The 47,589-nt window shown below is 64.9% G+C and carries 35 protein-coding genes and 2 tRNA genes; 16 read left to right on the top strand and 21 right to left on the bottom strand.

Going from position 1 to position 47,589, the window contains the following annotated elements:
• Positions 1-33: 33 nt before the first annotated feature.
• A complete protein-coding gene (locus VJ811_RS11480; protein WP_324072412.1) occupies positions 34-252 on the bottom strand; it encodes a hypothetical protein in 219 nt (72 codons plus the stop codon).
• Between the two features lie 185 nt (positions 253-437).
• Here VJ811_RS11480 and VJ811_RS11475 point away from each other — a divergent pair.
• Both VJ811_RS11475 and tig read left to right on the top strand, forming a co-directional pair.
• Positions 438-522 (top strand) — tRNA-Leu (locus VJ811_RS11475).
• Between the two features lie 63 nt (positions 523-585).
• Positions 586-2,184, top strand: coding sequence for a trigger factor (gene tig, locus VJ811_RS11470; protein ID WP_324072409.1), 1,599 nt, complete (start codon positions 586-588; stop codon positions 2,182-2,184).
• 150 nt (positions 2,185-2,334) lie between these two features.
• Here the strand turns inward: tig and VJ811_RS11465 are convergent, their stop codons facing one another.
• A complete protein-coding gene (locus VJ811_RS11465) occupies positions 2,335-2,952 on the bottom strand; it encodes a DNA-3-methyladenine glycosylase 2 family protein (RefSeq protein ID WP_324072408.1) in 618 nt (205 codons plus the stop codon).
• 101 nt (positions 2,953-3,053) lie between these two features.
• Between VJ811_RS11465 and VJ811_RS11460 the strand changes: the two genes are divergently transcribed.
• Positions 3,054-3,371 carry a 2Fe-2S iron-sulfur cluster-binding protein gene (locus VJ811_RS11460; protein ID WP_324072406.1) on the top strand — a complete coding sequence of 106 codons (318 nt, stop codon included), beginning with the start codon at positions 3,054-3,056 and terminating at the stop codon, positions 3,369-3,371.
• Between the two features lie 106 nt (positions 3,372-3,477).
• Here the strand turns inward: VJ811_RS11460 and rlmB are convergent, their stop codons facing one another.
• Positions 3,478-4,245 carry a 23S rRNA (guanosine(2251)-2'-O)-methyltransferase RlmB gene (rlmB, locus tag VJ811_RS11455; protein ID WP_324072404.1) on the bottom strand — a complete coding sequence of 256 codons (768 nt, stop codon included), beginning with the start codon at positions 4,243-4,245 and terminating at the stop codon, positions 3,478-3,480.
• Positions 4,246-4,325: 80 nt separating this feature from the next.
• Here rlmB and VJ811_RS11450 point away from each other — a divergent pair.
• Positions 4,326-4,411 (top strand) — tRNA-Tyr (locus VJ811_RS11450).
• A gap of 215 nt (positions 4,412-4,626) precedes the next feature.
• Here the strand turns inward: VJ811_RS11450 and VJ811_RS11445 are convergent.
• The 7 genes from VJ811_RS11445 to VJ811_RS11415 are packed head-to-tail and all read right to left on the bottom strand — an operon-like array spanning position 4,627 to position 10,783.
• On the bottom strand, positions 4,627-5,238 hold the full coding sequence (locus VJ811_RS11445; RefSeq protein ID WP_324072402.1) for a LutC/YkgG family protein: 612 nt from the start codon (positions 5,236-5,238) through the stop codon (positions 4,627-4,629).
• Positions 5,235-6,629: a lactate utilization protein B gene (locus VJ811_RS11440; protein ID WP_324072401.1), complete on the bottom strand. Its 1,395-nt coding sequence runs from the start codon at positions 6,627-6,629 to the stop codon at positions 5,235-5,237. Before VJ811_RS11440 ends, VJ811_RS11445 begins: the two co-directional genes overlap by 4 nt.
• A complete protein-coding gene (locus VJ811_RS11435; RefSeq protein WP_324072400.1) occupies positions 6,626-7,393 on the bottom strand; it encodes a (Fe-S)-binding protein in 768 nt (255 codons plus the stop codon). Before VJ811_RS11435 ends, VJ811_RS11440 begins: the two co-directional genes overlap by 4 nt.
• A complete protein-coding gene (locus tag VJ811_RS11430) occupies positions 7,390-8,364 on the bottom strand; it encodes an alpha/beta hydrolase (protein ID WP_324072399.1) in 975 nt (324 codons plus the stop codon). Before VJ811_RS11430 ends, VJ811_RS11435 begins: the two co-directional genes overlap by 4 nt.
• Positions 8,355-9,167, bottom strand: a complete 813-nt coding sequence (locus VJ811_RS11425) for a rhamnogalacturonan acetylesterase (RefSeq protein ID WP_324072398.1) — start codon at positions 9,165-9,167, stop codon at positions 8,355-8,357. Before VJ811_RS11425 ends, VJ811_RS11430 begins: the two co-directional genes overlap by 10 nt.
• The gene (locus tag VJ811_RS11420) at positions 9,167-9,931 is read right to left on the bottom strand and encodes an SDR family NAD(P)-dependent oxidoreductase (RefSeq protein WP_324072397.1); all 765 of its coding nucleotides are present in this window, start codon (positions 9,929-9,931) and stop codon (positions 9,167-9,169) included. Before VJ811_RS11420 ends, VJ811_RS11425 begins: the two co-directional genes overlap by 1 nt.
• 18 nt (positions 9,932-9,949) lie before the next feature.
• Complete coding sequence (locus VJ811_RS11415; protein WP_324072396.1) at positions 9,950-10,783, bottom strand: IclR family transcriptional regulator; 834 nt, start codon at positions 10,781-10,783, stop codon at positions 9,950-9,952.
• Between the two features lie 191 nt (positions 10,784-10,974).
• Between VJ811_RS11415 and rhmD the strand changes: the two genes are divergently transcribed.
• From rhmD to VJ811_RS11385, 6 genes are all read left to right on the top strand, one after another.
• Complete coding sequence (gene rhmD, locus VJ811_RS11410; protein WP_324072395.1) at positions 10,975-12,168, top strand: L-rhamnonate dehydratase; 1,194 nt, start codon at positions 10,975-10,977, stop codon at positions 12,166-12,168.
• A gap of 13 nt (positions 12,169-12,181) precedes the next feature.
• Entirely contained in the window at positions 12,182-13,036 is an 855-nt protein-coding gene (locus VJ811_RS11405; RefSeq protein ID WP_324072394.1) for a fumarylacetoacetate hydrolase family protein, read from the top strand.
• The gene (locus VJ811_RS11400) at positions 13,033-13,776 is read left to right on the top strand and encodes an SDR family NAD(P)-dependent oxidoreductase (RefSeq protein WP_324072393.1); all 744 of its coding nucleotides are present in this window, start codon (positions 13,033-13,035) and stop codon (positions 13,774-13,776) included. The genes VJ811_RS11405 and VJ811_RS11400 overlap by 4 nt, the downstream gene beginning before the upstream one ends.
• Before the next feature lie 66 nt (positions 13,777-13,842).
• Positions 13,843-14,742, top strand: a complete 900-nt coding sequence (locus VJ811_RS11395; RefSeq protein WP_324072392.1) for an amidohydrolase family protein — start codon at positions 13,843-13,845, stop codon at positions 14,740-14,742.
• Positions 14,739-15,797: an L-rhamnose/proton symporter RhaT gene (rhaT, locus tag VJ811_RS11390; RefSeq protein WP_324072391.1), complete on the top strand. Its 1,059-nt coding sequence runs from the start codon at positions 14,739-14,741 to the stop codon at positions 15,795-15,797. The genes VJ811_RS11395 and rhaT overlap by 4 nt, the downstream gene beginning before the upstream one ends.
• 4 nt (positions 15,798-15,801) lie before the next feature.
• Positions 15,802-16,875, top strand: coding sequence for a glycoside hydrolase family 43 protein (locus VJ811_RS11385; protein ID WP_324072390.1), 1,074 nt, complete (start codon positions 15,802-15,804; stop codon positions 16,873-16,875).
• A gap of 180 nt (positions 16,876-17,055) precedes the next feature.
• Here VJ811_RS11385 and VJ811_RS11380 read toward each other — a convergent pair whose 3' ends face one another.
• From VJ811_RS11380 to VJ811_RS11370, 3 genes are all read right to left on the bottom strand, one after another.
• Positions 17,056-19,983, bottom strand: a complete 2,928-nt coding sequence (locus VJ811_RS11380; RefSeq protein ID WP_324072389.1) for a TonB-dependent receptor — start codon at positions 19,981-19,983, stop codon at positions 17,056-17,058.
• Between the two features lie 119 nt (positions 19,984-20,102).
• Positions 20,103-21,068, bottom strand: coding sequence for a glycoside hydrolase family 43 (locus VJ811_RS11375; protein WP_324072388.1), 966 nt, complete (start codon positions 21,066-21,068; stop codon positions 20,103-20,105).
• Entirely contained in the window at positions 21,068-22,579 is a 1,512-nt protein-coding gene (locus VJ811_RS11370) for an MFS transporter (protein WP_324072387.1), read from the bottom strand. The genes VJ811_RS11375 and VJ811_RS11370 overlap by 1 nt, the downstream gene beginning before the upstream one ends.
• Before the next feature lie 108 nt (positions 22,580-22,687).
• On the opposite strand from VJ811_RS11370, the gene VJ811_RS11365 reads away from it, so the two are divergent.
• Positions 22,688-24,022, top strand: a complete 1,335-nt coding sequence (locus VJ811_RS11365; protein ID WP_324072386.1) for an oligogalacturonate lyase family protein — start codon at positions 22,688-22,690, stop codon at positions 24,020-24,022.
• Positions 24,023-24,230: 208 nt separating this feature from the next.
• Here the strand turns inward: VJ811_RS11365 and VJ811_RS11360 are convergent, their stop codons facing one another.
• The 7 genes from VJ811_RS11360 to VJ811_RS11330 all read right to left on the bottom strand — a co-directional run bounded on the left by VJ811_RS11360 (position 24,231) and on the right by VJ811_RS11330 (position 35,916).
• Positions 24,231-26,648, bottom strand: a complete 2,418-nt coding sequence (locus tag VJ811_RS11360) for a glycosyl hydrolase 115 family protein (RefSeq protein WP_324072385.1) — start codon at positions 26,646-26,648, stop codon at positions 24,231-24,233.
• A 102-nt stretch (positions 26,649-26,750) separates the two neighbouring features.
• On the bottom strand, positions 26,751-27,863 hold the full coding sequence (locus VJ811_RS11355; RefSeq protein ID WP_324072384.1) for a glycoside hydrolase family 88/105 protein: 1,113 nt from the start codon (positions 27,861-27,863) through the stop codon (positions 26,751-26,753).
• Between the two features lie 12 nt (positions 27,864-27,875).
• On the bottom strand, positions 27,876-30,899 hold the full coding sequence (locus VJ811_RS11350; RefSeq protein ID WP_324072383.1) for a glycoside hydrolase family 35 protein: 3,024 nt from the start codon (positions 30,897-30,899) through the stop codon (positions 27,876-27,878).
• Between the two features lie 13 nt (positions 30,900-30,912).
• The gene (locus tag VJ811_RS11345) at positions 30,913-31,227 is read right to left on the bottom strand and encodes an L-rhamnose mutarotase (protein ID WP_324072382.1); all 315 of its coding nucleotides are present in this window, start codon (positions 31,225-31,227) and stop codon (positions 30,913-30,915) included.
• A 73-nt stretch (positions 31,228-31,300) separates the two neighbouring features.
• Positions 31,301-32,779: a rhamnogalacturonidase gene (locus tag VJ811_RS11340; RefSeq protein WP_324072381.1), complete on the bottom strand. Its 1,479-nt coding sequence runs from the start codon at positions 32,777-32,779 to the stop codon at positions 31,301-31,303.
• Positions 32,779-34,011: a rhamnogalacturonan acetylesterase gene (locus tag VJ811_RS11335; RefSeq protein WP_324072380.1), complete on the bottom strand. Its 1,233-nt coding sequence runs from the start codon at positions 34,009-34,011 to the stop codon at positions 32,779-32,781. The genes VJ811_RS11340 and VJ811_RS11335 overlap by 1 nt, the downstream gene beginning before the upstream one ends.
• Positions 34,012-34,038: 27 nt before the next feature.
• Positions 34,039-35,916 (bottom strand): rhamnogalacturonan lyase, encoded by a 1,878-nt coding sequence (locus VJ811_RS11330; protein WP_414711939.1) that lies wholly within the window; start codon positions 35,914-35,916, stop codon positions 34,039-34,041.
• Positions 35,917-36,207: 291 nt separating this feature from the next.
• On the opposite strand from VJ811_RS11330, the gene VJ811_RS11325 reads away from it, so the two are divergent.
• Genes VJ811_RS11325 through VJ811_RS11315 form a run of 3 tightly spaced genes read left to right on the top strand, consistent with a single transcriptional unit; the run spans position 36,208 to position 42,601 of the window.
• Positions 36,208-39,204, top strand: a complete 2,997-nt coding sequence (locus tag VJ811_RS11325) for a TonB-dependent receptor (protein WP_324072378.1) — start codon at positions 36,208-36,210, stop codon at positions 39,202-39,204.
• The gene (locus VJ811_RS11320) at positions 39,204-39,884 is read left to right on the top strand and encodes a DUF6250 domain-containing protein (RefSeq protein WP_324072377.1); all 681 of its coding nucleotides are present in this window, start codon (positions 39,204-39,206) and stop codon (positions 39,882-39,884) included. The genes VJ811_RS11325 and VJ811_RS11320 overlap by 1 nt, the downstream gene beginning before the upstream one ends.
• Positions 39,881-42,601 (top strand): Tat pathway signal sequence domain protein, encoded by a 2,721-nt coding sequence (locus VJ811_RS11315; RefSeq protein WP_324072376.1) that lies wholly within the window; start codon positions 39,881-39,883, stop codon positions 42,599-42,601. The genes VJ811_RS11320 and VJ811_RS11315 overlap by 4 nt, the downstream gene beginning before the upstream one ends.
• Before the next feature lie 211 nt (positions 42,602-42,812).
• Here VJ811_RS11315 and VJ811_RS11310 read toward each other — a convergent pair whose 3' ends face one another.
• Positions 42,813-44,144 carry an MFS transporter gene (locus VJ811_RS11310; RefSeq protein WP_324072375.1) on the bottom strand — a complete coding sequence of 444 codons (1,332 nt, stop codon included), beginning with the start codon at positions 44,142-44,144 and terminating at the stop codon, positions 42,813-42,815.
• A 169-nt stretch (positions 44,145-44,313) separates the two neighbouring features.
• Between VJ811_RS11310 and cyoA the strand changes: the two genes are divergently transcribed.
• Both cyoA and cyoB read left to right on the top strand, forming a co-directional pair.
• Positions 44,314-45,492, top strand: coding sequence for a ubiquinol oxidase subunit II (gene cyoA / locus VJ811_RS11305; protein ID WP_324072374.1), 1,179 nt, complete (start codon positions 44,314-44,316; stop codon positions 45,490-45,492).
• Between the two features lie 20 nt (positions 45,493-45,512).
• Positions 45,513-47,525 carry a cytochrome o ubiquinol oxidase subunit I gene (cyoB, locus tag VJ811_RS11300; protein WP_324072373.1) on the top strand — a complete coding sequence of 671 codons (2,013 nt, stop codon included), beginning with the start codon at positions 45,513-45,515 and terminating at the stop codon, positions 47,523-47,525.
• The last annotated feature ends 64 nt before the right edge of the window (positions 47,526-47,589 follow it).

Here is a 47,589-nt window from a genome sequence, read left to right as displayed (position 1 = left end):
AAGTGATTAGCTCGCTAAGCTCTTCGGTTGGCGTCAGCTTTGCTGCGGCGGCACCTCGCTCGGGCCGCGGCCGGGCTGGTCGATGTCGTCGCCGCCGGGCGCGCCGGGAACCTCGAGCGGCTGGCCGGCGGGATCTTCGAGCGGGGTGGGCTGGACCGGCTGTTCGGGCGGCGCGACCGGGTCGATCACGTCGGGCTTGGGCTTGGGCAGCGGGTCCGCCGCATGGACGTGCAGGCTGGAGTTGAAGGTCATAAGATGTCTCCTTGCCCGATCAACGGGCGAGGGCGGGGACGCGTTCCGCAAGTCGGCGCGGATCGCGCACTTTCGGGGCGTTCCGGCCCTTGCCCTTGGCCGCGCGTCTGCTATAGCCCCGCGCGGCCCGCACGGGCGTGCGCGGCTTTGCGCGCTTCTTCGTGCACCCGGCCGAAGCTTCCCAAGCGGGCGTGGCGGAATTGGTAGACGCGCTGGTTTTAGGTACCAGTATCGCAAGATGTGGGGGTTCGAGTCCCTTCGCCCGCACCAGTTTCGTGACAAGCGCGAAGGCCGGGAAACCGAGAGATTTTGAGCAAGGATAAGACCAAGGCAATGAAGACCGTCGAAACGCTGAACGAAGGCCTGAAGCGCGAATATCGCGTCACCATCACCGCCAAGGATATCGACAAGCGCGTCGATGACGAGGTGAAGAGCATCGCGCCGACCGTGCGCATGCCCGGCTTTCGCCCCGGCAAGGTGCCGCCGAACCTGATCCGCAAGATGCACGGCGCCGCGCTGTCGGCCGACGCGCTGAACAAGGCGATCGACGCCGGCGTTCGCGACCTGATGGGCAAGGAAAAGCTTCGCCCCGCGTTGCAGCCCGCGGTGACGCTGGCCGACGATTATGAAGCCGGCAAGGATGCCGAGATCACCGTCGCGCTCGAAGTGCTGCCCGACATCGAGACGCCGTCGATCGAAGGGCTGAAGCTGGAGCGCCTGACCGTTCCCGCCGACGACAAGGCTGTGATGGCCAAGATCGAAGAATTCGCCGCGCAGATGAAGCGCTTCGAAGAGGCGCCGAAGACCAAGAAGGCCGCCCAGGGCGATCAGGTCATCATCGACTTCGCCGGCAGCGTCGACGGCGTCGCCTTCGACGGCGGCACGGGCGAGGATATGGCGGTCGAAATCGGTTCGGGTCAGCTGATCCCGGGCTTTGAAGACCAGCTCGTCGGCGTCAAGGTCGGCGACGAAAAGATACTGAAGGTCAGCTTCCCCGACGATTATCCGGTCGCGGACCTCAAGGGTCAGCCGGCCGAATTCGCCGTGACGGTGAAGGAATTGAAGGTTCCGGCCACGTCGAAGATCGACGACGAGTTCGCCAAGACGCTCGGCCTCGAAAGCCTCGACAAGCTGAAAGAGCTGATGAAGGATCAGGTCGAGCAGGAGCTGAACGGCCTGACGCGCACCTATATGAAGCGCAAGCTGCTCGACCAGCTCGCCGCCGCGCACGACTTCGACGTGCCGCCGACGATGGTCGAAGCCGAGTTCAACCAGATCTGGCAGCAGCTCGAGCATGAAGTCAGCCACGAGGAAGATCCCGAAGCGGCGAAGGCCGAGCTCGAGAACGACCGCGACGATTATCACGCGATCGCGGTGCGTCGCGTCCGCCTCGGCCTGCTCCTCTCGGAAATCGGCCAGGCGCATGGCGTGCAGGTTTCGAACCAGGAAATGCAGCGCCTGATCGCGCAGGCCGCCCAGCAGTATCGCCCCGAAGATCGCACCCGCTTCATCGAATATGTCCAGCAGGACGCGCTCGCCGCGGCCCAGCTCCGCGCCCCGCTCTATGAAGACAAGGTCGTCGACTTCTTGTTCGAAAAGGCCGAGATCAGCGACCGCGAAACCACCCGCGAGGAACTGGAAGCCGCGATCGAAGCCGATGACGACAGCGGCCATGTCCATGGCCCGGGTTGCGGCCATGACCTTGATCATAAGCCCGCCAAGAAGGCCGCCGCGAAGAAGCCGGCTGCCAAGAAGGCCGACGTGAGGGAGGAGGCCGCCGAAGCCGCTCCCGCGAAGAAGGCGCCGGCGAAGAAGGCCGAAGCCAAGGCCGAGGAAAAGCCCGCCGCGGCGAAGAAGGCTGCTCCGGCGAAGGCCGCCGAAGACAAGCCCGCTGCCAAGGCTCCGGCCAAGAAGGCTGCGGCGAAGAAATAAGCTTCGGCTGAAGATCGACAAAAAGGCCGGGTGGAGGATGCTCCACCCGGCCTTCCTTATACCACGTCGCCCCCGCGAAGGCGGGGGCCGCTATCGGTGTGGCGCAAGGTTGCCAACGGCCCCCGCCTTCGCGGGGGCGACGATATAGCCTCAGATCACATCCATATTGTAGCAATGCCAGCTGAAGATCGCCGCCGCGCCGCGATGCGGGCGCCAGGGTTCGGCGAGTTCGCGCGCGGCCTTCTCGCTCGGCCGCGCGCCGAGCTGGAAGATGCGGCCGACGGCTTCCTGCACCGCAAGGTCGCCGGCGGGCCAGATGTCGGGACGTCCCTCGGCAAAGAGCAGATAGATTTCGGCCGACCAGCGGCCGATGCCCTTGACCTTGGTGAGCAGCGCGATCGCGTCCTCGTCATCGGCGGGGAGGGCGTCGAATTTGAGCTCGCCGTCGAGGATCAGCTGCGCGAGGCTTTTGGCATAGCCCTGTTTCTGGCCCGACAGACCGCAGGCGCGCAGCGTGTCGAACTCGGCGGCCGCCATCACCTCGGCAGGGCAACCCTCGCCGAATTGCGCCTCCAGCTTGTTCCAGATCGAGTTGGCCGCAGCGACGCTGACCTGCTGGCCGACGATCGTGCGCAGCAGCGTGGCATAGCCGGGTTCGCGGATGCGCGGTTCGGGATAGCCGACGTTGCCGAGCGCGCGCGCGAAATTGGAATCATTCGCCGCAAGCGCGTCGATTCCCGCGTTCAGCTGCTGCCGGCTGAGGCCCATCGCATATTCTCCTTTTGTTCCTTCGGTAGCCAATAGCAACGCTTGATTTGACAAGCAACGCGCGACATAGCGCCAGCGACAACGAAGATATGGGGACTAGCATGGCGAAGCTGATTGTCGTGACGCGCGACGGAACCGAGCATGAGATCGAGGGCGACACCAGCCTGACCGTAATGGAAAATATCCGCGACGCCGGGTTTGACGAACTGCTCGCGCTATGCGGCGGCTGCTGTTCGTGTGCGACCTGCCATGTCCATGTCGAAGCCGGCGCGACCGACCAGTTGCCCGCGATGAGTGAGGACGAGAACGACCTGCTCGATTCGACCACCGACCGCGACGACAGCTCGCGCCTGTCGTGCCAGCTGCCGTTCAGCGACGCGCTCGACGGGTTGAAGGTGCGGATCGCGGCGGAGGATTAAGTCGTCGCCCCCGCGAAGGGCGTTTCAGAGTCACGTGCCTCTGAACGCGGCCGCAGTCGGCCTTAAACAACGTCTCCAGCGGCCCCCGCCTTCGCGGGGGCGACGCTTACTTGCCCGCCGTCGCCACCGCGTAGAGCGCGATCGCCGCGGCGTTCGAGATATTGAGGCTTTCCATCCGCGGCGAGATCGGCAGCTTTGCCAGCACGTCGCAATGTTCCATGACATTGTGGCGCATGCCGTCGCCCTCGGAGCCGAGCACGAGCGCGACGCGGCTGCCGTCGAGGGCCGAGCCGAGCGTCGTTTCGGTGTCGCCCATCAGCCCGATGCGCCAATATTGCGCCTCGGCGATTTCCTCGAGCGCGCGCGACAGGTTGACGACCCGCACCCACGGCACGATTTCGAGCGCGCCCGACGCCGAGCGCGCGATGACGCCGCTTTCGGGCGGGCTGTGGCGATCCTGCGTGACGATCGCGGCGGCATCGAACGCCGCGGCTGAACGCAGCACCGCGCCGATATTATGCGGGTCGGTGACCTGGTCGAGGACGATGAGCGGGCGCTTGCTGTCGGCGTCGACCTCCTGCTGCAACAGATCGCCGAGGAAGACATCCTCGAGCGGGTCGACCTCGATCACCAGCCCCTGATGCGGCGCGTCGCGCGCGACGAGTCGCGCCAGGTCGGTGACCTCGGCGTAGCTGATCGGAATCACCGGCGGCAGGTCGAGCTGGCCCAGCGCTTCGCGCGTCCCCCAGATGCGCTTTACGGTGCGTTCGGGGTTGGCGAGCGCGGCCAAAACGGCGTGCCGGCCCCAGAAGCGAATGGCTTGCCCGCGCGCGTTTTGGCTGGCGGGGCGACGATGACGAGAAAATTGACGCATGATGCGGCGCCTTTCCCATGACTGGCATTGACAGGCAAGCCTCGTTTCGCCATTGGACCGCTTCCCAAAGCGGACCCCATGGACAGGTGGCCGAGTGGTTAAAGGCAGCAGACTGTAAATCTGCCCGGGTTTCCGTACGCTGGTTCGAATCCAGCCCTGTCCACCATTCGCTCCTCCGGGGGCTTCCGATAAAATCCGAGTTACGTTATCGAACCCGGGCGAATGCGATGGTTCGCTAGTCCGGCACTGTCCGAGACAATCCGACCCAAGCACAGCCCTCCGCGGGCATCCTTGCCGGCGATCCCGAAGCTGCGCGGAACAGGACGCGCCGGATCATCGGCGATGTGATCGAGCTGATCGACGTGGCCAGGGCGGAAGGCGTCATCCAAGCAGAATGACGTGCAGAAAGCGCGGGCCGTGCGCCCCGCGCACATATTGGCCCTCGATGTCGGTCGTGCCTGAAACGCCCGTGATCCAGTAATGCGCACGGGGCTGCGGTTCGGGCCGGATCGCATCCTCCAGATGCGCGACGATCGCGTCCGCGCGCAGCAGGACGATGTGGTGTAGCGCGAGGAAATTGGGAAGCATCGGCGCATCGGGCGCGGTTTCGAAGATCAGCGATCCGGTTTCGGCGACCGCGCAGCGCGCGATCCCGAGCGCGGCGGCCTCATCGGGGGCGCATTGTTCGTGAAGCACGAAGCCGGTCCAATCGCAGCCGTGCAGCCCAGAGGCCGGGGGCAGGCAGAGCGTCGCGGGCAACCCCTGTTTTCCCAGATAGCGTGCGATCGCTGCGGGGAGATCAGCCAGCGTTTCGACACGATCGTGGCTTGCGGCGACGGCCGGTTGCGCGAGCCGCTCCAGAAATGCCGCTTCGAGCGTAGGGCCGGTGAGCGCCGGGCGCTCGGGCGTGACCAGCAGCGCCGCTGCCTCTGCGGCGATCGCTGGTGAATCGGTGTCGGGCAGGGCGCCCAATATGGCGTCACGCGCGCTCATCGGCGTTGCTCCCGCTGATACAGGGTCGAGAAACTGTGCGGTGCGGGCGCGGGCATGTCGCGGTGCCGCGTCCAGCCGCCCGCGAGCGGCAGACGGCCGATCCAGCCCTGGCGCCGAAACAGGCGCATGGCGGGGAGTGCCATTGCCACGGCCAGCCGGTAGAGGTGCGGGCGCTGCGCTACCCAGGCCCAGAGGCCGATGCCCGCGCGCGTCGTCACTGGTTCCAGCCCCTCGCGCCAGCTCTTCTCGCGCCAGCCGCGCAGCAGCGTGGGGAGCGGGATCCTGACCGGGCACACCTCCTGGCATTTGCCGTTGAGCGTGCAGGCATTGGGGAGGTCGCGATTGGCTGCAAGCCCGTCGAGCGCAGGGGTCAGCACCGCCCCCATCGGCCCCGGATAAGTGCCGCCATAGGCATGGCCGCCGATCTGGCGGAAGACGACGCAATGGTTCATGCAGGCGCCACAGCGTATGCACCGAAGCATCTCGGCCAAACCTTCGGCGCGCATCTTCGTGCGGCCATTGTCGACGAGCACGATGTGCATCTCTTCGGGACCATCGCGGTCGCCGGGACGGCGCGGTCCCGCATAGAAGCTGGTATATTGCGTGAGTGCGGCCCCCGTCGCCGAGCGCGCGAGCATCCTGAGCATGTGGATTGCGTGCGGCAAGGAGGGGACGAGCTTTTCGATCCCTGCGGTCACGATATGCACGCGCGGCGGCACCAGCGAAAGCTCCGCATTGCCTTCATTGGTGACGGTGCAGATTGCGCCGGTGTCGGCGATCAGGAAATTCGCGCCCGAAATCCCGACATCGGCATCCAGCATCTTCGACCGCAGCTCGCGCCGCGCGCTTTCGGCCATCGCTGCGATCGTCTCGTCGGTCTGCGGCTCGCGATGATGTGCCTTGAACAGGTCCGAGACCTGTTCGCGAGTCTTGTGCATCGCGGGCCAGACGATGTGTGAGGGGCGTTCGCCGGCCAATTGGATGATATGTTCGGCAAGGTCGGTTTCGATCCGTTCGATCCCGGCCGCGGCCAGTGCGTGCGGCAGGCCGATCTCCTCGCCCAGCATCGATTTGGAGCGCGCTACCGTTCGCGCGCCGGCAGCCTTGCAGATATCGACGACGATCGCGCAGGCCTCGTCCGCGGTGCGCGCCCAGTGGACCTTCGCGCCAGCGGCGACCGCATTGGCCTCGAACTGCCGGAGATAATGGCCGAGATTGGCGATCACATGATCCTTGATCGCGGCGGCGCGGGTACGTGCGGCTTCGAAATCGGGAAAAGCGCCCACTGCGGTCGCGCGATTGGCCTCGGCCCGGCCGGCGGTGCGTTCGACGGCTATCTTGAGCACGCGATTAGCGAGCGCGGCATCTGCGCGCTCGATAAAGCCGCTCATGCTTCTTCCCCGATCGCAGGGCCCTCGCCCATGCCAGCGATCATCTCCAGCGCATGGAAGGCGCGAATGGCGGATCCGCGCCGGTTGAGCTTGCCCGCCATGTTCATCAGGCAGCCGAGGTCGCCCGCCAGCAGCAGATCGGCGCCGCTTGCCTCGATCGCCTTGGCTTTTTCCTCGACGATCGCGTTGGAGATGGCGGGATATTTGACGCAGAAGGTGCCGCCGAAGCCGCAGCAGGTTTCCGCGCCCTGTAGCGGCTTCATTTCGAGGCCTTTCACTGCGGCGAGCAGCCGGCGCGGCTGCGCCTTGATGCCCAGCTCGCGAAGCCCCGAGCAACTGTCATGATAGGCCGCACTCGCTGCGAGCGCGATGCCCTCGGGCCGCCAGCCGCAAACTTCGTCCAGATAGGCCATGATCTCAAAGGTTCTGGCCGCCACCGCCGCCGCGCGCGGCCCCCAATCAGGATCGGCTTCGAACAATTCCGGATAATGGCAGCGGATCGTTCCCGCGCAGGAGCCCGACGGCACGACGATATGCGCATAGGGTTCGAGCAGCGCGATGGTACGGCGCGCGATCGCGATGGCATGCGCGCGGTCGCCTGAATTGAGCGCGGGCTGGCCGCAGCAGGTCTGCCCCTCGGGCACGACAACATCGCAGCCAGCCGCCTCAAGCGCGCGCAAGGCGGCAAAGCCGACGCGCGGACGCATGAGATCGACCAGGCAGGTAACGAACAGCGCGACGCGTGGAGGGGCGGGGGGGCTCATGCCAGGCCGTGCCGCGCGGCAAAGCCGCGAAACAGCTCGGGCCAGGGGGACGGGGTCCGGTCGGGCAGCGAGAGTCCGAAGCCATGTCCACCGGTTTCGAGGAGGTGGCATTCGGCCGGGATGCCCGCGCGGCGCAGCGATTCCAGCATCGCCAGGCTGTTCTCGGGCGGCACAACGCTGTCGTCGAGCGCGTGCGCCAGGAAGGTCGGCGGAGTGGCCGCGGTCACGCCAGTGTCCATCGCGCAGGCACGCAAGGATTCGGGCGAGGGTGCGGCGCCCAGCAGCTGTTCGCGTGACCCGCGATGGACATGCGCGCCCTCCATCAGGATCACGGGATAAAGAAGACCCGCTACTTTCGGCCGCGCGGACAGCGCATCGGCAGCGTCGATCGCGTGATAGCTTTCGACATGCGCGTGCGTCGCCAGCCAGGCAGCCAGATGGCCGCCCGCCGAAAAGCCGATCACACCGGTTTTTTCGGGATCGAGGCCATAGCCGCCCGCCCGCTGGCGGATCAGCCGCAACCCGCGCTGCGCGTCCTGGAGCGGAGCCGTGTGGCCCGCCGCCCAGCCATCGGCAGGAAGCCGATAGAGCAGGATGAAGCAGGTAAAGCCGGCCTCGGCAAAGCGGCGCGCGATCGCATAGCCTTCATGCCCGATCGCAACCCGGCGATAACCGCCACCGGGGATCAGCAGCAGCGCCGCACCATTGGGCCGTTGTGGGCGAAGCACGGTGAGCGTCGGCCGCGTGACATGGGTGAAGGCAGTGTCGGTCTTGGGGCCGTTGGGTGAGCGCGGCACCTCGGCCTCGGTGACGGTCACATGCTCGCCGCCCGGCGCTTCGCCCGGCCAAAGCGCGAAGCGCTCGAAGCCTTCGGGAATTGCGGCACGGGCGGGGCGTGCGACGACAGCCAGCCCGAGCGCGGCGGCGCTGCCCGCGATCAGCGTGCGCCGATCGACGTCGTTCACCGGCATTGGGTGCTGCCCATTGCAAAAGTGCGCGTGAGGTCGGCGCGATCGTCGCGAACCTTGGCCGATATGCCAAGGCCCAGCCCCTTCAGCCCGCCGAGCACGAGGTCGGCGACACCGCGCGCGCCGAGTTCGCTGAAATGCGTGTCGTCGGCGATGCCTTTCGGAAAGGCCGCAACGCCGTCCTCGGGTTTGTAATGCAGATAATAGGCCTTGGACGCCTCGACGCCCGCCCGATCGATCCAGTCGCGCGAGAGCGTTTCGAGGTCGATCAGCGGCGTGCCTGTGGATTGCGCGAGTTGGCGCACGACCGCCGAATATTCGGCGAAATCGGCCTTGGCTTTGCCATCGGCGAAAGAACGCCGTGCCACCGGGGTCAGCAGAACCGGCACTGCGCGCGCACCGCGGACGGTCCAGATGAAGCGCAACAGATTGTCACGATAGTCGGTCCGGGCAGCGGCGAAGCGCTCGGGCTTGGCGGTGTTGGCGTCGTTATGACCGAACTGGATGAGCACGGTGTCACCGGGTGAAAGCTGTTCGGTCAGCCTGTCCCAGCGGCCTTCGCCGATGAACGTTCGCGTGCTGCGGCCGCCCATCGCCAGGTTGGTCACGCGGATATCGGGGGAAAGCCCGCAAGGCAGCATCATCCCCCAGCCGGTCTGCGGATAGCGCGACGCGGGATAGTTGGCCGCCGTCGAATCGCCCGCGATGAACATGGTGCTGCCCGGCGCTGAAGACGAAGCCGAAGCCGATCCCCCGCCCGCTGCGAAGAGCAGCACGGCGGCGATGCCTGTGGATAGCGCGCGCATCATTGCAGGTTCACGAACATGCCGCCGTCGACGAGCAGCGCCGCGCCCGTGACATAGGCGGCGAGGTCGGACGCGAGGAAGGCAATGGGACCGATCATGTCCTCGGGCTGGCCGAGCCGGCCCAAGGGAACGCGGCCTTCCATGTAGCGGCGCTTCTCCGAATCGGCGAGATCGTCCTTGTTGATCTCGGTCAGGATCGTGCCCGGAAGCACCGAGTTGCAGCGGATGCCATGCTTGCCGAGCGCGATCGCGGTCGATTGCATCAGCGAATGCACACCCGCCTTGGTGGGGGTGTAGTGCGTCTGATACGCGCCGCCGACGAGCGCCGAGATCGACGAAACCGCGACGATCGAGCCGCCATGCCCCTGCGCCACCATCTGCTTCGCCGCCGCCTGCACCATGAAATAGGCGCCGTGCATGTTGACGCGCATCGTGCGCTCGAAGGTTTCGACCGGCATGTCGAGAAAGGCATGGAAAGGACAGATGCCCGCATTGCTGACCATCACGTCAACCTTGCCAAAGGCATCGACCGCGCGCGCGATGAAGTCGCTGGCGGTCTCGGGGGCGGCGACATCGCCCTTCACGGCGAGCCCGCGCCGGCCGAGCTTTTCGATCTCGGCGACGCAACTTGCCGCGCCCGCATCGTCGCGGTGGAAGTTGATCGCCACGTCCGCGCCATGCTGCGCCGCGCCGATCGCGGCGGCCCGGCCGATTCCCGTCGATGCGCCCGTGACGAGCACGGTCTTGCCTTCAAGCAGCTTCACCCCTTCATGTCCTTTCGCTTATTGCCGCTTGGCGCGGCGTGATTGCTTGGCGTCCGGGGTCCAGCCCAGGTCGCCGCTGATTTGCCTGGCGGTGTCGCGCACGTCCTCGCTGAGCGCTGCCATGCGCGCGTCGTCCATATATTGCGCGGCACTCGACACGCTGATCGCGGCGACGATCTTGCCCGAAGCATCGCGGATCGGGGCCGCCACGCAACGGATCAGATCCTCATTCTCTTCCAGGTCGAAAGCATGGCCTGCTTCGGCATAGCCACGCATCCGTTCCAGCCAGACGTCATAATCGACCTGCTGGGCGCCGCTGGCGCGATCGCCGCCGAACAGGCGCTGCCAATCGGCCTCGCTGTCGTCGAGCAGCAGCGCCTTGCCGAGCCCGGTCGAGGTGAGCGGTTGGCGATCGCCGATGCGGCTCGAAATCTCGACGCGGCGGCGGCCTGAAATCTTGTCCAGATAGAGCGCAAGGTCGCTGTCGAGGCGGCCGAGATGGACGGTGTCTTCGGTGAGCGTTGCAAGCTCCTCGAGGCGCGGTCGTGCGATCTGCACCACATCCGCCTGGCTCTGCGCAAGAAAGCCGAGCTGAAGCAGCTTGGGGCCGAGTTGATAACCCTCGCGCGGCAGGAAAATAAGGAAGCCGCGATCGATCAGTGCATTGGCGAGACGATGCGTCGTCGAGCGCGTCAGCCCCATGCGCGCAGAAAGCTCGGCGAGCTTCACCGGCCCGTCGATCACTTTGTCGAGCATGTCGAGGCCGCGCAGCAATGTCTGGCTGCCCTGAACCTTGGGTCCGGATTTTTCCTCCCGCTCGCCCAAATCTTCGTTTGACGCTTTGTGTCTCATCTAGTAATATCCTATCCCATAAAGTGAGAAAGTAAACAGGCAATGGAGAGAACTGCGCAGGTTCACCCGCGGCGCTCCCCGAAAACTGCACGATTACCGCAATCGCGTATCACATTATGGTACGTTGTGCGCCGGATTTTTCTCAGTGTGCGGTCGGGGAGTGTCGAGGCTCCAGTCAAGGGACACGGAAAGTGACGATAAGCAAATTGCCCAGAATTCGCGTGGTTCGCGCCTTTGTCGTGCGCGGGGGCGGGGCTGATTATCACGATCAGGGCGCGGGGCATTGGATCGACGATCACATCGCGACGCCGATGAGCCGCTATCCCGAATATCGTCAGTCGCGGCAGAGCTTCGGCATCAATGTGCTCGGCACGCTGGTCGTCGAGATCGAGGCGGAAGACGGCACGATCGGCTTTGCAGTGACAACGGGGGGTGAACCTGCAGCTTACATCGTCGAGAAGCATCTGGCGCGCTTCCTCGAAGGGCGAAGCCCGGTTGAGGTCGAGAAGATCTGGGACCAGATGTATTTCTCGACGCAATATTATGGCCGCAAGGGGCTGGTCGTGAACGCCATTTCGGGCGTCGACCTCGCGCTTTGGGATCTGCTCGGCAAGCTCAGGGGCGAGCCCGTCTATCACATGCTTGGCGGTGCCGTGCGCGACGAGCTGCAATTCTACGCCACCGGTTCACGCCCCGATGTAGCGAAGGAGCTTGGTTTCATCGGCGGCAAGATGCCGCTTCACCACGGTCCCGCCGAAGGCATCGAGGGGCTCCACAAGAATATCGCCGAGCTGGCCGAGATGCGTTCGCGCGTCGGGTCCGATTTCTGGCTGATGTGGGATTGCTGGATGGCACTGGACGTCGATTATGCGACGCGCCTCGCCATCGCGGCGCATGAGCACGGCCTCAAATGGATCGAGGAGGCGATCAGCCCTGATGATTATTGGGGCTATGCCGAGCTGAAGCGCAACGTGCCCAAGGGCATGCTGGTCACCACCGGCGAGCATGAGGCGACGCGCTGGGGCTTCCGCATGCTCATGGAAATGGATTGCTGCGACATCATCCAGCCCGATGTGGGCTGGTGCGGCGGCGTTACCGAACTCGTCAAGATATCGGCGCTGGCCGATGCGCGCGGCAAACTCGTCGTGCCGCACGGATCGAGCGTTTACAGCTATCATTTCGTGATTACGCGCCACAACTCGCCCTTCGCCGAATTTCTGATGATGCATCCCGGCCCGACCGAGGTCGTGCCCATGTTCCATCCCCAGCTCATCGGCGAGCCCGTTCCCGAGAATGGCCGCCTGCGCGCGTCTGCGCTCGACAAACCCGGCTTTGGTGTCGAGCTCAACCGCGATCTCGACATGCACCGCCCTTACGAACATTGAGGATCAAGAACCGATGAAATTCTGCCGCTATGGCCCCCGCGGCCAGGAAAAACCTGGCCTGATCGACGCAGACGGCCGTATCCGCGACCTGTCGGGCGTTATCGCCGACTTGACCCCGCAAGCGATCGCGGGCCTGTCGGTCGATCCTGCGAGCCTGCCGCCGGTCGAAGGCGATCCACGCTATGGCGTGCCTGTGTCGGGCATCGGCAAGATCGTCGCTATCGGCCTCAATTATGAGGACCACGCGATCGAATCCAACCTGCCGATCCCGACCGAGCCGGTCATGTTCATGAAGGCGCTCTCCAGCCTCACAGGTCCCAATGACGAGGTGATGATCCCCAGGGATTCGACGCACACCGACTGGGAGGTCGAGCTGGGCGTCGTGATCGGCAAGACCGCGCGCTATGTCGAAGAAGCCGAGGCGCTGTCCTATGTCGCGGGCTATTGCGTCGCCAATGACGTGTCCGAGCGCTTCAACCAGAAGGAGCGTGGCTCGCAATGGTCCAAGGGCAAGGGGCACGACACCTTCTGCCCTGTCGGCCCCTGGCTGGTGACGCCCGATGAGGTGAGCGATCCGCAGAATCTCGACATGTTCCTCGACGTCAACGGCGCGCGGATGCAGACGGGCAACACGAAAACGATGATCTTCAACGTCGCCGAGCTGATCTCTTATGTCAGCCGCTTCATCACGCTCTATCCGGGCGACTTGATGATTACTGGCACGCCGCCGGGTGTGGGCGAGGGCAAGAAGCCCGAGAAGATATTCCTGAAGGCCGGCGACAGCATGCGCCTTGGTATCGCCGGGCTCGGCGAGCAGCAGCAGCAGGTCGTCGCATGGCGCCATCTCGGGGATGCGGTGCTCGGATGAGTTTCGCAGGACGCTTCGCCGGGCGTGCGGCGATCATTACCGGGGGCGCTTCGGGGCTTGGCTTAGCCGTTGCCGAACGCATTCTCGCAGAGGGCGGCAAGGTCTCGATCTGGGACGTGAACGGCGGCCTTGAAGAGGCGCTCGCCCGTCTTGACGGCGCACATGGCGTCAAGGTCGACGTGTCCGATGCCGATGCCGTCGCCGCCGCGGCGGCCGAAAGCGCCGCCGCGCTCGGGCGCGCCGATGTGCTCGTCTGCTCGGCCGGGATCACGGGGGCAACCGCACCCGTGCAGGATTTCCCGATCGAAAGCTGGATGCAGGTCGTGGGCGTCAACCTGAACGGACTGTTCTACTGCAACCGCGCGGTAATCCCGTACATGCTGGCGAACGGCTATGGCCGTATCGTCAACGTGGCCTCGGTCGCGGGCAAGGAAGGCAATCCCAACGCCTCGGCCTATTCGGCGACCAAGGCGGGCGTGATCGGTTTCACCAAGTCGCTCGGCAAGGAGCTGGCGGGCAAGGGCGTGATCGTCAACGCGCTGACGCCTGCGACCTTCGAGAGCCCGATCCTCGAACAGCTACCGCAGAGCCAGGTCGATTACATGCGTTCGAAGATCCCGATGGGGCGGCTGGGCGAGGTGCATGAAAGCGCCGCTATGGTCTGCTTCATGGCCTCGGAGGAGTGCAGCTTCACCACCGCCTCGACCTTCGATACGTCGGGCGGCCGGACCACTTATTGATGAGGGCCCCATGCCCGCGACCTTCCGGAACAGGTAAGGCGCGGCCGGCAGGCTTTGGGAGAGGCCATGGATCGCATTGCTTTCATCGACGCGCATGTCCATCTCTGGAACCTGTCGCATATCCGCTATCCGTGGCTCACCCCGCCCTTCGACGATAACGGCCCGAATGGCTCGGTCGAGCCGATCGCGGCCAATTATCTGCTCGACGATTATCTGGCCGACGCCGCGAACTGGGACGTGCGCGGCGTTGTCCATGTCGATGCCGGTGCCGATCCCGCCGATGCGCTCAAGGAGACGCAGTGGCTCCAGGCAATGGCCGATGCGCGCGGCATGCCCAGTGCGATCGTCGCCTTCGCCGATCTTGCAGCTCCCGACGTCGACGTGCTCCTCGCAGCACATGCCGCGCATCCCGATGTCCGCGGTATCCGCCATATCGTCAACTGGCATGCCGATTCCCGCCGCACCTACACGCCGCGCGATATAACGCAGGATAAGGCCTGGCAGCGCGGCTATGCCCTGCTCGGCCGTCATGGGCTGAGCTTCGACCTTCAGGCCTATCCCGTCCAGTTCCCCGGCCTCGTCAGGCTGATCGAGCGCCACCCGGATATTCCGGTGATGATCAACCATGCCGGCATGATGGTGCCCGGCGAGGAGGAGGAATGGCGCACCGGCATCGCCGCGCTCGCCGCCATCCCCCATGTCGCGGTCAAGCTCTCGGGCATGGGGTTCGCTCGCCGGCCCTTCGATCGCGAACATGCCCGCGGATATGTGCTTGCGGCGATTGACGCCTTCGGTCCCGATCGCGTGATGTTCGCGAGCGACTTCCCTACCGACAGGCTCTTCGGCGGCTTCGACCAGCATCTTTCCGCCTATGCCGCCTTCACCGCCGATTTTGCGCCGGGCGAGCGCGCCGCGATGTTCGCGGGCAACGCCAATCGTCTCTATCGACTCGGGATCGCATTATGATCGCCAATCCGTTGCTCGGCGTTTTCTTCCACTGGCTCGGCGGCCTCGCCTCTGCGAGTTTCTACGTGCCCTATCGTGGCGTGAAACGCTGGAGCTGGGAGATATACTGGCTGACGGGCGGCCTCTTCTCCTGGCTGTTCGCGCCCTGGTTCTTCGCCAGTCTGCAGACCGAGGATCTGCTCGGCGTGCTTGCGCAGACGCCTGCACCGGTGGTCGGCTGGCCGATCTTCTTCGGCCTGCTCTGGGGCTTTGGCGGGCTCGGTTATGGCCTCGTCATGCGCTATCTTGGCCTCTCGCTCGGCATGGCGGTGGTGCTTGGCCTATGCACCGTCTTCGGGACCCTCATCCCGCCCATCTTCGCGGGCGAGTTCGCTGCGAAGCTGCTGATACCCCTGTCGGGTCGCGTCATCCTCGCGGGCATCCTGCTGACGCTCGCCGGCATCATCGTCGTCGCCATGGCGGGCGCACGCAAGGACGCCGCGCTCACCGCCGAGCAGAAGGCCGCCGCCGTCGAGGAGTTCGACTTCAGAAAGGGCGTCGCAGTCGCGGTGTTCGCGGGCATCATGTCGGCCTGCTTCGCCTTTGGCCTTGCGGCGGGCGAGCCGATCAAGGCGCTCTCCGCTGCGGCCGGAACGGGGCCGCTCTGGACCGGGCTCCCCGTGCTCTGCCTCGTCATGTTCGGCGGGCTCGTTACCAACGCCGTCTGGTGCGCGGTCCTGATCACGCGCAACGGCACCGCGCCGCAATGGCTGGGGCAGGGGGATGCTGCGGGCGCCCCGCTCGGCCGCAACCTGCTGTTCTGTGCGATTGCGGGCACGGCCTGGTATTTCCAGTTCTTCTTCTACACCATGGGTGAAAGCCAGATGGGCAGCCTCGGCTTTTCGAGCTGGACCCTGCATATGGCGAGCATCATCATCTTTGGCACGATCTGGGGCTTCGCCTTCCGCGAATGGAAGGACGCGGCGCCGCGCGTCAAACGCACTGTCTGGCTGGGCGTCGGCATTCTGCTGCTCGCGACCGTCGTGATCGGCTATGGCAATCTGCTTGCGGAGTAATTCTATGCGTTCGCTGATCCTCGCCGCGCTGCTGGGCAGCGCCACGGTGCTCTCCGCAACGGCGCAGGCGCCCGCCGAAGCCCCGCTGCTGCTGCCGCAGATGCAGCTCCACGATCCCTTCATCGTCGCCGACGAGCAGAGCCGCACCTATTATCTGTTCACCCGTAACGAAGAGGCGATGACGGGCGATACGCGGCTGGGTACGATGGTCTATACCAGCAAGGATCTGAAGCACTGGACCAGGCCCAGGCTGGTGTTCACGCTGCCCGAAAACGGCACCTGGGCCAGGGCCGGCAGCTGGGCGCCCGAAGTGCATCACTGGAAGGGCAGATGGTATCTCTTCACCACCTTCCACGATGCCGATGCCCCGCTGCCCGCGACGGGCAAGCGCAAGCTCTATCGCCGCGGGACGGTGCTCGCGGTCGCCGGCAAGGTCGACGGCCCCTATCGCCTAGTGAACAAGGGCGAGCCGATAGCGCCCAAGGAACTGATGACGCTCGACGGCACGCTCCATGTCGATGCGACGGGCAAGCCTTGGTACGTTTACGCGCATGAATGGCTCCAGACCACGGTCGGCACAATCGAGGCGATGCCGTTGACCGGCGATCTCAAGCCCGCGGGCAAGCCGCGCATGCTGTTCAAGGCCGACGAGGCGGATTGGGCGCGCGGCCAGCACCAGCCCGATGGCGAAAGCGTCTGGGTCACCGACGGTCCCGAGCTGTACCGCACCAAGGCGGGCACGCTGCTGATGCTGTGGTCGAGTTATGGCGAGCGCGGCTATGTCCAGGCGCTCGCGCGCTCGAAATCGGGAAGCATCGAGGGGCCGTGGGAACAGCTCGGTCCGCTCGTCCGCCGCGACAGCGGCCACGGCATGCTCTTCCGCGCCTTTGACGGGCGACTGATGATGATCCTCCACCGTCCCTTCACTTATGCGCTCGGTCGGCTTTACGAGATGCGTGACGCAGGCGACCGGGTTGAGGTGGTGCGCCAGGCAGTCGAGCTCGACCTCGACGCCTATCCGACGCATCCCTGCGCGGCGAAGGAATCGCCCACCGGCAACAGGCTGCCCGATTGCTGAGACGTATTTAACCCATGTCGTCCCAGCGAAAGCTGGGTTCCTAGCAATGTCAGAGCCTCGTGTCGAAGTTCGACCTATTTCCTCGACATCGCTTGCGTTCGCCGGGGCAACATCGAGCGGATATGAAAACAACAACGGCCGCGGGTTCCCCGGCGGCCGCGCTGCAACCCTGAGGCTCCCTCAGAACTGGACGTTGATGCCCGCCGAGAAGGTCCGCCCGATCCGCGTCTCGAACAGCGTGTCCTGCCGGACACTGTCGATGTAGAGGCGGTTCTGCTCGTCGGTCAGGTTCTGCGCCTCCAGGATCAGCTTGATATCGTCGGTGATGTTGTACGAGGCCGAGGCGTCGACATAGACGGTCGGCGCATTGCCCTGCAGGTCGCTGCCCTGCGAGGCCGGGATACCGCGGATGAAGCGATCGCGATAATTGATCGTGCCGCGGATGCTGAACTTGTCGTCCTCGTAATAGAGCGTGCCCGAGGCCGTGTTGGGCGACAGGCCGACCAGGTCGGCGGTCGTCGACACGGTGCACTCGCCGGCGACGCTGGCGAGGCAATATTCGATCTCCGACGTCACATGCGTGTAGTTCGCCAGCACGCCGAAATTGCTCAGGAAGCCGGGCAGGAAGGTCAAAGGCACCTGCGCATTCAGCTCGATACCCTTGAGCGGACCGCCGGGCGTATTGAACGGCTGCGACACGTTGAACAGCTCGGTCGGCAGCGTGTTCGAATTTTCCAGAAGCGCGTTGGGAAGGCCGAGCTGATTGAAAGGAATCTGGCTGTTGATCGTCTGGATGAAGCTCTTGATGTCCTTGTAGAAGAAGGCGACCGAGAGCAACGCGCCGGGCTGGAAATACCATTCGATCGCCGCGTCGAAGGTGTTGGCGCGGATGGGATCCAGGAACGGGTTGTTCACGTTACCGACGCGGGTGATCGGGTTGACGCCGCTGGTGGGTGTCAGCAGCCCCAGTTCGGGGCGCGCCATGACCTTGGCGCCCGACAGGCGGATGAGGACATTGTCGATCGGCTCGATCACGATATTGGCTGAAGGCAGCCAGTCGTCATAGCCGTTGAAGGCCTCGGCATATTGGCCCACCAGATTGGTGGGCGATGTCACGCCCGCTGGCGGTGCGACCGGGATATAGCCCGACGACTTCATGTCGGTGCGGATATAGCGCACGCCCACATCGCCGCGCAGGCCGATGCCGACCATATCGGTCAGATCGAACTGGCCCATGATATAGGCGCTCTTGATTTCCTCGCGCACGCGTGCGCGCCCGCCGCCGCATTCGACGCCGCAGTAGCGAACATCGTCGAAGCCGAAAGCGTCGGCCCATTTATCGGGGTCGATCGCGGCCCAGCTATTGGGCGCGCCATGCCCCCAGAGCTTGCCAACGCCTTCGATCTGTCGCGTTATGTCGGCCAGCGTCGTGCCCGCGGGCAAGGCGCGCACGGCGGTGTCGGCGTTAAAGGGCCGCAGGAAGGTGCTCAGGAACTCGCTTTCGCGATACTGGCCGCCCACCTTGATCTTGAAGGCGTCGCTCGCGGTCCAGGTCAGGTTGAGTTCGCCCATGACGTTGTCGGTCGTGTTCTTCGATGGCTTGCCCTGGAAGCTGAAGCCGCCGAGCACCGTCCCGTCGGCGCGGCCCGGCGCATAGGTGAAGGCATTGGGATCGGAGACGTCGAAGCCGAAGCCGATCGTCGGCACGGTGCCGCCATTGCGGAAGTCGATCGAGAAATTGTCGCTGTCGATCACGTCCATGAAAGTCTGGAGGCGCTTCTTGCCGTCCCAGACCGACTGGTTGAGGCCAACAAGGCCGCTGAGCTCCAGCGAATCGTTGAAGCGATGCCTGAAATTCAGATTGGCCTGCTTGAAGGTCGAGACGAAGTGATCGACCAGCCCTTCGGAACGGACATCGACGCCGTCGAACAGGCCGTAAACGAGCGAGCCGTTCTCGTCGAACTCGACGTCGCGCACCGACACCATCGGCTGGCCGTTATTGGCGATCGACCGTGCGAAGGAGAGGCCCGCAATATAATTGTCGCGCCGCGTCACATCGAAGCGCGAATAGAGCATGTCGAGCGAGATGTCGGTATCGTCATCGGGGTTGAACTGAAGCGTCAGCGTCCCGGCGATCCGTTCCTGATCCTGTTCCGAATTCACGTAGCGCGGAATGCGCGGCAGAAAGGCGCCGCTGCCCGCTATATTGGGTGCGTCCGCCCGCCGCAGATTCTGGATCGTCTCATAGGCGGAAACGGTGCCCGTGCGCGGATTGCCGGTGCTGCAGTTGAGCGCGTCGGCGCCCTTGGCAGGGTTGTTCGCGGGGTTTTGCGGCGCATAGCCAATTGGCGAGCACAAGCCGCCATTGACGTTGGTCGGCAGTATGTCGACCCCCGAATAGCCGACCTCGCGGATGTTGCGCTTCTGATAGGCAATCGACCCGAGCACGCCGAACATGCCGTCGCCGAACTTCTTCGACACCAGCAGCGAGGCGCGGGGATCCACCTTTTTGGATAGCTCGTTGTAGATCCCGCGCGCCGTGGCCGAAAGGACGAAGTCTTCCGCAGTATCGAAGGGCTTGGGCGCAGTCAGGTCGACCGTCGCGCCCAGCGACCCTTCCTCGACATCGGCCGAGGGTGTCTTGCGCACCGCGAGCGACGAGAAGATTTCGGTCGGGAAGACGTTGAAATCGAAGCTGCGGCCATTGTTGCCAGCGCCATAGATGTCGGACGAACCCGTCTGCGACGTGCCTTCCATCCCGTTGATCCGCACGCGCGTGAAGCCCGGTCCGAGCCCGCGCACCGAGATATTGCGGCCTTCGCCGCCGTCGCCGCGCGCGAGCGCGATGCCCGGAATGCGCTGCATCGATTCGGCGAGGTTTGAGTCGGGGAACTTGCCGATGTCCTCGGCCTTGATCACGTCGATTGCCGCCGCCTCGTTGCGCTTCTCCTCCAGCGCCTGGGTCAGCGACTGGCGGAAGCCGGTGACGATGATCTCTTCGGCCTCGGCGGCCGGCTCGGCGGCCTGATCTTGCGCCCATGCCGGCTGCGCGGCGATCAGCGCCAAAGTGGATGACAACGCAAGAAACGCAATGCGATTGCGGCCCATCGAACCTCCCCTTCCTATCCTCTGGTCAAATTGCATGTCCCATTATATGGGACTTATTATCACATAGTAAATATCAGACAATTGGGCCATGAGCAAGCCTTCCCGCGCGGGGAGGTGGATCAGGGGGTAGGCAGTGGCGCGACCGGCGCTTCGCGGTCGACCGAAAGCACGCCGTTCTCTTCGCGCAACTCGGCGATTTGCAGCACGGTGCGGCGGCCCCATGCCGGATCGCGCAGCGCCTCGCCCTCGTCCGACTGGTGGACGAAGTAGATGATCCAGGCGCGCGCACCGGAAACAATCACATCGGGATGCTGCCCCTTGGCGCGATCGGTGGGCTGTGCACCGGCGTCGGCCAGGATATAGCCGGGCTGGCGAGTCCAGCGCGTCGCATCGTCCGAGCGCATGACGAGCAGCCCCTTCCATGCATCGCTCACCAGCCACCATCGACCCTTCCAGCGGAAGGTCTTGGGGCCTTCGCCCGGTGTGTCGACCGCCATGTCCTTGACCTGCCAATGGACAAGATCGTCACTGTCCGCATAGCGGATCGCCTTGCCGAGGCGTTCGTCGTTGAACCAGAGGCGATAGCCGCCGCCCGGCAGCGCCGCGACGCTCGCGTCGATGACGCGGTCCGAGCCCAGTTCGAGTCGCTCGCCGCACGCCCATTTCTCAAGGTCACGACTGGTGAGGTGGACGATGAAGCGCGGCGCGTTCCAGTCCCTGAACACGCCGGGGACAACCGTCAGCCACATATGCCAGGTGTCACCGAAGCGCTGCACCTCGGGCGCCCAGAGCGTCGCGCCCGTGCAGCTCTCCGGGATCCGTGCCTTGCCCGCATAGCGCCAGCGTATGCCGTCGCGCGAGGTGGCGACGCCGATATGCGTGCCGTGAACCCAGGATAGGTCCTTGTCATCGACGAGCAGGTCGGCGCGGCGATTGGTATAGAACATGCGCCATTCGCGCCTCGAAGCGTCCCATACCGTCGACGCATCGGCCGCCCCGTCGTGAAGGGGATCGCGAAAAAGCGGTTTGGGAGCGACGTCCTGCCCTGCGCCGGCGAGCAGCAGCGCCAGCGCCAGCGCCAGCATCAGCGCGCAGACCCCGCGACGGGGTTGCGACCCCAGAGCTGGTCATAGCGCCAGCCCGACAGATCCTCGACGATCGCCCTGTTCTCGGGCTCGGGCGGGGTCGGGTCACTGGCACGCAGCCGCTCGATCTCGCTCATCAGCACTTCATGGGTACGCACGTCGAGACGGAAGCGCAGCGAAACGACGATACCCGCGGCCAGCACCATGATCGTGCCCAGGCCCAGGATGGCGGCAATGGCATTCAGTGCTTCGGGACTCTGCGTCTGCGCGCCCGAAACGAATCCGCCTGCCTCCATCAGCATGCCGACGCCCGCAACCGCCGCCGCCTGCGTCGCCTTGCGGACGAAGGTCATCACGCCCGCAAAGCTCCCTTCGCGGCGCTGGCCGGTCACGATCTCGTCGACATCGGCCATATAGTTGTAGGTCGCCCAAGGGATATAGTTGAGCGCGCCGCGGCCGAGGCCCGCAAGTCCGATCGCGATCCAGATATAGGGACTGGTCGAAGTCGAACCCTGTAACCAGAGCGCGATCAGCACCATCACGCCACCCGCGAAGCACAGCGCGGCGAGGCGATAGGCAAGCGCGGGCGAGGCGCGAAGCGCGAGGTTGATCGCGATCACCACCGCGACGAACTGGACGATATACATGGTGCCGAGCAGGCCCGACGCAACCGCCGTGGTGCCCGCCAGCGCGAAGATCACGAAGAAGGTGAAGGCGGCATTGAAGATGTCCTGGCTGATATAGCCGCCCAGATACATGCCGAGGTGGAGGCGGAAAGCGCGGATGCGCATCGTCGAGAGCAGGTTGCGGTAGAGATTGGTGAGCGCCGCTCCGATTCCGTCATCGGACACCGCGGCGATCCGGGGCACCGCGCGATCGCGCTCCCAGCTGAAGAAATAGAGGAAGGCGGCGGTCGCCATGAACAGCGCGGCGAAGATGCAGCCCATCCAGAAGAAGGTGTCCGCGCTGTCATGGCCGAGCGCGTTGATGAGCCAGAGCGGTAGGAAGCCCGCGAGGATCGCGGCGGTCTGCCCGAACAAAATGCGCACGCCTGCGAACTTGGCCTTGGTCCTGTAGTCGCTCGACATCTCGGCGGCGAGCGTCTCATAGGGGATGATCACGCTCGCATAGACCAGCTCGAAGAACACATAGGTGGCGAGATAATAGGGGAAGGTCTGGCCGGGCAGCCACATCAGGGCAAAGCTCGGCAGAAGCGGGATCGCCGCCAGGATGAAGAAGCGCCGCCGTCCGAATCGCCGTCCGAGCCGGGTGTCCCCGAAATGATCGGAAATATAGCCGATCAGCGGCGAAGCGATGGCATCGAGGATGCGCGCCACCGCGAAAATCGCCGCCGCCTGTCCCGCGGAAAGCCCGCAGAACTGTGTGTAGAAGATGAGAACCCAGCCCGAGATGACGGCCATTGAGCCCGCGCCAAGCACGTCGTTGGAGCCATAGGCAAGATAGTTGATGAGGCGTACCGGGCGGCCCGGATTTGCTATTGCGGTCGCCAAAATCGCTCTCCCATCAGGCGCCGGCTTGCATCACCGGTGCATTATTGATCATATAGTGAGTAGCTATCACACTATATGGAACAGTCAAGCGGCTGCAAGGAGGTATATATGGGTTTGGGACGCGGGATCGGAACTGTCATGATTGCGATGCTGGCAAGCGCCTCGCCGGTGGCCGCCGCACCGGCTGCGCAATGGGTCGATCAGCTGACGGGGCACAAAATTGTCCGCATCAGCCGCGTGCCCGACAGCGTCAGCCTCTATTTTCACCAGAATAGCTATACGCCCGAGGGCGACAAGATGGTGATGACCGTGCCGGAGGGCATCGCGGTGGTCGACCTCAAGAGCTGGGACGTGAAGCCGCTGGTGCGCCGGAAAGGCGTCTCGCTGCTCTTCACCGGCCGCAAGACGCGCACCGCCTATTACAGCAGCCGCGCGCGCGACGACGCGGGCAAGGGGATGGCGATCTTCGCGGTCGATATCGACACGGGACACACCCGCAAGATCGCCGACGTGCCGGGCGGCACGATCGGATCGATCAATGCGGACGAGACACTGCTGCTGGGCCAGGTCGCGCTGGGCAATCAGGATCTGCGCCCCGACGGCACGCGCCAGCAGAATCGCCAGGCAGCAGGCCGTGTCGTCGGACCCGGCGAGTATGACTACAATGCCGTCGGCTCCGACGGGAAGCCGCTGACCTTTGCCGAGGCCAAGGAGGTGCGGCTCAACGAGCGGCTCGAGGCGAAGATCCCGATGGAGATCTTCACCATCGATGTGCAGACCGGCGAGCGCAAGGTCGTCACCGCCTCGACCGACTGGCTCAACCATATCCAGTTCTCGCCCGCCGATCCGCAGCAGATCATGTATTGCCACGAAGGGCCCTGGCACAAGGTCGACCGCATCTGGACCATCCGTGCCGACGGCGCGGGGAAGACGCTCGTCCACAAGCGGACGATGAACATGGAGATTGCGGGCCATGAGTTCTTCTCGCCCGACGGCAGGACGATCTGGTACGACCTCCAGACCCCGCGCGGCGAAGTGTTCTGGCTGGCGGGCTATGATCTCGCGACGGGCAAGCGCCACCAATATAAGGTCGAGCGCAACCAATGGTCGGTGCATTATTATCAGTCGCCCGATAGCGCCCTGTTTTCAGGCGATGGCGGCGACGCGGAAATGGTCGCCAAGGCGCCCGACGGCAAATATCTCTACCTTCTCCGTCCCAGGGCGATCCCCGATGTCGCGGGCATCCACGCCCCCAATGCCGATGAGCTGATCGTGCCTGGCACGCTCGACGCCGAAAGGCTCGTCGACATGCGCAGGCACGATTATCGGCTCGAACCCAACATGACCTTTACGCCCGATGGCAAATGGATCGTCTTTCGCGGCAATTTCGAGGGCGCGACGCATGTCTATGCAGTGGAGGTAACGAAGGCGAGCGGCAGCTAGCCGGTGATTGTCACCGGCCGTTGATGCCGATCGTCGCGCTGCCGGGCGCGGCTGCGCTTCCCATCTTCAGATGGCCTTCGCGCGGGCGCACGGGCTGTTCGCGCGCGTCGATGTGCAGCCGCTTCGGCGGTCGCCGCGGTGGTCGTCAGCAGCATCGCAAGCGCGAGCAGCGTGTAACGGGACATGCGTCTCTCCGGCCTGGCGACCATCATTCCTGGGCAGGGACCGCGACGAAGCGGTCGACGAGCACGCCGCCCTCCGAGGCCGACAGCGTCAGGCGATGCGTGCCGCCCCTGATCGTTTCGCCGATGGGCATGCTGATCTGATTGTCCAGAACCGCCTGTGACCATGCCGCATCGCCGGTATTCCGTGCGATGCGGATCGAGAATGCGCGCCCGTCCAGCATCAGATCGAGCGTGAGAGGGCCGCTCGCGGTATCGGGATAGGTCGGCACGAGCATTGCCGACAGCCGCCAGCGCCCCGGCGGCAAGGTAAAGGTCAGATTTCCCGACACGGCCCGGCCGCTCGCCGAGGCGATGAGCGCGCCGTTGCGCCCGAGCCCGTCGACGCGCCGCCAGCTGCCCGCGGCCTGCTCCGCCTCGATCGCGACCTGCGGCGTGGCTGCTCCTCCGCGTGGAAGTGCGGCGAGGGCGGCCGCGCCCGATGGCATGGCGGGGAGTATCGGAGGCATGGCGCGGTAGGATTTCCATTGGCCATCGGCAGGCTCGACCGTCATCAGTCTGCGCCATTTCCCCCCGGCCACCTGGCCGTAGCCATCGGTCAGCGCGCGGATGCGCTGATCGGCGGCGTGTGCGCTGCGTGCCTGGACCATCGCGGCGGCGAAGTCGGCGTCGCGTAGCCGGTCGTGCGCCTCGGACGCGAACAGCCGTGCATTGGCCATCGCCGCCGCTTCGACCGGATAGGCGACCAACTCGAAAAAGGCGTCGGTCCGATGCGCGGGAACGCGCTGCGCCACGCGCTGCATGCGCGCGACCAGCGCGTCGAACGCCGCCATGCGGCCGGCGGCTTCAGCGGGGCCATAGGGCGAACCGCGCACCTTCTCGCCCGTGCGCCACCATTGCAGATGCTCGGGGCGGCGCTCGAAATTGAGCCGGTGATGCTCGGCCATGATCGCCGCGATTTCGGGGGCGAGTGCGGCATCGATATTCTCCGCCGCCCATTGGCGGACGAAGCCGTCGACCCCGCGCTGCCTTGTGCTCCGAACATCCCAGGCCAGCGACAGGAAATAGTCGGTGGCAAGCTCGGCGGGCTTGAGGTCGCCGACATTGGCCATCCACATCGTCCGCGCGCCGAGATCGAAGGCGCGGCCCATCTCCTCGCCGATCAAGGCAGGCGGTGTCGTCGAGAGCCAGAGATAGGAGAGCGGCGCGCCGAGATAGGAGAGGTGGTAATAGACGCCGTGCCCGCCGCTTCGGCCGCGCTCGGCGGGCTGGGGCAGGCGGCGGATATAGCCGAAATTGTCGTCGGGCCACATCAGCGTGACATCGTCGGGGATCGCAAGTCCCGCGCTGTAGATGTCGAGCACCTCCTTATAGGGCGTGAAGACCTGCGGCGCGTCTTCGATGACCGCGCCGCGCAGCAGGGCGCGCTGGTCGGCGATGATACGCGCGAGCAGCGCCTTGCGCTCCTCCATCGTACTTGCGCCCACAATCCCGCTATCGTGAATGCCGCGCATGCCCAGCGTCCAGATGCTCTCATAGCGGGCATTGGACTGGATGCGCGCGCGCCAGTAATCCGCGACGCCCTCGGGGTTCAGCGCATAGTTGAACCGCTCGGCGGGCGCGCGCCATTCGCCGACATTGTTGCGCAGCATCGGCTCGGCGTGGCTCGATCCCATGACGATCGCATGGCGGTCCGCCAGCGCGGCATTTTCGGGATTGGCATTGAAGGCGGGCGTGACCTTATGCATCGCGGGCCAGAGTGTGTTGGCCTTCAGGCGCAGCAGCAGCTCGAAGAGACGGGCATAGCTCCTCGGGCCCATGCCCTTGGCCTCGGGTTCGAAACTGGTGGCGGCCCAGGGGTGCAGCCCCCAATCCTCGTCATTGATGAAGATGCCTCGATATTTGACTGCGGGCGGGCCGAAGCGGCGCGTGCCCGCGGCGACGAACAGATTGGGGCGGCGCGCGGGCGCCACATCGGCCCACCAGTTCCACGGCGAGACGCCGATGGCACGCGAAAGCTCATAGGCGCCATAGGCGGTGCCGCGCCGGTCGCTGCCGACGATTACCAACGCCTTGGCGATGCCGGGCGCGGGCCGGTCGACGCTCGCGATCAGGAAGCTCTCCCAAGCGCCCTTGAGCTTCGTGACATCGATCCGGCGTTCTGCGGCCAGCCGGTCGATCGCGGCATTGCGGCCCAGCGTGCCGAGCCAGATCTGGGTGTCGCTGCCGAGCCTGGCGCCGGTTACCGTCGCCAAGTCCTCGCGCAGATCCGCGCCCGCGATGGCGACGACGGCATGATCCTGCGGATCAACGACGATCTGCGCTGCCTGGCCATTTGCGGCGATCGCCAGCGCACCGGCGCCGCCGTGCGTTCGCACCCAGCCGGCGGCGTGCAGCGGTGTCGCGACCAGCCCGGCCAGCAGAAATAGCGCGTGCCTAATCACCGGTGTCCGCACCGACGGCCATCGATCATTGCCGCCCCTCCATGCCGCCGGCTTCGTTGTGGACAGGGCGGCGCCGCCGGCGCGCGCCGCCCCCTATCGTCGTCAGATATAGGTTCGCAGGAACTCGGCGAGCGCGCAAATCGCGAGACTCTGCCCATAGGGCATCGAGGTGAGGCGGATGTCCTTGTAGAATTGCAGCGTGTCGCCCATCGCGGTTCCGAAGCTCACCTGCTGCAACTCGCCCTTGTCGTCGATATTGGCGAGCACGCCCTTCACCGCCTTGATGCCGACTGCTTCATAATGGCGCGGCAGATAGCCTTTCCGCACCGCCTTCAATATGCCGTAAGCGAAGCCGGCGGTGGCCGAAGCCTCCAGATAGCTGGTCGGGTCCATCACCAGCGTGTGCCACAGCCCGCTTTCGTCCTGTGTCTCGGAAAGCGTCTTTACCTGGGCGGCGAGCGTGTCGATCAGGAAGGTGCGGAAGGCGTCGCCTTCGGGCAGATCGAGGATCTCGATGATCTCCGGAATCGCGATCGTCACCCAGCAATTGCCGCGCGCCCAGAGCGCCTCGGCGAAATTGTGGCGGCCATTGAAGTCCCAGCCGTGGAACCACAGCCCGGTCTTCTTGTCGAACAGATATTTGATATGGACGAGGAACTGACGCTTGGCTTCCTCGACATATTGCGGGCGGCCCAGCAGGAGGCCGATCTTGGCGAGCGGCAGCACCGACATCATCAGCGTGTCGTCCCACATTTCGCCGGGATTTTCGTCATTATAGACGATGTGCTGGAAGCCGCCTTCCTCGGTCTTGGGCAGGCCATCGGGCGCCATAAGCCATTCGGCCCAGGTGTCGAGATAGGGGATGTAGCTCGGGTTCGGCTCGTGCTCGTAGAGCCAGGCGAGCGTGATGAAGGGCGCGACCGTGTTGATGTTCTTGGTCGGCGTGCCCTCGGCGAAGCGATCCTCGAACCACTGCTTGATGATGCCGAGCGCCTTCTTGTCGCCGGTCTGCTCATAATAGCGCCACATGCCGAACAGGCCGACGCCATGCGTCCATTCCCAGCCGGCCCAGCCCTTGGTGTCGATGATGCGTCCGTCCTCGAGATGGAGGAGGAATTCTCCTGTCTCGTCCTTGATGTTGACGAGGTTGTCCATCAGCAGGTCGATCGCCTGGGTCACCTGCTGGCGGGGGATGTCGTGGATAAGCGCGGCCATGAATGCTCCGGTCTATTGAGATGGGGTTGAGGACGGTTTCAGCTCGGCGGGGGTGCGCGGAGCGGCGACCATGCGGACGGGCACGCCGCCCTTGACGTTATGCAGGGTGACGAGCCGTACTTCTTCGAGCGCATTGCCCGGCGCGCCATCCGCCGTCACCGCCAGCGCGATCATATTCGCGCCGCGATGGTTGAGGATGCCCTCGGGGATGGGGAAGGTGCGCTGCGGACCGATATTCGCGACGAACTGGCCCATATGCCAGCCATTGACGAAGATGAGCGCGCGATAGGCGACGGGCGAGCGCGGCGTGTTCGGATCGCCGAACTGCACCGCGATCGTCGCGTCCTGCCCCTTGGGCACGTTGAGCGTGAAATTGGTACGATACCAGCTGGTGCCCGGCTTGGCCTGCTGGGCGGGCACCGCTGCCGCGATCCAGCTCCGGTCGTCGAAGCCGGGAAGGTGCCAGCCGAGCCGTTCGCCCGCAAGGCCGCCATTATTGGGGACTCCGCGCACGGGATCGGTGATGTCCTCGCCACCTGCGCGGCCCTGGATCTTCCACGCGATCGGGATGCCGAAGCTGCGCCCGCCGGGTGCCTCGAGCGACGCCGAGACGAGGCCGCGCGTTTCCTTGTGGAAATCGTCGGCGTCGAGATCCCAGTTATGGCCGTTGTTGCGTACCATGACGCTGAGCACATGCTCGCCCGGTGCACGCGCCTCGGGAGGGAGGTCGAAGGAGACGGTTCCCGTGGTGATCGGGCGCGGCAGCCCGCCCGCCAACTCATGCTGGCCGATGAATTTGCCATCGAGCCAGAGCTGGAGCATGCCCGCGCCGCCTGCGCCATAGTGCAAGGAAAGCCGCCGCGCTTCGGCGGAGCCGCTGAAGCGGCCGCGATACCAGACGTCACCCTCGTGAAAGCCATAGGCGTCCATGCCCATATTGGGCTGGCCGTCGGGCGGGCGCACAGTGCTGGCATTGGCGCGGTTGTCGATCGCCTGCCAGCCGCTGTCGTCGAAATCGGGTGCCGCCTCGGGCGAGCCATGCGCCATACGCCAGTTCGCGAGCATGGGCAGCGCAAAGTCGGCCGGGCCGGGAAGGGCGCGGTTCGCTACGCGGCTGCCGCTTGCCGAGCGCGTTGTGGCGATCGCTGCGCCGTTCCAGGTGACCGTGCGCAGCGTGTTGGGCGCCCAGATTTCGAGCGACGTCTCGCCGGCCGTGTCACCGGCAAGCGCAAGCGTCGAGCCTGTCGCACGCGCCGATCGGACGAGTGCCGGGCCGTGTTGAAGGACGGGGCCGGCGGCGGTCTCCTGCCGCCAGAAGCGGGTGCCTTCCTCTTCGTCGCCGATGAGCAATGTCAACGGCGGGCGCCCGCCGCCGGTGATGCGGACACGCGCGAGCCCCTTGTGCGCATAGCCGAGCTTCAGATCGCCGCGCGTGGCATCGAAGCTGTGCGTGACGCTCCCTTCGATTACCGTGACGGCCGGTGCGCTTGCATAGCGTAACAAAGTTTCGCCGGGTTCGCCGGTGCGGCCATAGAGCAGCATGACGTCGCCATCGTCGATGCGGAGCGCCGTCTGGAGCTCCGAGGTGGAATAGACCAGCCGCTGCCCGCCCAGGTTCACGCCCGCCACCAGCCATTTCGCGTCGAAGCCGCTCAGCTGCATCGGCAGCGTATAGCGGCCGTCGGGCAAATTGGCGGTGATCGTGAAGTCGTCGTCGCTCTGGCCGTTGGATGGCTTGTGCGTCACCAGCAGGAAGCGCGCGTCGGTTTCGGGGCTCTTGTTATGATAGGCTTGGATATTGGGCGAGGATATTTCGACCCCGCCCGCGGGGATCATGCCTGCCAGATCGGGCACTGCCGCGATCAGCGCGCCGAGTTGCTTCAGCTCCTGCGCCTTGGGGCGGAGCGCGCGCGGCTCGGAGATCGCAGCGCCATAGTCATAGCTGGTGAACACCACGGGAGCGGGGAGCCAGCCCCAGCTTGTCCCGCCATAGCTCATATAGAAGCTCTGGAGCGAGATGCCGTTGGCGAGGTTGGTGCCGTAGAAGACGCGCTGGAAGCGCTTGCCGCGCTGGATCGCATTGCACTCATAGCCGCCGTTCGATCCCCAATAATCGAACCAGCCGCCGCCGAACTCGGCCGCGAAGCCGGGCGTGGCGGGCGAGGCGGAGGCGCCGCCCTTGGCGCCGCCCATGCCGTAGAAGCCCCAGTCGGGCGCCGCCGAGCCGCGCGTGGGCCTGCCCTGAACGGTGCAAGTGCCGCCTGGATAGGCATCGAAGGCATAGAGATCGACAGGACCCTCTACGGTTCTTGCGACCTTGCTCGACTTGGGCACCCAATAGCCGTTGCGGCCTTGGTCATTGTGGAAAATCGGGACAGTGATGCCGTCGCCGCGCGCCTTGGCATAGAGGTGATCCATATAGCGCCGCTGCGCCGGAGTGGTCAGCGCGAGCTCGTTCTCGATCTGATGGAGAATCACGGTGCCGCGGCCGTCATTGATCTGATGGCGCGCGATGATGCGATTGATCTCGGTCAGCCATTCATCGACAGCGGCCAGATAGTCGGGATCGTCGGTGCGCGCACGGCTGCGCTGATTGACCAGCCAGCCGGGAAAGCCGCCGCGGGTGAGCTCGGCATTCACATAGGGGCCGGCGCGTGTGATGACGTAAAGCCCTTCCTCCTTCGCCATGTCGAGCAGAAGATCGAGATCGCGGATGCCCGAGAAGTCATAGACGCCGCGTTTGGGGCTGTGGAAACCCCAATCGAAATAGACCGCGACGGTGTTGAAGCCGCTCGCCTTCATCTTCTGGAGTATGTCACGCCACAGATCCGGGCTGGGAAGGCGGAAGGCGTGGAACTCGCCCGACCAGATGATCTGGCGCTTGCCGTCGATCATCAGCGAGCGCGCGTCGAACGAGATGCGGCCGAAGCGTTGGACGGGGGCGGTGAAATCGGCAGTAGGCTTTGCTTCCTGCGCGATCGCGGGCGTGGCGAGCGCGGTGGAGAGCAATAGGGCGGCCGTTGCGGTGCGGAACATGCGCAATATCCGCTCAGGAGAGGTGGAACATCGGAACAAGCGGCCATTCCTTGGGCCGGTTGCCCGGCTCCACCTCCATCAGGGGGGCCATATAATCCCACCAGCGCTGCATGATCGGATTGCTGCGCAGCGCATCGCGGCTGTTGTCGGGTCGGAGCTTCAGCACCGCAAAGAGCGAACGCGTCGTCTCGTCGAGGAAGATCGAATAGTCGTATATCCCCGATTCCGTGAGCAATGCCGCAAGCTCGGGCCAGATCTCGTCGTGCCGCTTGCGATACTCGTCGATCGTCCCGGGTTTCAGCTGCATCCGGAAAGCCTGAATCGACACGCGCCTCTCCATTTTCAATATATGAAACAATATTGCATTATATGGTAGACAATAGCGGGCGCGACGTCAAATCCTAAGCGTGCCACAATGGCGCCCGCCGTACCGTAAGCCCGGCGACATTCTCGGCCAGGATCGGGGGGCGGGCATCAGCCAGGGCCGTTTCCAGATGGAGGCCGTCGATTCGGACGTCGCGCGCATGGCGCATCCATAGTCCCCAAGCGGGCAATATCCCGAACATGCTGGGTTCGGGATAGGCGTCGGCAAGTTCCGCAGGGCGGCGCTCAGCGTCCGCCGCCGTCCCGCCCCCGCGATAGGTCAGGCGGATGTCCTTGAGTTCCACGTCCTCAACGGCATGGCTGCCCAGCCCCGCGATCGTGGCCGCGAAGCGATGGTCGATCTTCTCAGCATCGAGCCCGGAGATCGAGATGCCGCGGATGGCACCCATGCCGGTGCCCTCGGGCCCCCGGCGGCGATCACCCAACCTCAGGAAGAACGGCGCGGTGGTCACGTCGCGCATTGCGATACCGCGGACCACGACATCCTCCATCACCCCGCCGTCGACCATTTCGAGCGCGAGGCCGCGGCAGCGTTCGAAGCGACAATTCTCGATGCGGATATGACGATAGCCGCCATTGCTCTCGGTCCCGAGCTTGATCCGCCCGGTCACACGGTCGCGATCGGGCGCGAGATCCTGCGTCTTGCGGAAGCTGCCGTCGAGCATCGTGCCCATATCGTATCCCGAGACGGTGCAGTCACGGATGGTGACGTGCTCCGTCGGGATCGCGCGGCCCAGGGCGAGGCTGCTCTTGAGCACGATGGCATCGTCATTGGGCGTATTGACGCGGCAATTTGCAACCTGCGCGTTGCGCACGCAATCAAGGTCTATGCCATCGCGTTCGGTGTCGATCGCCAAATCCTCGATTACCAGCCCGTCGACGCCGCTGGCGAGGATCGCGAAATGCCCGCCTTTCAGGATGCGGAAGCCCGACAAGCGGATATTGCGCGCGTTCCTGAGCGCGATCGCCTTGTTGCCCCGGCCGTGCATAAGCGCGATGTCGGGTTCCAGCTGCGCGATCTCCTCGGCGGACATATCGTGCATCGACAGCGGCCGCTCGCCCGTCTGCTGCGCCCAGCGCGCGCCAGGGCCATCGCGGGTGAGGCCGGCGCCGTGGATGAGGCCGGGGCCGGTAATTGCAGCATTCTCTATGCCATCGCCCCAGATCAGGCTGTTGTGCCAATGGCTGTGCCCGAAATCCTGATAAAGCTGCTCGCCATTATTCTCTGGCGGGTCGTATTTGCCGGCATGGCGCGCGGGATCGGCCGCCTCGATCACCGCGCCCTCGGCCAGCCGCAGCGAGACATGGCTGAGCAGCCGGATCGAGAAGCAGAGATAATGCCCGCGCGGGATGACCACGGTTCCGCCGCCCGCACGCGAGACCGCGGCGATCGTGCGGTTGATGGCGCCGTTGTCGAGCACCGTGCCGTCCCCGCGCGCGCCATGATCGGTGACATTGACCGTAAGCGCGGCGTGGGCCGGGAAGGCGGAAAGCATCAGTTGCCCGCCGGGCGCGCCGCGCTGCGTGCAAGGCTTGCAGGAATCGCGATCCGCTCGGGCAGCGGTGGCTGCGCCGCCCCGAACGCGGGCAAATCGTGTGCCAGATGCGGTGCCAGATCAGGCACTTGGCCGCGAATTCCCTCGGCAACCGCGCGCGCCAGCAGCCAGGCGCCGTAATTGTTGTGATGCGTCTTGTCGGCGCCGCCATCGTTGAACGCGCGCGCGGCGTGCGTGGGGCCGAGTGCCTGGTAGATCGTCTTGCTGGCTGTATTGAGGTCAATCAGCGGCACGCGCTCCTCGGCGGCGAGCTTCCTCATCGCGGCCACATAGTCGGCCAGCGTATCGGTGATGCGGCCATCGGCGGCGAAGTTGCGTCGTTCGGGCGACGTGACGAGCACGGGCTGCGCGCCCCGCCGCCGCGCCTCTGCAATATAGGCACGGAGATAGGCGGGATAGCCATGAGCTGGATCGGCATAGGTCTGCGGCCATTGCGCCTTCTGGTCGTTGTGGCCGAACTGGATGAACAGCCAGTCGCCCGCCCTCATGCGCGATAGCGCCTTGTCGAGCCGGAGATCGGTCAGGAAGGATTTGAGCGTCTGCCCGGATTCGGCGTGGTTGGCCACCGCGACGCCGTCATCCAGCATCGCGGTCAGCATCTGGCCCCAGCTTGCCGCGGGCTCGAATCGCTGGTCGGTGACGGTCGAATCCCCCACCAGATAGACGGTCGGGACGTCGGCAGGGTTTATGCTGATCGCTGAAACACGCGGCGCGCCAAGAAATTCGAGCGTGAGCTTCTCGTCCCAAGTGAAGCTGCCCTGCTCGCGCGGATTGAGCCGCACGGCACGGCCGCCCGGCGCATTTTCAGGCGGGGCGGGAAGCGCTGCGCTGCGCACGTTGACGATGAAGCTGCGCGTTTCAAGGGCGCCCGCGCGCGTGCGGATGCCACTGAGCATCAGCCGCCGCGATTCGGCCTTCACCGTCGTGACGCCCGCCCGCCGGCGATCGCCCAGTTGCACGGTGACGCGGTAGTTGCCCTCGGGCACGGCCACCGAGAAAAGGAACCCCCGCTCGGTTGCACCAGGTTCGTAGCCGTGGCCGCCGGGCTGATAAGGAGACCCGGCTTCGACCTTGATGTGCCCCTCCCTGACGGGGGCGTTGCCGAGATCGAAGGCCATCATGGGCGCGGCGGCGCTCATCGCGCCGATGAGGAGGGGGAACGGAAAGGCCATACGGGCACCTTGCGAATGGAAAGGCCGTCAGCGCGGGTTCTTGCCCACGGCATCGGCGAGCGGGAAGGACGTGTGCGGCGGCTGGTTATAGCCGCTGTTCTGCCATGCTACGCCGAGCCGGTAGACGCGATCGTGCATCAGCATGGGCAAGCGGATCGCGGTAGAATGGGGCGTCGTATAGACGCGCAGCTCACGGCTGTCCTCGCTGCGCAGGATCAGTTCCTCGCGCCAGTCGCCCAGAATATCGGCGCTGAGCGCGGGTGTCGCCTTGGTGCCATTGTTCGACGCCGCGCCGTGCGCCTCCAGCAGCAGCGTCTCGGTGCCGTCCTGCCAGTTCCATTTCGTAATGCGATTGCGATCGAGCAGTTCACGCTGCGCATCGCCATCCCACCATATGCCGAAATTGGCGGCCGCGGGGCGTCCCCCCGGGATGATCGCACCGCGCGCGGTGTAAAGTTCAGGCGAATTGGAGGCCCAGGCCTCGGCGCCCGGATGGCGCGGGTCGATATCGATCGCGATACCGCGTCCGGTGTCCTTTTCAGCGGGCGTCGACCAGAGCACTGCGCCCGTCCGGGCATCCAGCATCGCTGCGCCGATGCCGCCATTGGCCTGCATGTTCTCATGCACGCCGAATTTCTCCAGTCCCGGCCGGGTGGGATCGAGATCGGAGACGTGCATCGTATCGCCGTGGAAGAGCCGTGCCGACCACAGCCCCTTGCCGTCATCGTCGAGCGCCATCGATCCGTAGAGGATCTCGTCACGCCCGTCGCCGTCGACGTCTGCCACCGACATCTGGTGATTGCCTTGCCCCGCAAAGTCCGCATTTCCAGGCGTGGCGCTGTCGAACAGCCAGCGCATCGTGAGCTTGCCGTCGCGCCAGTCCCATGCCGCAAGCGTGGTGCGTGCATAATAGCCGCGCGCGAAGATCAGGCTGGGGCGCTTGCCGTCGAGATAGGCGACGCTTGCCAGATAGCGGTCCGAACGGTTGGCATAGCCGTCGCCCCATAGCTCGGTCAGCCTCTCGCTCGACGGGCTGTGCGTTTCGGGCGCACGGGGCGGGGCATAAGGGGCGGTGGCAAGCACCTTGCCCGTGCAGCCGTCGAAGATGCTCAGATATTCGGGGCCCTTGAGGATGCGCCCGGCAAGCGGCGCCACGCGGCGGCCGTTGGGCAATGTCTTCGCGCCCGTCCGGTCGGCTTGCGGCACTTCGCCGCCATGCCCGCGCCAGTCCGCGGCGGCATCGCCGATCATCTGTCCGGTGCCGTCGATCGTGCCATCTGCGGTCTTCATCGCGATTTCTGCGCGGCCGTCGCCATCCAGATCATAGACCATGAAGGGCGAATAATGCGCACCCGCGCGGATGTTGCGGCCAAGATCGATCCGCCACAGCCGCTTGCCGCCGAGCGTGTAGGCGTCGATCAGCGTCTCGCCGCTATAGCCTCCGAAGGCATTGTCCTTCGATATGGAGGGATCCCATTTGAGGATGATCTCATAAAGACCGTCACCGTCGAGATCGCCGACGCTCGCGTCATTTGCGGTATAGCTGTAGCGTTCGCCTGTGGGTGTCATCCGGTCGGCGGGCTTGTCGAGCGGGATCGAAAGATAGCCATGTTGCCACGGCATGATCGATGCCGACGCCGGCCGGCCTTCGATTGCGACACTATAGCGTGACGCGGCGGTTCCCCTGCGATCGATCACGCTCGGTATCGAGGTTCGTGCGATCGTGCGACCGTCCCGTTTGAGGATGAAGCGTGGCCGCGGGCCATCGCCTGGAAGCAGCCGCCAGCTGATGTGGTTGCCGCCGCCACTGGCGGAAACAGCCACCGGCGCGCGTTCCGCTGCGGCAAGCGGGCTGCTGGCAAGAGCAGCGGCCAAAGGCAGAATCGCGGAACCGATCGACGACATGAAATCCCCTCTCAATTGCGCCGTCTCAAAGCGGCTGATGAATACCAATAAATGGGATGCAATATCATATATAGAAAATGTTTATTTGCAAGCGAAAGCGCCCGCGATATGCCGGGGCAGGTGCCGCGTTGAGATGTAGCGGTTTTTCCATTAATTCCCATATAATGGTCCTATATGTCGTATGATGAAAATTTCTCTTGCGGCGTCGGTCTTGGGTGTTAATATATCGGACAATTGAAAAGGGCCGGTAGCGCCCAACGACGGGTTTGGAGCCCGCAAATAGGAGGGGTTATGCGACTGTTTCATGCCACCAATATGCGTTCGATTTCGCTCGCGGCGCTTGCGATTGCGAGCCTGGGCGCAGCCCCGGTATCGGCGCAGGAGGCGCCTCAGGCGAAACCCAGCGCCGACGAAATCATCGTCACCGGCATTCGTGCCTCGCTTGCAACCGCCATCGATCGCAAGAAGAACGCCTCTACTACGGTTGATTCGATTGTGGCCGAGGATGTCGCCAAGTTCCCCGACAAGAATATTGGCGAGGCTGTCTCGCGCATCACCGGCGTTCAGCTGACGCGCGACTTCGGCGAGGGCACGCAGGTCTCGATCCGCGGCGTCGAGCCCGATCTCAACCGTATCGAGGTGAACGGTGCCTCGACCTTGGGCGTGCAGGGCGGGCGCGGCGCCGATTTCCGCGAGCTTGCAGCAGAGCTCATCTCTGCGGTCGATGTTTACAAGGGCTATGTCGTCAACCTCACCGAGGGCGGTGTTGGCGGCACGGTGAGCATCAAGACGCGCAAGCCGCTCGAGCTCAAGCGTCCGCTGCTCGTTGTCAATGTCTCGGGCCAGAGTGTCGATTCGATCGGCGGCGTCCAGCCGCGCGCTACTCTCGTGGCGGGCACCAAATTCTTCGAAGATCGAATCGGCGTGCTGCTGAACGCCACCTATGATCATGCGCGTACGCGCGGCGATTTCGTCCGCAATACCGAATGGGTGCGTCTGGGGGATCTTAACCAGGACGGGCGCAAGAACACCGAGAACCCCAATTTCGCCAATATCACGTCGCTCAGTCAGTGCGGCAGCGTTTCGACCTCCGCAGCGGCGGGCGCGACACGCGCGGATTGCCAGCTGCAATTCTATGATTTCTCGCCGCGCATCCCACGGCTCGGCCTTTGGGAGCGCGACGACAAGCGCCTGTCACTCGAAGGGACGGTCCAGGCCGAAATCACCGACAATCTGCGCGCCTATGCCGGCCTCCAATATAATGAGCGCAAACAGCGGTTGATCGATTATAATTATTCGTTCGACCTGACCGCGCTGCACCGCTTCACGCTCGGCAGCAGTGTCGAGGTGGATGATGCTGGCAATGTGATCGGCTTTACCACCGCACCCATCGTCACCAACAATGCGGGAGCGGCGAACCAGGGCGCGGGCTCGATTTTTGGCGCGAGCAAGCGCGATTTCGCCTATAATCTGAAGTCGCGCTACATCAATGCGGGCTTTGACTGGCAGCTTGATCGCCTGCGCGTCGAAGGTCTGATGGTGCTGTCCAAGGCAGATCTGCGGAGCGATTCCAACAGCCTGGGCCTCTCGGCATCGCCTGGTTCGGTGCGCTTCCAGATCGATCCGGAAACGGGCACGCCCAGCTGGACCTTCCCCGCCGGTTTCGATCCGAACAGCGTTGCGGCCTATGAGTACAAGGCCGCCGCTCGCGCCGCAGGTCCTGTGGTGCAGTACCGTCCGTCCGAAAATGATTCGACTGAGGATCAGTTCAAGATCGACTTCGATTACGAAGTCGATTTTCCCTTCATCAAGTCGCTTGAATATGGCCTGCAACATCGCAAGGCCACGTCGCTCAGCTATGGCGGCGGCGGGTATCTCGCGATCAATCCAGACGGTACTACCACGACGGTGCCGACGCTCAACATCAACATCAACACGGCGGTCACGGGTGGCCCCACCAACCTCACCAACCCGCGTGCACCGATCTGGTCGCCCGCGCGGCTCGCCGAGTTTTTGCAGCAGAACACCAACCTGACGCCCGGCACCTTTTACAATCAGCCCGGTTTCGACCGCTCGGGCCTGCCCGCCAAATGGCTGTCGCCGTCGTTCAACAACCTGAATGACTTCTTCGAACTGTCGGACTTCAACCGTGACTGCATCCGCATGTGCAACGGCTATGCACAGCCGCCGGCGTTCGACATCACGGAGAAAATCTTCGCCGGCTATGTCATGGCGAATTTCGAGCAGCAGCTCGGTGGCATGGAACTGCGCGGCAATTTCGGCCTGCGCGTGGTCGAGACGCGCGACAACGCCACGGGCATCAACACGATTCGTGAACGGCGCCCGGCGCCAACGCCCGCCAATCCATCGGCAACGGTGGACGTGATCGTGGGGCAGCAGATCATCTCGCTCAAGAACCGCTATGTCGATTATCTGCCCGCCTTCAATGCGGCCCTGTTCGTAACGCCCGAGGTCATCGTGCGCGGCAACTGGGCCAAGGTGATCGCGCGGCCCAAATTCTCCGATCTCGCGCCCAATTCCAACTGTCTGTTCGACACGACGCCCGATGGCTCGATCGACGATATCCTGGATGGCTGCACCGCGGGTAATCCCTATCTGAAGCCCTATCGTGCCAGCCAATGGGATTTGAACGTCGGCTGGTATCCCAATCGCGATACCGCGTTCACGATCGGCTATTATCAGAAGAATATCGACACCTTCGTATTGTCGCGCACGCTGGTCCGTGATGTGGACTTCTTCGGCGACGGCCGCCGCTTCGACGTGACGATGCCGATCAACGGCACGGGCGCTGTCCAGCGCGGCATCGAGGCTTCGGCTCAATCGGCCTTCACCTTCCTGCCCGCGCCGTTCGATGGGCTGGGCGCGATCGTCAACTATACCTATGGCGAATCGAGCAATGTCGGCCTGGTGAACCAGCTGACTGGCGAAAAGCTGCCCTATCCATATCTTTCGAAGCACACGGCAAACTTCACGGCATATTACGAGAAGCACGGCATCAGCATCCGCGTGCCGGTCCAATATCGCAGCCCCTATCTGGTCAACGCTGCGGAGCGTTCGGGTAATGCGGTGTTCCGTGACTCGACAATCTATGTCGATGCCCGGGCCGGCTACACCTTCTCGGTCGGGCCGGTGCGCGAGCTCGAGCTGTTTGTCGAGGCCAAGAACCTGACGGGCGAAAATGAGCGTTCCTATGCCGGCGATATTCGCGAGACCGAGATCGCCTATGCTGGGCGACGCTATTTTGCAGGTGCGCGCTTCGTCTTCTGATGATCCTCCCCTCCCACCTCCTCACCCGGGCGCCCTTGTGGCGGTCGGGTGGGTTTTTGCTGGCGGCGCTGCTGGCGGGGTGCGCCGGCGGTTCTGCATCCTCGGCCTGGCAGATCGAGGCGGAGGATTCAGCGGCGCGCGTTTCTTTCGCTGGCGGCATAATCGACATCGATACGGCCAAGGGGCTGTCGCTCTGGTATCGCGCGCCCTTGCAGGGGCCGGTCGCCATCTCGTTCGAGGCGATGGCGGTGTCGGAGGGCGGGCCGAACGATGCTGTCAGCGACCTCAACGCCTTCTGGATGGCAACCAATGCCGATGGCAGCGCGGTGTTCTCCATCCCGCGCAGCGGCGCCTTTGCCGAATATGACGACCTCAAGACCTATTATGTCGGCGTCGGCGGCAACCGGAACAGCACCACGCGCTTCCGCCGCTATGTCGGCAAGGCGGGCAACAGGCCATTGCTGCCCCAGCATGATCGAAGCGACCCCGCAGTGCTGCTCCAACCCAACCGCTGGACGCATATTCGCCTGATCGCCGACGGCGCGCGCATCGCTGTCGAGCGCGATGGCGCGCCCCTCTTCACGCTCGAGGATCCCGAGCCCTATCGCCGCGGTCATTTCGCGATCCGCACCACCAAGAGCCATCTCCGGGTCGCACATTTCAGGATTTCCCGCCCATGACATCGAGACTGACGCGACGCGAGGCGCTTTCGGCCACATTGCTTGCAGGTGTGGCGGGTGCGCTGCCGATCGAATTCGCGCAGGCTGCTGCGGGGAGCACGCGCCTGCCCGAAACACCCGTGCGCTGGATCGACGGCGCGGCACCCGCGCTCGATCTCGGGCAGACCTTCGGCATTCCCTGGCCGCGCGGCGTGCTGCGGGCGGGCAAACCGCTTTCGCTTCATACCCGCGGCGGTCAGGAATTGCCGTCGCAGCATTGGACGCTCGCCACCTGGCCCGACGGATCGGTCAAGTGGAGCGCGCACGCGCTCGCGGCGGGCGCGGGGGGGGCGGAGGAAATCATGGTCGCGCCCGGCAGGCCTGCGTCGCCCCGTGTGCCGGTGAGCGCGCGGAGCGAGGGCGACAGCATCATCGTCCGGTCGGGCGATCTCGTCTGGGAAATTGGCCGCAGCGGCGATGCGCTGCTGCGCGCTGCGCGGATCGGCGACCGGATGGTGCTCGGCCCGGTAACGCTGCGCGCGGCAAGCCGCAACGATCCCGAAAAGGGAGATGAGACGCGCTATTCCGGCCGGATCGAGCGCACGGTGATCGAGCAGGCCGGCCCGGTGCGTGCGGTGATCCGCGTGGAGGGCGTGCATGAGGGCGCGGGGCGGCGCTGGCTTCCCTTTACCATCCGGCTCTATGCCTATGCCGGGGCGACCGCGCTGCGCATCGTCCACAGCTTCATCTTCGATGGCGATCCCGCGCGCGATTTCGTGTCGGGGCTTGGTATCAGCGCGCAGGTGCCGATGCGTGCGGCGCTCCATGATCGGCATGTGCGTTTCGGCCTGGGCGGCAAGGCGCTTTTCACCGAGGCCGTCCGTCCGCTCACCGGGCTGCGCCGCGATCCCGGCGCCGCTTTCCGCGCGGCGCAGGTCGCCGGGCGCGCCGTGCCGCCGCTCGGGCAGATGGCGCCCGCCGTTCGCGACCGGCTTGACGCGATCCCCGCCTGGGGGGACTTCACGCTGCGCCAGCTTTCGGCCAATGGCTTCACGCTCGCCAAGCGCACCGCTACCGGGCATGGCTGGGTCGATGCGGGCGAAGGACACCGCGCGCCGGGGCTCGCCTATGTCGGCGGCCCCGATGGCGGCGTCGCGATCGGTCAGCGCTATTTCTGGGAGCGCCATCCCGCGCAGCTCGATATCCGCGCCGCGGCCAGCAACGCGGCGACGCTCACCGCCTGGCTCTGGTCGCCCGATGCCGCACCGATGGACCTGCGGCCCTATCGTGGCGTGATGGGAATGGAGGGCTATGACGCGCAGAATGCGGGGCTCGATGTCACCTATGAAGATTATGAGCCCGGCTGGGACAATGCGCATGGGATTGCACGCACCAGCGAGCTGACGCTCTGGGCCTGTGACACGACCCCCTCCGCCGAAACGCTCACCGCTATGGCCCGTGCGGTGGCGACACCGCCGCAGCTGATGGCGGCACCCGAGCGCATTCATGCCGCGGGGGTGTTCGGGGATTGGAGCCTGCCCGATCGCTCGACCTCCAACCGCGCGGTGATCGAGGATCAACTCGCCAATCTCGTGGATTTTTATGCGGGCGAGGTCGATCGGCGCTCCTGGTACGGCTTCTGGAACCACGGCGATGTCATGCACAGCTATGACAGCGACCGGCATCAGTGGCGATATGATATCGGTGGTTTCGCCTGGGCGAACAGCGAACTCTCGCCCGATCTCTGGCTCTGGTATGCGGCCTTGCGCTCGGGCGATGCGCGGACCTTTCGCCTTGCCGAGGCCATGACGCGCCATACCGGAGAGGTCGATGTCCATCATATCGGGCGCTTCGCCGGATTGGGGACGCGCCACGGCGTCCAGCACTGGAGCGACAGCTCCAAACAGCCGCGCGTGAGCAATGCCGCCTATCGGCGGATCTTCTATTACCTCACCGCCGACGAGCGCGTGGGCGATCTGATGCGCGCGCTCGTCGCCTCGGATCATGCGCTCCAGACCGTCGTCATCGGCCGCAAGGTGCCGGGAAAGCAGCCGCCGCCACCGCCGCCGGGCATGGTCGAGATGAGCTTCGGCACAAGCTGGTGCTCGCTCGCCGCCGCATGGCTCACGGAATGGGAGCGCACGGGCGATAAGCGGTGGCGCGACCGGTTGATCGCGGGGATGGACAGCATCGGCCGCATGCCGCGCGGCTGGATGACCGGAGGAGGGCTGTTCGACCTGGCCTCGGGGCGCTTCCGTGATCCCGGCGACAAGATTTCGCTTTCGCATCTGAACGCGGTGTTCGGCGCAGTGGAGATCAACGCCGAGCTGCTCGCGCTCCTCGACGTCCCGCGCTATCGCACGGCCTGGCTCGATTATTGCCGCTGGTACAATGCGCCGCAGGCCGATTATCTCGCCCGGTTCGGCCCGCCCTTTGGTCCGCGCAACCTTCGCGAGGGCCATTCGCGACTCACCGCCTATGCCGCGCGCCACCTGCCGGATCCGGCGCTCGAGTTGCGCGCGGCCGAGGAATTTTATTCGGGGCAGGCAGGGCTCGGCACCGTCCGCGGGGATCCGCGGCGCACCTTGCCCGACGGCACGGTCGAATGGCGCAATGTCTCGACCAACGCCGCGTCCCAATGGGGCCTGGCTGCGATCCAGAATCTGGCGCTCGTGCCCGAGGCGCTCGACAAGGGTGACCTTTCCCCGGCCGGGCGCCGACCAGAGGCCGCACCCTAGCATTGCAGTTGATTTTTGATTGAGCTCTGAATCAACGGGTCTCCATGGCAGGGAGGCCGTGGACGACGGGTGCATCGATTGAGACGGCGCCGGGGCTTTGGGCGTCTTTGTCTGAGGGATGAGCGGAGAGTCTTCCGTCCCGGGAACCGGTCCATTATTTGCGGCGCCGCCGGCGCGATGGAGGCGCCGACGTGCCTGCGGGGTCAGCCGATCAGCTCGCGAGTTCGCGGTTGAGCCAGAGGGCGACGAGCGTGCCGATCGCGCCCGAGAGCAGGTAGGCGCCCGCGGCGATCAGCCCGAACTGGCTGGAGAGCCAGAGCGCGACCATCGGCGCGAAACCGGCACCGAACAGCCAGGCGAGGTCGGAGGTGAAGGCCGAACCGGTGTAGCGGTGGCGTGGGTGGAAGTTCGACGACAGCGCGCCCGACGACTGGCCGAACGACAGGCCGAGCAGCGCGAAGCCGAGGATCATGAACGCCGCTTCGCCGAACTCGCCGGCGTCGAGCAGCTGCGGCGCGAAGCCGCTGAACGCCGCGATGGCGGCGGCGGTGGCGGCGAGAAGCGTGCGGCGGCCGAAGCGGTCGGCGAGCACGCCCGACGCGATGATCGTCCCGATGCCGACGACCGCGGCGATCGCCTCAATCATCAGGAAGCGGACCGGGCTTTCGTCGGTGAACAGGAATACCCACGACAGCGGATAGACGGTGACCATGTGGAACATCGCGAAGCTGGCGAGCGGCGCGAAGGTGCCGATGACGATGGTCTTCCATTCCGACCGCACCGTTTCGAGCAAGGGCGCGGGTTCGAGCGCGCGATTTTCGAACAATTCGGCATATTCGGGGGTCACGACGATGCGCAGCCGCGCGAACAGCGCGACGACGTTGATCGCGAAAGCGACGAAGAAGGGATAGCGCCAGCCCCAGGCGAGGAAATCCTCCGCCGGGAGCGCCGCGATGAGGAACATGAAGAGCAGGCTGGCGACGATGAGGCCGAGCGGGGCACCGAGCTGCGGGATCATTGCGTACCAGCCGCGGCGGTTCTCGGGCACGTTCAATGCGAGCAGCGAGGCGAGACCGTCCCACGAGCCGCCGAGTGCGACGCCCTGGCCCATGCGGAACAGCGCGAGGAGGAGCGCGGCGCCGATGCCGGCCGATTCATAGCCGGGGACAAAGGCGATCGCGGCGGTCGACCCGCCGAGCAGGAACAGCGCGACGGTAAGCTTTGCCCCGCGGCCATAGGCGCGGTCGATCGCGGTGAAGATGATCGTGCCGACAGGGCGCGCAAGGAAGGCGAGCGCGAAGATCGCGAACGACCAGAGCGTACCCGTCAGCGGGTCGAGGTGCGGGAAGACGAGCTTCGGGAACACCAGCACCGACGCGATCGCATAGACGAAGAAGTCGAAGAATTCGGAGGTGCGGCCGATGATGACGCCGATCGCGATTTCGGCGGGGTCGATGCGGTGGCCGCCCCCGTGGTCGTCGGCGCCGTGGAGGGCGCGGGCGTCGCGTTCGACCTCGGTGGTGGGCACGGTATCGGCAGCCATGGTAACAATCCTTGAGCTGGCGCCCTCCGCAGGACAGGATGCGGCGGCACGAGTCGGTCATAGGGCAAAATTACCCCGAATGAAAATGCCCCTGCGCGATCACGAACGGTCGCGGGATTGGACAAAATGTCCTATGTGCAGTGCAGCAAAGGAGGCCTAGGCGCGCATCATGCCAAGCAATCTCCCCCGTTTTCCCGCCCGATTGCGGCTTTTGCCGCTGCTCGCCGCGCTGCCGCTTTTGTCGGGATGCGGGCTGGTTGTGCTCGATCCCGCCGGCGACGTCGCGCGCCAGCAGGGCGATCTGATCATCCTGTCGACGGTGCTGATGCTGCTGATCATCGTGCCGGTGATGGGGCTGACGATCTTCTTCGCGTGGAAGTATCGCGCGTCGAACAGGCAAGCGACGTACAAGCCCGACTGGGACCATTCGACGCAGCTCGAGCTGGTCATCTGGTCGGCGCCGCTGCTGATCATCATCTGCCTCGGCGCGGTGACATGGGTCGCGACGCATTTGCTCGATCCCTATCGCCCGCTCGCGCGGACGGGGCCGGGCCAGCTCGTCGCGGCGGAAGCGAAGCCGCTCGACGTGCAGGTCGTCGCGCTCGACTGGAAATGGCTGTTCATCTATCCCGAACAGCGCGTTGCGACGGTGAACGAGCTGGCATTGCCGGTGAACCGGCCGATCCGTTTCCGCATCTCCTCCTCGTCGGTGATGAACAGCTTTTACGTGCCCGCGCTCGCGGGGCAGATTTACGCGATGCCGGGCATGGAAACCAAGCTGCACGGCGTGTTCGACAAGACCGGCGAATTTACGGGCTTCTCGGCCAATTATTCGGGCTGGGGCTTTTCGAACATGCGCTTCGCGGTGAAGAGCCTGCCCGCGGGCGAGTTCGACAAATGGGTCGCGACCGCGAAAGCTTCGGCCGAAGGCGACCTCAGCCGCAACGCCTATCTCGAGCTTGAGAAGCCGACGCACAAGGAACCCGTCCGCCGCTTCGCCGCGAGCGATCCGCAGCTGTTCGACGCGGTCGTCAACATGTGCGTCGAGCCCGGCAAGATGTGCATGCACGATATGATGTCGCTCGACGCCGCGGGCGGCGCGGGCATCGCGGGCATCGGCAACGTCCGGCAGGTCACCTATGACAAGTTCGCCGCGCGCGGCACGGTCGACGCGGCGCGCTGGAGCATGCGTTATGTCGCGGCCGCTTGCAGTTCGCCGGTGATGTCGAACGACCGCCCCGACGCGAAGCCGGTCGCGCCGGACAAGCTGAAGGGCGAGGGGCTGCCGGTTCCGGCGAAGCCCGAACGCACCGCGCTGAACGCGCCCGCCGTCCGCCCGATGTCCTGAACGCGAAGCCCGAGATTCTCATGAGTATTCCGCACCCCGCACCCGCAACTCACCCGATTTTCGGCAAGCTGTCGCTCGAGGCGCTGCCGCTGCACGAGCCGATCCTTGTCATCACCTTCATCGGCGTCGTCCTTGGCGGCATCGCCGTGCTCGGCCTGATCACCAAATATCGTCTCTGGGGTTATCTGTGGACCGAATGGTTCACCACCGTCGACCACAAGCGCATCGGGATCATGTACATGATCCTGGGGCTGATCATGTTCCTGCGCGGTTTTGCCGACGCGATCATGATGCGCCTGCAGCAGGCGATGGCGTTCGGCGGATCCGAGGGGTATCTGACGCCGCACCATTACGACCAGGTGTTCACCGCGCACGGCGTGATCATGATCTTCTTCGTCGCGATGCCGTTCATCACCGGGCTGATGAACTATGTCGTGCCGCTGCAGACCGGCGCGCGCGACGTCAGCTTTCCCTTCCTCAACAATTTCAGTTTCTGGATGACGACCGCGGGCGCGGTGCTGACGATGATCTCGCTGTTTATCGGCGAATATGCACAGACCGGCTGGCTGGCCTATCCGCCGTTATCGGGCATCGCCTACAGCCCCAATGTCGGCGTCGACTACTACATCTGGGGCTTGCAGATAGCCGGCGTCGGCACCACCCTGTCGGGCATCAACCTGATCGTCACGATCCTGAAGCTGCGCGCGCCGGGCATGGGGCTGATGAAAATGCCCGTCTTTACCTGGACCTCGCTCTGCGCGAACATCCTGATCGTCGCGTCCTTCCCGATCCTGACCGCGACGCTCGTGCTGCTGACGCTCGACCGTTATGTCGGCACCAATTTCTTCACCAACGATCTCGGCGGTTCGCCGATGATGTATGTGAACCTGATCTGGATCTGGGGGCACCCCGAGGTCTATATCCTGGTGCTGCCGCTGTTCGGGGTCTTTTCCGAAGTCACCTCGACCTTCTCGGGCAAAAGGCTCTTCGGCTATACGTCGATGGTCTATGCGACGATCTGTATCACGATCCTGTCGTACGTGGTGTGGCTGCACCATTTCTTCACCATGGGGTCGGGGGCGAGCGTCAACAGCTTCTTCGGCATCACGACGATGGTGATCTCGATCCCGACGGGGGCGAAGCTCTTCAACTGGCTGTTCACCATGTACCGCGGCCGCATCCGCTTCGAATTGCCGATGATGTGGACGGTCGCCTTCATGCTGACGTTCGTTATCGGCGGCATGACCGGCGTGTTGCTCGCGGTGCCGCCCGCCGATTTCGTGCTCCACAACTCGCTGTTCCTGATCGCGCATTTCCATAACGTGATCATCGGCGGCGTGCTGTTCGGCCTGTTCGCGGCGATCAACTATTGGTGGCCCAAGGCGTTCGGTTACAAGCTCGACGTGTTCTGGGGCAAGATCAGCTTCTGGTGCTGGGTCGTCGGTTTCTGGGTCGCCTTCACCCCGCTGTATATCCTTGGCCTGATGGGCGTGACGCGGCGCATGCGCGTGTTCGACGACCCGAGCCTGCAAATATGGTTCGTGATCGCAGGGATAGGCGCGCTGATCGTCGCCGCGGGCATCGGCGCGATGCTGGTTCAGTTCGCGGTGAGCATCTGGCGCCGCAAGGAGCTGCGCGACACGACCGGCGGCGATCCGTGGGACGGGCGCACGCTCGAATGGGCGACCAGCTCGCCGCCGCCCGACTATAATTTCGCCTTCACGCCGGTGATCCACGATCTCGATGCGTGGTACGATATGAAGACGCGCGGGCATCGGCGGCCGGTCGATGGCTTTCGCGACATCCATATGCCGAGCAACACCGGCACGGGGATGATCCTGTCGGGCTTCTGCCTCGTCATGGGGTTCGCGCTGGTCTGGCACATCTGGTGGCTCGCCGCGCTGAGCTTTGCCGCGACGATCGTCGGCGCGATCTATCACACCTTCAACTACAAGCGCGATTTCGACATTCCGGCGGCGACGGTCACCGCGGTCGAGGACGCGCGGACCCGCCAGCTGGCGGCCGGAGCCTGATGCGATGAGTGCCAAGATCATCACCGCCGACCAGCCCGTCCACTTCTACGCCCTCGACGAGCAT

Origin of the sequence: Sphingopyxis sp., assembly GCF_035250425.1 — a bacterium.
Lineage (GTDB): Bacteria > Pseudomonadota > Alphaproteobacteria > Sphingomonadales > Sphingomonadaceae > Sphingopyxis.
This window is presented reverse-complemented; position numbering and strand designations above follow the sequence as displayed.

Excerpts from the sequence above, each read along its gene's own strand:
- VJ811_RS11365 (WP_324072386.1), top strand. The coding sequence starts at position 22,688 with ATGGGTTTGGGACGCGGGATCGGAACTGTCATGATTGCGATGCTGGCA.
- VJ811_RS11330 (WP_414711939.1), bottom strand. The coding sequence starts at position 35,916 with ATGTCGTCGATCGGTTCCGCGATTCTGCCTTTGGCCGCTGCTCTTGCC.
- VJ811_RS11430 (WP_324072399.1), bottom strand. The coding sequence starts at position 8,364 with ATGCCGGTGAACGACGTCGATCGGCGCACGCTGATCGCGGGCAGCGCC.
- VJ811_RS11380 (WP_324072389.1), bottom strand. The coding sequence starts at position 19,983 with ATGGGCCGCAATCGCATTGCGTTTCTTGCGTTGTCATCCACTTTGGCG.
- VJ811_RS11465 (WP_324072408.1), bottom strand. The coding sequence starts at position 2,952 with ATGGGCCTCAGCCGGCAGCAGCTGAACGCGGGAATCGACGCGCTTGCG.
- VJ811_RS11355 (WP_324072384.1), bottom strand. The coding sequence starts at position 27,863 with ATGGCCGCGCTTATCCACGACATCCCCCGCCAGCAGGTGACCCAGGCG.
- VJ811_RS11460 (WP_324072406.1), top strand. The coding sequence starts at position 3,054 with ATGGCGAAGCTGATTGTCGTGACGCGCGACGGAACCGAGCATGAGATC.
- tig (WP_324072409.1), top strand. The coding sequence starts at position 586 with ATGAAGACCGTCGAAACGCTGAACGAAGGCCTGAAGCGCGAATATCGC.
- VJ811_RS11395 (WP_324072392.1), top strand. The coding sequence starts at position 13,843 with ATGGATCGCATTGCTTTCATCGACGCGCATGTCCATCTCTGGAACCTG.
- VJ811_RS11425 (WP_324072398.1), bottom strand. The coding sequence starts at position 9,167 with ATGCGCGCGCTATCCACAGGCATCGCCGCCGTGCTGCTCTTCGCAGCG.
- VJ811_RS11310 (WP_324072375.1), bottom strand. The coding sequence starts at position 44,144 with ATGGCTGCCGATACCGTGCCCACCACCGAGGTCGAACGCGACGCCCGC.
- VJ811_RS11415 (WP_324072396.1), bottom strand. The coding sequence starts at position 10,783 with ATGAGACACAAAGCGTCAAACGAAGATTTGGGCGAGCGGGAGGAAAAA.
- VJ811_RS11400 (WP_324072393.1), top strand. The coding sequence starts at position 13,033 with ATGAGTTTCGCAGGACGCTTCGCCGGGCGTGCGGCGATCATTACCGGG.
- cyoA (WP_324072374.1), top strand. The coding sequence starts at position 44,314 with ATGCCAAGCAATCTCCCCCGTTTTCCCGCCCGATTGCGGCTTTTGCCG.
- rhaT (WP_324072391.1), top strand. The coding sequence starts at position 14,739 with ATGATCGCCAATCCGTTGCTCGGCGTTTTCTTCCACTGGCTCGGCGGC.
- rlmB (WP_324072404.1), bottom strand. The coding sequence starts at position 4,245 with ATGCGTCAATTTTCTCGTCATCGTCGCCCCGCCAGCCAAAACGCGCGC.
- VJ811_RS11435 (WP_324072400.1), bottom strand. The coding sequence starts at position 7,393 with ATGAGCCCCCCCGCCCCTCCACGCGTCGCGCTGTTCGTTACCTGCCTG.
- VJ811_RS11405 (WP_324072394.1), top strand. The coding sequence starts at position 12,182 with ATGAAATTCTGCCGCTATGGCCCCCGCGGCCAGGAAAAACCTGGCCTG.
- cyoB (WP_324072373.1), top strand. The coding sequence starts at position 45,513 with ATGAGTATTCCGCACCCCGCACCCGCAACTCACCCGATTTTCGGCAAG.
- VJ811_RS11445 (WP_324072402.1), bottom strand. The coding sequence starts at position 5,238 with ATGAGCGCGCGTGACGCCATATTGGGCGCCCTGCCCGACACCGATTCA.
- VJ811_RS11335 (WP_324072380.1), bottom strand. The coding sequence starts at position 34,011 with ATGGCCTTTCCGTTCCCCCTCCTCATCGGCGCGATGAGCGCCGCCGCG.
- VJ811_RS11350 (WP_324072383.1), bottom strand. The coding sequence starts at position 30,899 with ATGTTCCGCACCGCAACGGCCGCCCTATTGCTCTCCACCGCGCTCGCC.
- VJ811_RS11385 (WP_324072390.1), top strand. The coding sequence starts at position 15,802 with ATGCGTTCGCTGATCCTCGCCGCGCTGCTGGGCAGCGCCACGGTGCTC.
- VJ811_RS11325 (WP_324072378.1), top strand. The coding sequence starts at position 36,208 with ATGCGACTGTTTCATGCCACCAATATGCGTTCGATTTCGCTCGCGGCG.
- VJ811_RS11375 (WP_324072388.1), bottom strand. The coding sequence starts at position 21,068 with ATGCTGGCGCTGGCGCTGGCGCTGCTGCTCGCCGGCGCAGGGCAGGAC.
- VJ811_RS11315 (WP_324072376.1), top strand. The coding sequence starts at position 39,881 with ATGACATCGAGACTGACGCGACGCGAGGCGCTTTCGGCCACATTGCTT.
- VJ811_RS11340 (WP_324072381.1), bottom strand. The coding sequence starts at position 32,779 with ATGCTTTCCGCCTTCCCGGCCCACGCCGCGCTTACGGTCAATGTCACC.
- VJ811_RS11320 (WP_324072377.1), top strand. The coding sequence starts at position 39,204 with ATGATCCTCCCCTCCCACCTCCTCACCCGGGCGCCCTTGTGGCGGTCG.
- VJ811_RS11440 (WP_324072401.1), bottom strand. The coding sequence starts at position 6,629 with ATGAGCGGCTTTATCGAGCGCGCAGATGCCGCGCTCGCTAATCGCGTG.
- VJ811_RS11480 (WP_324072412.1), bottom strand. The coding sequence starts at position 252 with ATGACCTTCAACTCCAGCCTGCACGTCCATGCGGCGGACCCGCTGCCC.